Origin of the sequence: Umezawaea beigongshangensis (assembly GCF_016464305.1) — a bacterium.
Classification (GTDB): Bacteria; Actinomycetota; Actinomycetes; order Mycobacteriales; family Pseudonocardiaceae; genus Umezawaea_A; species Umezawaea_A beigongshangensis.
Window position 1 is genome coordinate 288685 of sequence record NZ_JAEIOJ010000008.1, and the last position, 57671, is coordinate 346355.

Consider the following 57671-nt stretch of genomic DNA (forward strand, 5'->3'; position numbering starts at 1 on the left):
CGAGCAGTTCGAGGTGTTCGCGCACCGGCAGGTCGGGGAAGAAGTCGACGTCGTCCAACGCGCAGGCCACGGCGGCGCGCACGCGCGGGTCGGTCTCGTCGAACGGCTCACCGTCCAGCAGCACCGTCCCGCTGTCGGCGCGGTCGGCCTGGACGAGACAGCGCAGCAGCGTGCTCTTCCCCGCGCCGTTGGGCCCCACCACCGCCACGGCCTCACCGCTGCCGACGGTGAAGCAGACCCGGTCGAGAACCGTGACGGTCCCGAACCGCCGCGTCAGATCTCGTACTTCCAGCAAGGGCGTCCCCTTCTGCTCTGCGGGCCGGGATCGGGCGGTCCCGGCGCCGTGGACTCCACGAGCGCCAGCACTCCGTGCGGCACGACGTCGTCGCCCGGTGTGGACAGGCCCATGATCCACCCGTTCCGGTCCGCCCAGCGGCGACGGACGCGGCTGGGCGAGAACCCCGTGGTCCCGCACCGTCGTCCACCAGCACGGCACGACGACCGGCCGCACGCCACCACGTTCTGATGGTCACCGCGTTCTGATGGTCACCGCGTTCCGACAGCCGCAGTCCCAGACAGCCGCGGGCCGCGTGCGCGGGGAAGCGGAGCGCCGCGACTCCGCCGCGTCCGGTCACCGGAGGAGCGGCCGAGTTCGAGGACGACCGCGTCGAGCGCGCGCCGGAGTCCTCTGCCGGTCGGGCCGGTCGGGCCGGTCGGTGCGCAAAGACGTGCGAGTGCTCGCGTTCGGCGCGTCGGCGGCGGCGCGCCGCTCTCACCGACGTCAGCGGCACCGCACGGACGCGGCCCGCGCGGCCCGATCAGCGGGCCGCGAGCACGACGGCCCGAGACGCGACCAGCGGGCCCGCCTCGGCAGGCGGGCCCGCTGGTCGGCGACCGCGGGGACGACAGGTCCGGACCCGCGTCCCCGTCGCCCTCGGATCACGGGGAGCTCAGGACCGGCAACGCGCCGGTGCGGAGCAGCTCGCGAAGGCGGAACTTCTGCACCTTGCCCGTGGCGGTCAGCGGGAACTCGTCCACCGCGTACCAGAACCTGGGCACCTTGAACGCCGCCAGGTGGTCGCGGCAGTAGGCGTCCAGCAGCTCCGGGGACGGCGGGTTCGCCGGATCCGCTGGCCGGAGCACGGCCGCCACCTGCTCGCCCCACGTGTCGTCCGGCCGGGCGACGACCGCGGCGTCCCGGACGGATTCGTGGCGGCAGAGCAGGTCCTCGACCTCGCGCGGGTAGACGTTCTCACCGCCCCTGATGATCATGTCCCGAGCCCGGCCGGTGATCCGCAGGTAGCCCTGCTCGTCCATGGTTCCCAGGTCGCCGGTGTGCAGCCAGCCGTCCCGATCGGGTGCGCGCTCGTCCGGCAGGTCGAAGTAGCCCAGCATCGTCTGGTAGCCGCGCAGGACGACCTCGCCCTGCGCGCCGATCGGGACCACCTTCCCCGCCCGGTCGACCACCTTCACCTCGACCTGGGGCAGGGGACGGCCCACGGTCTCCGCCCGGTGCGCCGGCTCGTCGTCGGGTTCGGTGGCCGTGACGACGGAACTCGCCTCCGTCTGGCCGTACACCGTGACGAACCGGGCGCCGAACGCCGCCTCGACCCGGTGGACCAGGGCCGCCGGGACCGTCGTGCCGCCCGACACGACCACCGCGCAGCGGCTCAGGTCCCGCTCGGCGAAGCCGGGGTGGTCCAGCATCCCGAGCAGCATGGTGGGGACTCCGCTGACCAGGTCCCCCGCGAAGCGCTCCAGCGCCGAGAGGACCAGGTCCGCGTCGAACACCCGGCACAACGCGTACGCGCCACCGACGCTCGCGCTGCCCAGCACGCCCAGGGTCGAGCCGCCGGTGTGGAACAGCGGCATCGCCGACACCCACGTGCCGCCCCCGGGGAAGCGCATCCGGCGTGCGGCGAAGGCGGCGTTGTTCACCAGCCCCCGGTGGCGCAGCAGCGCTCCCTTCGGGGAGCCCGTGGTGCCCGACGTGTACTGGATCTGCGCCGGGTCGTCCGGTCGGACCACGGGCAGCTCCACCGGTTCGGCCGACTCCGTCTCGGCCAGCCACCCGGTGAAGCTGACGACGTGCCTCGGCCCTTCGACGCGCGCCGCGATCTCGGCCATCCGCGTGCCGCGGAACGAGTCCACCACGAACAGCCCGGCCGAGCGGGACTGCCCGACCACGTGCGCCAGTTCGCCCTCGCGCAGAGCCGGGTTGGCGGTCACCAGCACCAGCCCGGCCAGGGCCGCGCCGTACTGGAGGACCACCCACTCCGGAACGTTGGGCGCCCACACGGTGACCCGCTCCCCCGGCTCGAACCGCGCCAGCAGCCAGTGGGCGCACCGCACGGCCGCGCGGTGCAGCTCGTGGTACGTCCACGTGCGGTCGGTCGCCGGCGCGGCGGTGAGGGACGGCTCGCCCGGCTGGGCCACCTCGATCAGCGCCGTCCGCTCCGGCGTCCGCTCCGCCCACCGGCGCAGCAGGTCGCCGGTGGTGATGTCGGTGATGTCGGCGGTGCGGTCCGCCGGCCAGTGCGATTCGGTGAGTCCGCCGTGCACCGTTCCCCCCTCGTCGTCAGGGCATCCGCTGGACGTCGCGGATCAGCCGCCAGAGGTCGTCGACGTCCGGCGTGCCGAACTGGTCGCTGAACCGACCGACCAACCTGCCCAGCGAGTCGTAGGCCTCGGTGTGGTCGTGCCCCACGCGGTCGACGACGCGGAGCGCCATCCGCCAGTAGCCGTCGAGCACTCCGTTGAGCGGCATCTCGAACGTGCTCAGCACGTTCTTCACGCCGTCGAGCGCGCGCGGCCCGACCGTGGCGAGGGAGTTGGCGACCAGGTGGGAGTACAGGCCGAAGTGCCTGGCCTCGTCGGCGGCCAGCTTCCCGAGCAGGTCGCGCAGCAGCGGTTCGCGCACGACCCGCTGGTAGCGCTGGTAGAACAGCTGCGTCGCCTTCTCCTGGAGGAACGCGTAGGTGTACAGCTCCAGCGGGTGCTCGTAGGGCAGGTCCCACGGTTTGCCGCCCTCCGCCGCCAGCTGCCGCAGGACCGTCGCCTCGTCCGCCATCTCCGCGGTCACCTGGTAGCGGGTGAGCGCCGCGGCGTGCTTCTCCTCGTCGTTGGCCCACATGACCAGGAACCGGAAGTACTCGCGGTTGCGCGCGTAGGTGGCCAGGTCCACGTCCGTGGTGGGGAACGCGTCCAGGAAGAAGTTGAGGTACCACGGGATGTGGTCCTCGATGTAGGTCAGGAAGCGGACCACGGTGCGGTCGTCCTCGGTCAGCTCCTCGGCGCGGACCCGGTCCCAGTTCACGTCCTCCAGGTCCCAGCGGTGCTGCCCCGAGCGCCGCACCGCCTGCTCCACGACGCGGCGGGTCTCCAGCGCCTCGGGCGGCACCCCCTCCGCCCGCGATTCCTCGGCCCGCGACTCCTCGGCCGGCCCTTCGCGTTCCATCAGCGCACCTCCGCGGTGCCGAACCGGGACTTCTCCGCGGTGAAGGCGTAGTGCTTCGCGGTGTAGCCGAACGCGGCCAGGAAGACGTCGAAGTACTGGAGCAGCCGGTCGGCGGTGCCCGGCACGACCGCGTCGACCGCGTCCCTGTTGTCCCGGACGCGGTCGGCCCAGGCGGCGATGGTGGGCGGGTAGTGCGCGGTCAGGTCGGTCAGCGACACCAGGCTCAGGCCCGCGTCCTCCGCCGCGGCCAGCAGGTCGGTCACCGGCACCATGTCGGCGAACCCGAAGATCTCCTGTCCCACGTAGACGGTGCCGGGGCGGCCGCCGAACCGCCGCGCGACCTCGGCGTTGCGGAACGTGCTCTCCGAGACGTACACCCGGCCGCCCGGTTCCAGCGCCCGCGTCGCGTCGGCCAGCACGCGCACCCGATCGGGCATGTGCACGATCGACCCGAGCATCGCCGCGCCGTGGAAGCGTCCCGGTCCCACGTCGACCGCGGTGAACCGGCCCAGCCGGACGTCCACCAGGTCCTCCACCCCGAGTTCCCGCGCCCGAGCGAGGACGTGGTCGCGCTGCGGCGTGGACGGTGTGACGCCGACGACCCGGACGCCGTGGTGCTGCGCGGCGAACAGCGTCAGGCTGCCCCACCCGCACCCGACGTCCAGCAACCGCTGCCCCGGACGCAGCTTCAGCTGGTCCTCGACCACCCACGTCAGCTTGTCCAGCTGTGCCTGCTCCAGCGTGGCGTCCCGGTCTCGGAACAGCCCGCAGCTGTACTTCATGCGGCTGTCCAGGAACAGCCGGAAGATCTCCGGTGGCAGCTCGTAGTGGGTGTTGGTGGCAGTGACCGCTTCGTCCGGGGTGACCGTGCTCACGAGGCACCCCCGACCGGCAGTGCTCCGGCCAGCAGGTCGACCAGGTCGCCCACGGTCTTGGCGGAGAACAGGCGCTCGTCCTCGAACTCCACGCCGAAGCGGCGCTCCAGCCCGGCGGCGACGCGCAGCAGGTGCACCGAGCCGGACCCCGGCAGGCCGGTCAGCACGTCCTCCTCCCGCAGGACGTGCCCGTCGAGCGGCAGTTCGCCGGTGATCTCCTCGCGAACGGCTGACAGCAGCTCTTCACGCTTCATGGAACTCCTCGTTCATGCCGGTCGTGTGTCGGCCAGGAAGGGCCGCACCCGGTCGTGGTCGTCGGGGCCGAGGGTGAACGCGGCCCGCGCCTGGGCGGGCCGGATCGGTTGGTAGGAGGCCGTCGCCAGCGCGTTGGTGGCGCCGTCCTCGGCCAGCACGTCGGCCTCCGCGGAAACCGTCGTCTCGCCCGCCGAGGTGATCCGGGCGACGATGCGGCACGTCGCGCCGACCTCGACCGGTCGCAGGTAGCGGACGCGCAGCGCGGTCGTGAACGTCAACCGCTCGTGTTCGACGAGGACGAGGTTGGCCATCAGCTCGTCCGCGACCGTGGCGATGACGCCCCCGTGCACCACACCGGGGTAGGAGGCGAAGTCGGCGTCGAACCGCGTGATCGACGTCAGCGTCCCCGGGAGGTGCCACATGCGCAGCCGCAACCCGTGCTCGTGCCGGGGTGAGCAGGCGAAGCAGCGGAACCCGGCGGAGTCGAGCAGCGGGATCGTGTCCGCGGACAGCTCGCGACCCGGCGGGTCGTCCGCGGGACGCGCGGTCACGCGTCGGCCCCCGCGATCAGCGAACGGGTCAGGCCCCGCTGCCACTTCCCGCTCGTCGTGGAGGGCAGCGACCGCGGTTCGAGCACGTGCACCCGCACCGGTGAGATGCCCAGTTCCGCGGTGACGCTGGAGCGGATGGTGCTGGCCAGCGCGCCGGAGTCGACCCTGTTGGCGAGCGCCTCGACCGCGACGGCCACGCACTCGGCGCCCTCCTCGGTCCGGTCGGCGAAGGCCACGCACCGCCGCCGGTACACGCCCGGCAGGTCCCGGACCACCAGCTCGACGTCCTCGGGGAAGAAGTTCTGCCCGCGCACGATGATCATGTCCGTGGTGCGTCCGGTGACGAACAGCTCGCCGTCGAGGGTGAAGCCGAGGTCACCGGTGCGCAGCCAGCGCCCGTCGAACGCCGCCGCCGTGGCGGCCGGGGCGTGCAGGTAGCCGGTCGTCACCGAGGGGCCCGCCACCTGGATCTCACCGAGCCGGTCGTCGCCGCACACGGTGCCGTGCTCGTCGACCACGCGCAGCTCGATGCCCGGCAGCGGCTTGCCCACGCTCACCACGGCCTTGGTCGCCACCCCCGGCTCGGAGACCCGGCGGACCACCCCGTCGGCGAGCAGTTCGCGCTGGACGTGCGCGACGCGGGGCAGCGATCCCGGTTCGGGGAAGGTGATCCCCAGGGTCGCCTCGGCCATGCCGTACACCGGGTACATCACCGAGGGACCGACACCGGCGGGGCTCAGCCGCTCGGTGAACGCGCGCACGGTCTCGACGTTCACCGGCTCCGCGCCGTTGAACGCCTGCCGCCAGGACGACAGGTCGAGCTCGGCGGCCAGCTCGGGGGTGACGGCGTTGGCGATGATGTCGTAGGAGAAGTTGGGCCCGGTCAGGATCGTCCCGCGCACCGCGGCGAAGTGGCGCAGCACGCGCACCGGGTCGCTGATGAAGTCCGCGGAGCGGAACATGTGGATGTCGCCGCCGCCGAGGAAGATCGCTAGCCAGCCGAACAGGCCCATGTCGTGGAAGTGCGGCACCCACTGCACCAGGCACGCGGTCGGCGGGATGTCGGCGCCGAGCGCGATCGCGCGCAGTCCCGCGAGCATCGTCCGGTGCGGCAGCATCACGCCCTTGGGCGTGCCGGTGCTGCCCGAGGTGAACTGCACCACCGCGAGGTCGTCGGGCGCGACGTCGGGCAGCGGTGTCGCGGGGCTGTCGCGGTCCAGCTCGGCCGGGTCCACGACGGTGATGCCCGGCTCCAGCTCGCGCAGCAGGTCGAGCACGTGGGCGTAGCCGGCATCGGCGATCACGTGCCGCATCCGGGCGGCGCGGGCCGCCCCGGCCAGCTTCTTGGCCTGCCCGGCGGGGTCCACGAAACGGCGGGGCGTCGGCATCACGCTCAGCGCCGCGCCGGCCCGGGGCACTGCGCCCAGTGCCAGCGGCAGCGACGGTCCGGTGGGCACCAGCAGGCCGACGACCTCACCCGGCTCCACGCCAGCGGCGACCAGGGCGCGCGCCCAGACCGCCGACCGCTCGGCCAGCTCGGGGGCGGTGAGGTGCTCGTCGGTGGCGGGGAAGGAGAGCGAGGCCCCCGGGTGCTGCTGGGCGAGCCGGTCGAACGCCGCGCACAACGTCTCGGGTTCGCCCGTCGGGTCGGTGTCGCGCAACATGAGTGTCTCCAGGTGGTCGTGTGCTCGGCGTGTCAGTTCCCCGGCGACCGGACGATCGGTGGCGCCGCGGGCTCGATCGGGTCCTCGCCGTCCGGGTCGGTCCGCCGGCGGGGCTTCGACCAGGCCCTGACCACCGGCTTCTCCACCAGGGTGTGCAGCAGCCACGCGGCGAGCAGCGAGACCGCGAACGCGGCCACGATCAGGGCGACGCCGATCGGCGTGCTCCACGAGCGGGGCACCCACTCGCCCTCCTCCCAGGTGGTCCCGAAGGCGAGGTGCCCGTACTTGAGGACGAGGTTGTGGGTCAGGTAGAAGCCGAACGACAACTCCCCCAGGTACACCAGCCAGCGACGGCCGAGCCAGGTCCCGCCGGAGAGGTCGGCCGAGGCCACCGCGCCCACCAGCAGGACCACGGGGATGATCCCGATCGCGTCCAACCGGTAGAGGAACGGCAGTCGCAGGGTCGCCAGGTAGACCACGACGAGCAGCAGCGCCGGCACCCACGGGCGCAGGCCGATCCACCGCCCCGACAGGACCGCGCGGGCGACGAGCATCCCCAGCACGCACTCCAGCAGCCGGGTGAGCGGGTTGAAGAAGACCAGCCAGTACTGGCTCACCGACACGCCGCCCAGCGGCATCTCGGGCGTGTCGGGCAACGCGGCCGTGGCGATCGCCGGCAGCACCAGCAGCACCGCGACGGGCGGCACGAGCCACCACCACAGCCGGTCCTCGCGTATCCGCCCCACGACCGGGACCAGCGCCGGGAACAGCGCGTAGAAGAACAAGTCCGCGGACAGGGACCAGGTGACGGTGTTGCCGGTGTCGAAGAAGGCGGGGTCGGGGACCCAGGCCTGGAGCAGGAACAGCTGGGTGACCGTCGCGATCGGGTCGAGCACCGCGCCGGCCCAGACCATGAGCGCCACCGCGATCGCGTACGTGACGACGTGGCTGGGCACGACGCGGAAGAACCGCCGCCGCCAGAACCGGCGCGCGGTGTCGCCCGGCCGCCGCGACCACGTCATCACGAACCCGGTCAGCACGAAGAAGAACGACACCATCAGCGCTGCGGACGTGCCCATGCCGTAGATCAGGAACCCGTTCACCTCGTCGTCGTCGAATACTGTTTCGAACGACGCGTGGATGAGGAAGACGGGCAGCATCGTGACAAACCGCAAGCCGGTCAGCGATCTCAGGTCTGGATTCACGCCTGCGTTTCGCATGGGAGCCTTCCGACGATTCTGCGGTCTACCCGTTCGCTTCCATCGCGGCGCGCAGGCTGCGCGGTCGCAGGTCGGTCCAGTGCAGTTCGACGTACTCCACCGCCCGGTCCCTGGACGCACCGGACAGCACCACCTCCCAGCCCGCCGGGACGTCCGCGAAAGCGGGCCACAGCGAGTGCTGTCCCTCGTCGTTGACCAGCACGAAGAACGTGCCGTCCGGGTCGTCGAACGGGTTGGTCCCCACGTCCTGCCTCCTCGTCCACCGGGGTCCGCCGTCGGCGCCTCGCCGCTCCGGCGGACTCAGCCTGCCGCACGCCCCGGCCACTTCCCACGCTCTTGACTCGCCAGCGAAATAGCCTTCTGCGGAGCCTGGCGAAATACAGGTCCTCATGGTGAAATAACGCTGGTCACAGCGTGCCGGACCACGACCGGGGACACGCCGGGCGGACTGTCCGCAGATCACCGGCTGCTAACGTCGAGCCGTCCGAATCCCGATGGCTGGCCGAGCGATCGGTGAGCTCGCGAATTCCCTCGTGGGAGTAATGTTGCTCTTGAAAACTTCGCAGAAGATCCGCGCAGCCCAGGGCACCGACGCCGCGCTCGGCAACCTCACCCAGTTCGAGTACCTGGCGCTGAGCAGCCCGCTGAACCTGTCCGACGGGCACGCCCGTCAGTCGCTGACGCCCGGCCAGGCCGAGGTCGTCGAGGCACTGCCGCTGCTGTGGGCGACCGCGGCGGCGAACCCGATCGAGGAGACCGAGGCCGCGGCCAAGCGCGCCTACTTCCGCCTGCTGGGGCAGCACTCCTTCCCCACGGCCAGAGGAAGGGTGCTCAGCTGCTACTCGTCCTCGGTCGCCATGGAGATCCTCGCCCGGTCGCTGGCCACCCGGACCGACGCCGTGGCCCTGCTCCACCCGACGTTCGACAACATCCCCGACCTCCTGCTCGGCGCCGGGCTGCGGCTGCTCCCGCTGGCCGAGGAGGCGCTGCACGACGGCGACCTCGACCAGGAGCTGCTGCGCGCGGTGGGGTGCGTCTTCGTCACCACGCCGAACAACCCCACCGGCCGGGTGCTCTCGCAGGAGCGGTTGCGCGCGCTGGCCGAGCAGTGCGCCGAGCACGACGTCGTGCTCGCGCTGGACACCTCGTTCCGCGGGTTCGACCCGGCGGCGCACTACGACCACTACGCGGTGCTGGAGGACAGCGGCTGCCGCTGGGTGGTCATCGAGGACACCGGCAAGCTGTGGCCGACCCAGGAGTTGAAGATCGGCTGGCTGGTCTCGTCGGCCGACGTGGGCCTGCCGCTGGGCCGGGTCTACTCGGACATCCTGCTCGGCGTGTCACCACTGGTGATGATGCTGGTGCAGCGCTTCTCCGAGGACGCCGCCCGCGGTGGCCTCGACGCGCTGCACCGGTTCGTCGCGGGCAACAGGGCCCTGGTGCGCGGCGATCTGGCGGACGTCGCCGACGTCGGTTTCCCCGACGCGGAGAGCCGGGTGAGCGTCGAGCGGATCGACGTCGGCCGGCGGCCCGGACTGGAGGTGTGGTCGGCGCTGCGCGATCACAACGTGCACGTGCTGCCCTGCCAGAAGTTCCACTGGGCCGCCCCCTCGGAGGGGGACCACCTGCTGCGGATCGCGCTGTCCCGCAAGTCCGCGGCGGTCGCCTCCGCGGTGAGCACGCTGCGCCAGGTGCTGACCGGGGGCTGAGCCCGCGCGGACCGTCCCGCACCGGATGAGCCGGTTCCCCGACGGGGAACCGGCTCATCCGCCGTCCAGCCGCCGTTCGTCGTCGTGCCGGACGTTCATCAGGTGCTCCGCGATGTGCCGCAGGATCTCGTTGGCCGAACGCAGTTCCGCCACCTCCTGCTGCAACCGGACGATGCGCAGGTCGAGCACGGGCTCCTCGGCGCCTGCTGCCGGCGGGTCCTCTGGTTCCCTCGTCATGGCGTTCCCCACGGGGTCGGTGACGAACAGGGCACGGGAATCCCTACGCGCGCAACGGCCTGCGAGCGGCGAGCAGGACGACCACCGTCACCAGGGCGACGCCCGCCGTGGCCACGACGTCCGGCGGCACTCCCAGCAGCGAGCCGTCGCGCCCCCGCAGGACGCCCATGAAGTCCAGCAGGGGAAGACCGCTGAACCCGCCGTACCACAGGGGGACGTAGACGGCCTGGAACACGCGGTGCGTGCGGCTGAGCGAACCGAGCAGCAGCGCCAGGGACGGGATGAACAGCGCGGCGGCACCCCAGGACGCCAGCCCCGTCAGGTCGCCCACCCAGGCCATCCGCACGGCGACGGCGCCGCCGACGCCCGCCGTGAGCAGGACGCCCGCGATCCACTCCGCGACCACGCGCATCCGGACACCGGGGTACGGCCCCAGCAGCGCCTGCACACCGGACTCGTGGCGCTGCGTGCCCAGGCGCGACCACAGCAGCACCGGCCAGATCCACGCGAGGGGCAGCATCAGCCTGCTCAGGCCGGGGACCGTCGCGGCGAACGTGAGCGCGGTCCAGAAGCCCGTCCCGGCCCACCACCACTTCGACACGCCCTGGACCAGGATGTGCAACTCCCCCACGACCAGCCGGGGGAAGACCACCAGCGCTCCGCCCCGCACCACCGCGGTCCGCGGTCCGCCGCGGGTGCTGAACGCCCCGCCCTCCAGCACCGCGATGCTCGGCACGCCGGGAGCGCGGTGCTCGTCGTCGGACCACGCGGGCGGCGCGACCGGCCGGCGGGGGAGGAACCGGTTCACGCGCGCCGGGTCGAACCGGCCGAACCACAGCACCGGCAGCAGCGCGACCGCGAGCCCGATGCCGATCAGCGCAAGCCGGGTGAGCAGGAACTCCGCGCTGGGGGTGAAACCGAGCCACTCGAACGGCACCAGCGGCTCGTCCAGGTAGGTCAGGCCGAGGCTGAACTCGCCGCCGGTGACGTCCAGGCCCCGCGCCAGCATCTCGGTGCCGATCGACTCCACCACCACGGGCACGCCCAGACCGCCGAGCGGCGCCCGGGGGCTCTGCCCGGCCAGTGCCGCGACCAGCCAGCAGAAGAACCAGATCACGTTGCCCGCGCCCGTCTTGAGCACCGGCGTCAGCTCGAAGAACAGCGCCGCGGACGCGGTGAGCACCACCACCGGGAACGCCATCACCGCGAACGGCAGCAGCAGCGCCACCGGGTCCACCGACGTCGACTCGCCGCGGGCCAGCTGCATCACCAGCGCCGTCACGGCCAGGACGACCAGCATCGACGACAGCACCAGCACGTTGCTGAAGAACTTGGCCGCCAGGTACGCGGTGGTGCGCAGCGGCGTGGCGGCCAGCAACTGCCCCACGTTGGTGCTCTCGTCGCGGGCGATGGTGTTGCGGACCACGTAGAAGCCGCCCAGGAGCAGCCACAGGGTGCTCGCCAGGGCCGTGGCCGTGCCGACGTACGCGCTGTTGTAGAGCCCCCGGTAGGACCCCAGCTGCACGATGGCCCAGTGCGAGTCCGCGGCCGGCACCGCGAGGTACCCCAGCAGGATCGCCGCCAGCAGGGTCACCGCGTAGGCGGGTCTGCGCACGCGGTCGCGGAAGTCGCCCCACGCCAGCACGGCCAGCAGCGCCGGGTTCACCGCCCCACCGCCTGCCGGTGGGCTGCCGGGCCGTTGATGACGCCCAGGTAGGCGTCCTCCAGGTCCGGCGACACCGGCACGGCGCCCGCGTCCGGACTGACCGGGGACAGCAGCCGCACCCGGACGCCCTCCGTGGTGCGGACCATCCGGCTCACCGTGTACCGCGCCTGCACGGCGTTGACCGCCGAGGCGGGCACGGTCGTCTCCCAGACCTTGCCGTCGATGTCCCGCAGCAGCTGCTCCGGCGTGCCGCGCCGCAGCAGCCTGCCGCGGGCGACGATCGCGATGTCGGCGGCCACCGAGTCGACGTCGGAGACGATGTGCGTGGACAGCAGCACCACGCGGTGCACCGACAGGTCGCTGAGCAGGTTGCGGAAGCGCACCCGCTCCTCGGGGTCCAGGCCCGCGGTGGGCTCGTCCACGATGATCACCCGCGGGTCGCCGAGCAGGGTCTGCGCGATGCCCACCCGCCGCATCATGCCGCCGGAGTACTTGCCCAGCGGGCGCTTGAGCGCCTCGGTGAGGTTGACCAGCTCCAGCAGCTCGTCGACACGCGCCCTGGCCGAGCGCGGCGAGATGCCCTTGGCCGCGGCCAGGTAGGTCAGGAACTCGCGCGCGGTCAGGTTCGGGTAGACGCCGAAGTCCTGCGGCAGGTAGCCGAGGACGTTGCGCAGGGTGTTGGGGTGCGCCACCACGTCGACGCCCTCGAACAGCACCCGTCCGGAGGTGGGGCGGGTGACCGTGGCCGCGATGCGCATCAGCGAGGACTTGCCCGCGCCGTTGGGGCCGAGCAGACCCAGCAGCCCCGGTTCCAACCGCATGGTCAGGTCGTCCACCGCGCGCTTGCCGCCGTGGTAGACCTTGCTCACGTCGACGAGTTCGAGCACGGCGCTACCCCGCCTTCGTGACGGTCGCCCGGCCCTCGCCGGCCTGCACCAGCACGGTGCGACCGCTGGCCGGGTCGCTCACCAGTCCTTCGAGCGCCCCCGCGTCGACGCGGTAGGTCTCCTGCCCGCTGGGCAGGGCGACCTCGGCCGAGCCGCCGGTGGACGTGGCCTTGACCGACTGCGGAGCGGTCGCGAACCCCAGCGACACGTTGCCGTCGGTCTGGACCACGGCGTTGACCGTCGGCGACTTCGCGTCCGTGACGGTGATGCCCCCGCCCCTGGCCTGGAGGTCGAGCGCACCGCTGGGCGCGTTGAGCGTGATGGTGGCGTCGTTGCTCAGCTCCGCGGTGAGATCGCCGCTGAGACCATCGCCGCGCACGCTGGTGCCCGAGCCCTTCAGCTCGACCGCCACACCGGGCGGCACGTGCACGGTGTGGCTGCCCTCGCAGGAGAAGGTGACGCCGCTGCACTCGACCCACGTCTTGAGCACACCGTCCTCCAGGGCGAGGGTCGCCTTGCCGGGCTCGCTCGCGTTGCCCTTGAGCGTGCGCTCCACGGTGATCTGCGAGGACGCGCCGTGGTCGATGACCAGCGCCGTCTCCCTGGCGTCGATGACCAGCGACTGGCCCGTGAAGTCGAAGACCTTGGACTCGGTCGTGCTCTTGCTGTCGTCGCAACTGGTCAGCATCGTCAGCGCGGCCAGCGCGCCGACGACCGAGGCAGCCAGCGCGCCCACGGTCGTCCTGTGTGATAACACCTTGTCTCCCGATTCCCGAGGTTGGTGGGACCAGGTTCCTGCGGATCGGGGAAACCGACATCTGCCGTTCGGGAGAGATCGCCGCACGGGCTTCTCACGTGAGGCGGCGGGCCCGTCGCCCCGTCGGGTCGGGGACCGGGAGGCTCGCGGCCACCCGCCAACCGGAGCCGCGCGGACCGGCCTCCAGTGCTCCGCCCATCACCTCGATGCGCTCGCGCAACGCGATCAGGCCGCTGCCCCCGCCGGAGCGGGGCACGGCGGGGGCGGCGCCGCGCCCGCCGTCGTCCAGGACCGAGACCTCGACGGCCGTCCCCCCGCTGAGGGACACGACGACGGTCACCGCGCCCACGTCGGACACGTGCCTGCGGACGTTGGTCAACGCCTCCAGCACCACCGCGTACCCGACGGCCTCGCCCTCGCGGTCGAGTCTGCCCAGGGCGGCGTCCGCCAGATCGCAGCGCACCCTGGCGCCGGTCGCGCCGCGGGCGAACCTGTCCACCAGGTCGGGCAGGTCGGCCAGGCTGTAGAGGCGGGCGGTCTCGTCGGCACCCGCGCCGTCCGGATCGCGCAGCGCGGCCACGGTGCGGTCCATGGACGCCAGCGCGCGCAGCCCGGCCTCCTCGACGTGCGCGAACACCGCGCGGGCCTCGGCCTCGTCGTAGCTGGCGAACTGCGCGGCCTGCACCTCGACCACCATGCCGGTGACCTCGTGGGCGACGAAGTCGTGCAGCACCCTGGCGACCTCCAGCCGCTGCTGCCCGCGGGCCTCGGCCACCGCCGCGACGCGCCGGGCGTCCAGGCCCCGCAGGTAGAGCCCGACGCCGATGACGAAGGGCAGCAGGAACAGCACGCACGCCAGCCCCAGCACCGAGGCGTCCCACTTCGGCGGCGACGTGTGCAGGGTGAAGCGCAGCGGCAGCGCCAGCGCGGCGACGGCCGCCGCGGTGACCACCGGCATGACGCGGTTGGACGGCAGCAGCCGCACCGACCGCCCGAGCAGCACCAGCAGGGCGGTCAGCTCGAACGGCGACCAGAGCAGCGCCATCCCCGGCGGGCCGAAGTAGGCCGCGTCCAGCGCCAGCGACAGCGCGGACACCGCCGTGACGACCGCGGCGAGCCCGATCCGCCTCTCCGCCGGACGCCACATCGCCGCCGACACGACCACCGTGGCGGACAGGGCCACCACGACGGCGCCGGAGGGCAGACCGGGCGTGCCGGAGGGCACGGCGAAGGCGGGGAGCAGCAGGGCGACCGCGGCCACGACGTTGCGCAGCACGGGATGACCGGGTTCGCGCGTCTCCGCCGCCGGACCGGGGTACACCGCTCAGAACCCCTGCCTGGTCGCGTAACCCATCTCGTGCGCCCACACGGCGATGCCGACGCGGTTGCGCACGCCGAGCTTGCGCTGGATGGCGGCGACGTGCGTCTTGACCGTGCCCGCGGAGATGAACAGCAGCGTCGCGATGTCGGCGTTGGTCTGCCCCTCCGCCACCTTGCCCGCGATCTCGATCTCGCGCTCGGTCAGCGGCTCGGCCAGCGCCCGCCGGTCGGGTTTGGCGTCCACGACGTGACGCAGCAGCCGCACGGTGATCGACGGGCTGATCAGGCTGTTGCCGTTGACCGCCGCCCGCACCGCCTCGACCAGCAGCGCCGGACCGGAGCGCTTGAGCAGGAAGCCGGACGCGCCGTGGCGCAGCGCCGGGTAGACGTACTCGTCCAGGTCGAAGGTGGTCACCACGACCACGCGCACCGGCACGACGGCGTCCGGGCCCGCGAGCTGCCGGGTGACCTCCAGGCCGTCCATCCTCGGCATCCGGACGTCCAGCAGCGCCACGTCGGGCCGCAGCCGCTGGGCCTGCTCCAGCGCGGTGAGCCCGTCGGCCGCCTCGCCGACGACCTCCATGTCCGGCTGGCTGTCCAGCACCCGGCGCATCCCGCGCCGGACCATGTCCTGGTCGTCGGCGATCAGCAGCCGGATGGTCACAGCGAGTGATTGTGTCACATCGCCCTGAGCGGGGGGAGGGAACCGCCCGGCTCGGACGCGGACCGTCTCGACTGCGGGCTCTCCAGCAGCGCCAGCCCCAGCGGCGTGAGCGCGTGCAGCGCGGAGTTGCCCCGCCGTTCCGTCGTGATCAGGCCGGCCCGGCGCAGCACGGCCGCGTGCTTGCTCGCGCCGGCCAGGGAGATCCCCAGCCGCTCGGCGAGGCTTCCCGTGGTGCAGTGCGCGGTGAGGGTGCGCAGCGCGGCGGCCCGCGTGTGCCCGACCAGGTCCCCCAGTGCCTGCTCGTCCGGTTTCGCGGGCCTGGCCAGCGGGAGCCGGGTCGCGTCGCCGATCGAGAACACCAGCGTGGGCGGTCCGCTGCCGCCGAGCGACTCGACGAACAGGCAGGTTCGGTTGTGCAGGAAGAACGCCGGGCTCAGCTGCAGTCCCCGCCCGCCGAGCCGCACGTCGGCGTCGGGTCCGCGGTGGATCTCCAGCACCGGCGGGTTCCAGTGCACCCTCGGGTGCAGCGACGACAGCAGCCCCTCGATGCCGTTGGCGATGACGATGCGTCCCCTGGCGGCGCGGACCTGCTCGAACTGGCTGCTGATGTCGGCCCACGAGGGCAGCACCTCCGCGTGCCGGAAGGCGACGAACGCCGCACGGCCCAGCGGTGTCGGACCGGGAGCCCGCCCCGCCCCGGTCAGGATGCCCGGTGAGGACAACCGTTCCAGCAGCGCGGGGTGCGGGGCGTGCTCGCGCAGCAACCGGTCGAAACCGGTCACGCCCGCCCACTCGCTCCGCACCCGCCGCCCCCACGGTCGCACCGCGGCGTCGTCGTTGCGCGCCAGCAGGTTGAGCGCGAAGACGCTCTCGGCCGTGGGGCCGAGTCCCGTCACCATCCGCAGCTTCGCCAGGTCTCCCACCGTGAAGTGAATCCGTAGCACTGAGCCCCCCGTGATCGTCCGTGCTAAGCGGGCTGCCCGAGCGGTCTTCCGCCGAGCAGCGTCTCCCCGTACGCGAAGACGTGGCCGCGCCCCACCTCCACCGGCGCGAGCGCGGCGAAGTCGGTTCCCGCCACGTCGTCGAAGTCCAGCCGCGCCGATCCGCTCCACACCTCGGAGAACGCGACCTCCCCCACCTCCGAGGCGACCAGCCGCTCGGTGAGACCCCCCGTCCCGTCCCAGTCCGGCAGGTGCAGCGTGTGCGCGAGCGGCACGGTGTGCAGGGGCGGCGGCTGCTCCGCCAGCCCCTCCAGCTCGACCGACGCGGTCACCACGCGCCGCCCGAAGACCGAGAGCTGACCGGCGAACCGGCCACCGGCGCCGAGCCGCGGTCCTCCCGCGCCGACCGCCGCCGGTCTGCTCTGGTGGATCACGCCGAACTGCTTGGGCATCCCCTGCACCCAGCCGCGCACCATCGGCACCGCCTGGTCGACCCACGCGAACGGGCAGCGCGCCATCGGCCTGCCGCGGAACTCGCACGCGAGCAGCACCAGGAACTCGCCGAACTGGTTGCGCGCCGGGTCGGCGCGTTCGGCGCCGTCCCCGGAGCACCACTGCCACTGGGCGAAGACGGCGGCCGCGGCGCCGGGGTCCGGTCCGGGGTCCAGCCCCGGCGGCAGGAACGCCGCCGCGGCGGCGGGGTCGACCCGGTAGTCCACCATGAGGACGTCACCGGAGAAGTGCCACGGCGGCGGGGTGAGCATGGAGGCGCGGCCCGACGGGGAGAGCGGGAGGCTGTACCCCGTGAGCGTCGTGGCGGCGTCGGCAGTCACACCTTGCTCCTCTACAACTCGTGCGGCGCGGGGTCGAGCGGTCGGGGCCACGCGTCGGCCAGACGACGCCCCGCCGCCGCCAGCACGTCGGGTGGGTTGAAGCTGTAGGCCAGCCGGATTCCCGGCGGGGCGGACGAGCCGAAGCGCGAGCCGGCCGACACCCGGACCCCGGCGCGGGCGGCGGCGGCGAGCAGGTGGACCTCCCGGTGGCCCGGCGGGGCCGGCAGCCAGGCGAAGAACCCGCCCCCGGGTGCGGTGACCGGGGCGGGCAGGGCACCCAGCAGCGCGTCGCGCCGCGTGCGCAGCCGGACGCGGAGGTCGGCCAGGTGCCGGTCGTACGCCCCGCCGTTGAGCAGGGTCGCCACGGCCAGCGAGGTCGTGTGGTTGACGCAGCCGCCGCTGACGAACAGCCCGTGCGCGGTGAGCTCGGCCGCGAGTTCCGGTTCCGCGATCAGCCAGCCCACCCGCAGACCGGGGCCGAGCACCTTGGAGAACGAGCACAGCCGCACCACACCCCGGTTGCCCGCCAGTTCCGACAGCGGCGGCGGCACCGGGTCGGGGCCGAGCCGCAGTTCGCCGTACGCGTCGTCCTCCACCACCAGCAGGCCGTGCCGCCGCGCCACCGCCAGCAGCTCGCGCCTGCGCGACTCGGGGACGACCCGGCCGGTCGGGTTGTGGAAGGTCGGCTGGACGTACAGGAAGGCGGGCCGGACCCCGGCCAGCTCCTCCTCCAGCGCCTCCGGGGTGATCCCGGAGGCGTCACCGGGCACGGCGCGCGTGCGCAGCCCGCAGTCGGTGAGGATGCGCTGTCCGAAGTCGTAGCCCTGCCTCTCCACCAGCACCGTGTCGCCGGGCCGGGCGAGCGCGGTGGCGAGCAGGTGCAGCGCCTGGGAGGTGCCCGCGGTGATCACGACCTCGTCGACGTCGCACCCGGCCCTGGCGGCGAGCGGCGCGCGCAGGTCGAGCGCGCCGGAGTCGTGGCCGTAGCTCAGCGCCGCGGCCCCGTACTCGGCGAACGCGACGGCGTACGCCTCGCGCAGCAGGGCCACGGGCAGCACCGCCGGGTCGAGGTAGCCGGGACCGAGGTCGACCACGCCCTCCGGCGCCACGTCCTGCACCACACCGCGCCGCCACCGCCGGGTGTGGGACTGCACGCCCATCAAAAGATCACGCGGGACGCGGCGTCGACGCGGCTGCTGCGCGACTTGCGCAGGTCCCGCGTGACGTTCAGCCGGCGCAGCCAGCGGTCGGTGCCGTCGAAGCGCGCCCGGAACGGCTTGCGGCCGTGGACGACCCGGTAGTTGTCGACGAAGCACACGTCACCCGGTTTCAGCACGACGCCGGTCATCACCGCGTCGAACGCCCCGACCGCGGTGTCCAGCACGCGCTGCTCGACCTCGCCCTGCACACCCCGCATGTAGTGCGGGTCGATGCGCACGTACGGGGACCGCGGGTCGCCGAACAGCACCGCCACCCGCTCCGGCTCGGCCAGCGCGCGTTCCACCCGGCGCAGGCTGCGCTCCCGCAGTTCGGCGATCCGCTCGTCCTCGCCGGGGGCGCCGGTCGCGTCCAGGCGGTGGGAGTCGTCGGGCAGCAGGAAGAACCGCTCGCCCTGCAGGGCCCGCCGGGTCTCCTCGTCCAGCTCGACGTCGGAGACCTCGCCGATGGTGGTCTCCACCCCGTCGGGGTTGCGCAGGCACATCAGGCCCAGGTAGTCGGTGCGCAGCGGGTGGAAGGCGTCCTCGGTGTGCCAGGTGAGGTCCTCGGCGCTGCCCCAGCCGATCTGGTCGTGCGCGAACGCCTTGATGGGGAAGACGTCGTGCATGATCCGGCCGTCCTGCTGGGTGGCCCAGGCGATCGGTTCGCCGAGCACGCTGGCCAGCAGGAAGAAGGCGATGTCCTGGCGCAGCGAGGGCGACGGCGTGGGCCGCTCCCGCCAGTCGCCGGGCGTCGGGCCCAGTTTGTCGTCGTCCACCGGCAGACCCGACACCACCAGCGTGCCGCTGTCCTCGTTCAAGCGGTACGAGTGCAGCGCCCGCCGCACCTCGCGCGGCAGCTCGTCGGCGAGGAGCCGGCTCTCCTCGTGGAACCGGCTGGACTCGACGGTGTCGTGGCGTGCGGCGAGTTCGTCCACGATCACCCCGATCGCGGCGACCTCCTCGGCCCCGAGTTGCACAGTCAGCACTGCAGCCCCCTCAACGCGCCGTGGTTCCGTCCTCCGCGAGTCTGCTGACGCCGCACGGGCGGTTCCACCACCTTGACTGGGAAGTGAAATTGCTCAACCGGCGAAACGGCGCAGGGTGCGGCTCGCCGTGGCCCCCGCGGCGAGGAGGCCGAAGGCGACGGCGCACAGCGCCAGCGCCGTCCCGCCGTCGCCGGTGGCGGCGACCAGCGCCCCGCCCAGGACGGGTCCGGCCGCCGCCGCGCCACCGGTGCCGAACCCGCACGTGGCGCTCATCCGCCCGCGCAGCTCGTCGGGGGTCACGACGAGCTGGTGGGTCGACACCGCGGTGTTCGCGACGGGCGCGAGCAGGGCCGCGCAGCCGAGCAGCAGGCCCGCCGGCAGACCGGCGGGGACGAACGCCATCGCACCGACCGCGACGGTGACCAGCCAGGCGAAGCCCAGCACGGCCGCGGCGGGGGGCAGCGCGGTCGACACCCTGGCCGCGACGAGCGCGCCGAGGACACCGCCCGCGCCCAGGCACGCCACCACCAGCCCGAGCTCGCCGGAACTCGCGCCGTTCTCGTGGGACAGCGCCAGCACCACCACGACCACGGCGTTGAAGACGAGGTTCGTGAGCGCCTGCCAGACGAGCGTGGCGCGGATCGACCGGGTCCGCCACACCCAGCGCAGGCCCGCACCGGTTCCGCCGCGGCCGAGCGGCGTCCGCGCCGCGGGCCTCGCGGGCAGGCGGAGCAGCAGGAGACCGGCCGCGGAGAGTCCCAGGACGGCCAGGGCGGCGGCGAACGGCCAGACCGGGTCCAGCGTGAACAGCAGGCCGGCCAGCGCCGGACCGAGCAGGGTCGCGAGGTAGGGCCGGGCGGCGTTGCGCGCCACGGCCAGCGGCAGCTGCGGGGCGGGGACGACCGACGGGAGCGCGGCGTGCTCGGCGGGGTCGAAGACGGAGCCGAGCACGCCCTCGACGACCAGCGCGATCAGGACCAGGGCCAGGGGGAAGCCACCGCCCACCAGCGCCACGACCAGGGTCGCGTGCGCTGCCACCCGGCCCGCCTGGCAGCAGAGCAGGAGCGTGCGGCGGTCCCAGCGGTCCACGGCGCTCCCCGCCGGGATCGCCGCGAGCAGGGTGGCGGTGGCGAGCGCGGAACCGACCACGCCGACCTGGAGCGCCGATCCCGTGCGGGCGAGCACCAGCAGCGGCAGCGCGACGAGGACCAGTTCGACGGCCAGTTCGGAGCACAGCTGGCCGGTCCACAGGACGGTGTAGTCGCGGTTCCGCGACAGGGGCACGACAGCGGGACGGGTGCTCACCGCGACCGCACCGCCCTCCAGCGCCCGGTGCGGGCGCGGGCGACCGTCACCGCACCCGCCGCGCGAGCCTGCCGGTCAGCTGCAGGTGCTCGATCCCGTCCGGCCCCGCGACGAACCGGCCCGCGTGGCGCACCCGGCCGGCGGCGCGTTCCCTCAGCGTGAACCGCAGACCCCCGTGGCAGGTCAGGTCGGAGTGCGGTCGCCCGTCGAGGGACAGCACCAGGCCGTCGGGCCCGTCGGCGACCGAGAACACCGCGTCCCCGTTGGCGTAGCTGCCGGCGCACCCCGGTGGCGGGGCCACGGCCCGTCCCGGTGGCGGCGGGTGGTCGCCGACCGGGAACCCCCGCGCGCGCAACCGGGCCACCAGGTCTCGCCACAGCGCGGCCCCGGTGTTGGCGACGGTGGTCAGCGCCACCGCGCTGTCGCGGTCGAACCGCACGTGGCACGACGTGCCCGGACCGGTGCCGTCGTGGCCGTGCCACCCGCCGTCGTACCGGGCCCACCCCAGGCCCCAGCCGTCGGCCATGCCGTACGGGCCGATCTCCACCCCGGCCAGGGCGTCGGCGCGCATCGCCTCGCCCACGTCACCCCGGCAGCCCGCGACGAAGGCGAGCAGGTCGTCGGCGCTCAGGGCCAACGCCCCGGTGGGGGCCTCGAGCTCGGTCAGATCGTGCTCGGCCACCGGCACGATCCGGGCGCCGAGCGCGGAGTGCCCCACCGCGACCGGGCGTTCGGACGGCCCCGGCACGAATCCCGGCCGGACGTCCAGGGGGTCCAGCACGATCGCCGTCACCGCGTCGGCCCACTCCATCCCGGTGATCTCCTCGGCCAGGTGCCCGGCGACGAGGTACCCGACGTTGGAGTAGGAGAACACCGTGCCCGGCGGGTGCACGGTCTCCTCCGGGCAGGTGGCCACCCACGCCCGTCGGCCCCCCGCCGGCCCGTCCTCGGCGGGCACGTCGGACATCAGGCCCGAGGTGTGGCTCAGCAGGTGGCGGGCGGTCACCGCCGCCCCCGGCGCGAAGTGCGGCAACTGGTCGGCCAGCGGCGCGTCGAGGTCGACGTCGCCGTCCTGCACCAGGGCGAGGACCAGCGCCGCGGTGAAGGGCTTGGTGAGCGAGCCCAGCGGCACGGCCTCGTCGCGGCCGAGCCCCACGGCCAGCGACACGACCTCGTCACCGCGCCGCAGGCCCAGCTGCGCGCCCGGCACGCCGTGCCGGTCGGCCAGTTCGGCGAGGTCGTCCGCCAACGGGTCAGGCACGGCGCACCCGCCCGGCGACGTCCCGCAGCGCGTCCCGGAAGTCCTCGGCGAGGGCCAGCACGGTCTCGTGGCGGTGCACGTCCACCGAGTGGTGCCACTCGAAGCGCAACCTGCCCTCCCGCACCACGCCCACCACCTCCAGCAGGTGGTCGGCCCGCCCGGCCGGGTCCCGCTCACGTCCCACCGGTGGCAGGAACCGCCGGTACAGGGCGCTCTCCAGCACGCCGTCGCGGCCGTGGTAGTTGAACACCACCTCGGGGTCCGGCCGGTCGCGCAGCCGGTCCCGCACGTGGCGCAGCACCCCGTACCCCAGGCCGTTGCCGGGCACCTCCCGCAGCCGCGACCGCACCGAGCGCACCGACGCCGCCCAGTCCTCCGGCGCGGGCACGTCCAGCGCGACCGGGTACACCGAGGTGAACCAGCCGACCGTGCGGGAGACGTCGAGGTCGTCGAACAGGTGCTCCCGGCCGTGCCCCTCCAGGTCGACCACGACGGTGCGGTCTCCGGTCCAGCGGCCGAGGGTCCGGGCGAGCGCGGCCAGCAGCACGTGGTCCACGCGCGCGCGGAACACTCCGGGGGCGCGGCGCAGCAGCGCCTCCGTCTCGGCCTCGTCCAGCTCGACCGCGACCGCGGCCGCCGCACCCGCCAGGTTCGGCCCGTCCCCGTCGCGGGGAAGAGGCGCGGGCACCGGCAGTCGTTCCCAGTGGTCCAGCTCGTGGTCGAACGCGCCGGTCTCCGCGTGCGCCGCCAGGCGTTGCGCCCACCGGGAGAAGGAGGGCGCGCGGGAACCGGCGTCCGCGCCCTCGTAGAGGGCCTCCAGGTCCGCGAGGAGCACCTGCCACGACACGGCGTCCACGACGAGGTGGTGCGCGGTGAGGAACAGCCGCCGCGTGCTGCCGAGGTCGAACAGCAGCGCGCGCACCACCGGGCCCGCCGTCAGGTCGAGGCTCGCGTCGGCCTCGGCCGCCAGCCGGTCCAGTTCGGCGGCCGCGGCCCGCTCGGTCAGGCCGCTCAGGTCGTGCCGCCGCAGGCGCACCCGCTCCACCGGCGCCACCCGCTGCCGCCCCGCCTCGAACCTGGTGCGCAGGGCGTCGTGACGAGCGACCAGCGCCACCACGGCGGCCTCCAGCGCGGCCTCGTCCACGCCGGGGTCCAGCTCGACGTGCACGGACTGCGTGAAGTGGTGCGGCGCCACGGGATCAGCGGCGAGGTAGGCGGCCTGCGCGGGGGCGAGCGGCGCGACCTCGACCACGACCTCGGGGACGGTGCTCGCGGGCCGTGCGGCCACCGCGGCGAGACCGGTGACGGTCTGGTGCACGAACAGGTCCCGCGTGGTCACGGCCAAGCCCGCCCGACGCACGCGCTGCACGGCCTGGATGCTCAGCAACGAGTCGCCGCCCAGGTCGAAGAAGTTGTCCTCGACCCCGACCCGGTCGAGCCCGAGGACCCCGGCCCAGACCTCCGCCACGACCTGCTCCGCCTCGGTCCTGGGCGCGACGTACCCGGCGGTGGCCACCGCTTCGGCCACCGGCAGGTCCCGCACGGCCGCACCGCTCGTCAGGACCAGCCCGGCGGGAGTGGTCCCCGGATCGGCGACCACCGTCCTGAGCAACGACACCAGGTCGTCGGCCACCGACCGCGCCGTCTCCGGGTCGAACAGGGTCGTGGCGTAGCCGACCGCCACCTTCAGCCCGTCCCGGCTCTCGACGAAGTCGAAGCTCAGGTCGTGGCTCACCTGGGAGGGCACCAGGACCAGCGGCTCCACCCGCAACCCGGCGAACTCCGGTGTGCCGGCCCGGTCGACCTCCAGGCCGACGACGACCTCCACCACCGCGTTGCGGCTCGGATCGCGCTGCGGGCGCAGCGCGTCGACCACCCGGTCGAACGGGACCTCGTGCACGAACGCCTCCAGCACGACCTCGCGCACGAGCGCCAGGTGCTCGGCGAACCCGCGGTCCGGATCGACCGGGGTCCGCAGGGGCACGGTGTTGACGAACAGGCCGACCAGGCCCTCCAGCTCCCGGTGGGTGCGCCCGGACGTGGGGGTGCCCACCACGAGGTCGTCCTGCCCGCACCAGCGGGCGAGCAGGGTGGTCACCGCGGCCACCAGCGCCATGAACAGCGTCGCGTCGTGCCGCCGGGCCAGCGCGCGCAACCCCCGCAGCACCTCGCCGTCGACGTCGACCAGCAGCATCGCGCCGTCGGCGACGCGCACCGGCGGACGCGGCCGGTCGATCGGCAGCGCCAGCGGGCGGACTCCCGCGAGCCGGTCGACCCAGTAGCCGTCGGCCCGTGCCCCGCTCTCCTGCTCCCAGGCCGCGTAGTCCGAGTAGGTCACCGGCAGCTCCGGCAGTTCGACCGCCTCTCCCCGCAGCGCGGCGGCGTAGGCGGCGCTCAGCTCGGCGACCAGCACGTCGGTCGACCACCCGTCCACGGCGATGTGGTGCGCCACCAGCGACAGCACGTGCTCGTCGGCGGAGGACCGGATCAGGGACGCGCGCAGCACCGGCCCGTGGAGCAGGTCGAACGGCTGGGCGGCGACGTGGTCGAGCACCTCGGCCCCGGCGGCCCGGACCACCGGCAGCGGCACGGGCGCGGGCGGGTGCACGACCGCCACCGGGCGGCCGTCGACCGACCGGTACGTCGTGCGCAGCGGCTCGTGCCGGGCGCACACCGCGTCCAGCGCCGTGCGCAACGCCTCCACGTCGACGGCGCCGTGCAGCCGCAGCGCCGTCACGATCGCGTACTCGCTGCTGTCCGGGTCGAAGTCGGCGAGGAACCACAGCCGCGCCTGCGCCGACGACAGCGGCGCGGGCCCGGTCGCGCGGCGACGCGCGATCGGAGCGGCCTCCGGGGTCGTCGTGGCCAGTGCGCGAGCCAGGCCGCGCACCGTGGGCGTGTCGAACAGCTGCCTCGGCGACAGCGCCACCCCGAAGGCCCGGCGGACGCCCGAGATCACCCGGATGCCGAGGATCGAGTCCCCGCCCAGGTCGAAGAAGTCGTCGAGCACACCGGGCCCGCGAACTCCCAGCACGGTCGACCAGATCTCGGCGAGCAGCTCCTCGGCCGGACCGTTCGGCGGCACGTGCTCGACGGCCGGCGCGGAGAGGTCGCCGGGCGCGGGAAGGCTCCGCCGGTCGACCGTGCCCCCCGCGGTGAGCGGCAGGGCCGCGATCCCGACGAACGCCGACGGGATCGCGGCCGGGGGCAGCAGGTCCCCGAGGAAGTCCCGCAGGTCGGCGACCGGGAGCTCCGGACCACCGGCCGGGACCACGTGGGCCACCAGCCGCGCGTGGCCGTCCGCGGTGCGGTGCAGCGTCGCGGCAGCCGCCGCCACGGCCGGGTGCCGGATCAGCGCGGACTCGACCTCGCCCAGCTCGACCCGGAAGCCCCGCACCTTCACCTGGTCGTCCACGCGGCCCAGGCAGTCCAGGTTGCCGTCCGCGCGCCACCGCGCCAGGTCGCCGGTGCGGTACATCCGGGTTCCCGGTTCTCGCGCGTTCGGGTCGGCGACGAAGCGCCGCGCGGTCAGGCCGGGGCGGTTCCAGTAGCCGCGCGACACGCCCGCGCCCCCGATGTAGCACTCCCCGACCACCCCGGTGGGGACCGGGCGCAGGCGCTCGTCCAGCACCGCGATCCACGTGTTGGCCAGCGGTGTGCCGATCGGGACGTGCGCGGCGTCGCCGGACGGGCCCCGGTCCACGCGGAAGGCCGTGGAGTCGACGGTCGTCTCGGTGGAGCCGTAGGCGTTGACCACGGCCGTGCCCGGCGCGAAGCCGGCCAGCACCTCCTTCGCGGAGTCGACCGGCCACGCCTCGGAGCCCACCATCAGCAACCGCAGCGCCGACGGCGACTCGCCGCGCCACGCGAACTCCGCCGCGATCGCCCTGGCCAGCGCGGGCACCGTGACCATCGTCGTGGCGCCCGACTCCACCAGCAGGTCGGCCAGCGCGACCTGGTCGGCGACCCGGTCCTGCGGGCACACCACCATCCGGCCGCCGAACAGGGCCGCGAGCACGAAGTCGGCGAAGAACAGGTCGACCGACAGGCTGGACACCGACAGCACGACCGGGGAGTTCCCCGAGAGCCCGTGCCGGGCGTCCCAGGCGCACGCCATGTGGTGGACGTGCCGGTGCTCGACCATGACGCCCTTCGGCGCACCCGTCGTGCCGGAGGTGTAGCACAGGTACGCCAGGTCCTCCGGGGCCACGGCCACGTCCGGTGGCGTGGCCGGCAGGTCGTCGAACGGGTCCTCCAGGTGGACGACGGCACCCGCGTACCCGGCGAGCACGGGGTCGAACCGCCGCTCGGTGATCACCACGGGCGCGGCCGAGTCGGCCAGCACGGCGCGCAGCCGCTCGGTCGCGTGCCACGGGTCCACCGGCACGAACGCGCCTCCCGCCTTGAGCACCGCCAGCAGCGCGGCCACCACGCCCACGCCCCGGTCCGCGCACACCCCGACCAGCACACCCGGCCGCACGCCGAGCGCCACCAGGCGGTGCGCGAGCCGGTTGGCGCGCTCGTCCAGCCCGGCGTAGGTCGTCTCGTCCGCCCCGGCGCGCACGGCCACCAGGTCCGGTGCGGCCGCGGCCCGCCGGGCGAACAGCTCGTGCAGCGGGACCGGCGCGGGGAAGTCCGCCGCGGTGTCGTTCCACTCCTCGGTGAGCTGCCGCACCTCGGCGGGCGTGCACAGCGGCACCCGGTCCAACCGGGCGTCCGGCGCGGCGGCCAGTCCCTCCAGCACCACCTCCAGGTGGCCGAGCAGCCGCTGGACGGTGGTCTCGTCGAACAGCTGCGGGTCGTACCCCAGGTCCAGGTGCAGCGAGCCGCGGTCCAGGTAGGCGGTCAGGGTCAGCGCGTAGTTGGTCTGCTCGTCGCCGGTCGGGGTTCCGACCCGCACGCCGGCCACCTCGCTCGCGGGGTAGTTCTCGAACACCACGATGCTGTCGAACAGCGTGCGTCCCGGTGGCAGCGCGCTCCACCGCTGGATGCGCGCCAGCGCGACGTGCTCGTGCTCCCGCGCGTCGGCCTGGGCCTCCTGCAGGTCCCGCAGCCAGTCGGCCACCCGCCGGTCCTGGTCGACGCAGACCCGGAGGGGCACGGTGTTGGCGAACAGGCCGACGACGTCCTCCACTCCGGGCGGGCCGGCCGAACGGCCGGAGGTGGTGACGCCGAAGCAGACGTCCGTTCCGCCGCCGTAGCGGGACAGCAGGAGCGCCCACGCCCCCTGGACCAGGCTGTTGAGGGTGAGCCGCCGCTCGCGCACCGCGTCGAGCAGGGCCGAGGTCCTCCCGGCGGACAACCGGGCGACCGACTCCCGCGACGACCGGGCGGCGTGCGTTCCCAGCGGTTGCCGGTCGAAGGGCAGTGGCGTCGGCGCGGCGAGGTCGCCGACGACGGACCGCCAGTGCTCCTCGTCCGCGGCGGAGTCGCGTCCCAGCAACCAGCCGACGTGCTCGCGGTAGGCCGGGCGGGCGGGGAGGTCGCCGCCCGCGTAGGCGGTGAAGACGTCGGAGAGCACGTGGGCGAAGCTCCACCCGTCGATCGCGATGTGGTGACTGCTCCAGAACAGCTCCACGCCGGTGTCGGACAACCGGGCGATCCGCAACCGCAGCAGGGGGGCCTCGGCGAGGTCGAGCCGGGTGCGCCGCTGCCGCTCCCACAACGCGGCGAGCGCGTTCGCGCGCAGCGGACCGGTCATCGCGCGCAGGTCGTCGTGGACCACGGGCAGCCGCACGCCGGTGTGCACGACCTGGACCGGTTCCGGCACGTCCCGCCAGACCACCGAGGTGCGCAACGCGGGGGTGTGGTCGACCACCCGCTGCCACGCGCGGGCCAGCGCCTCCGGGTCGGCGACCCCGTCGACGCGGACGCGGAAGTGGCCGGTGTACATGTCCCTGGCCCGGTCGGCCAGGCTGTGGAACAGCATGCCGCTCTGCGTCGGCGTCAGCGGGTAGACGTCCCGCACGGCCCGCGCGGACGCGCCCGACCCCACGACGCGGTCCACCTGCGCCTGGTCCAGCTCCACGAGCGGGAAGTCCGACGGGGTGGCGCCGCCCGCGTCGGGGCGGGCGCAGTGCGCCGCCATCGCGGCCAGCGCCGAGGTGAACGCCGTGGCGACCCGCTCGATCGTCGCGCGGCGGTGGCGCGCGGCGGAGTACGACCAGTCGACGACCAGCTTGCCACCGGTCAGCGAGCCGTTGACCTCGACGAGGTGGGGACGCTCCTGCCGCGGCGCGTACTCGCCGCCCTGGACGGTGGTCAGGCTGCGGTGGAGCGCGCCCTCCTCCTCGGTCGCCCCCACCCTGCCCAGGTAGTTGAAGGACACCTCCGGCACCGCGGTGGCGGGCGTGCGCAGGAGTCCGTGGCCGATGCCGTTGCGCGGCACCGCCCGCAGCTGTTCCTTCACCCCCTTGAGGAGATCGCCCCAGTCCCCCGTGTCCGGGACGCGGAGCACCACCGGGTGAACGGTGGTGAACCAGCCGACCGTGCGGGACAGGTCCACGTCCTCGAACAGGTCCTCCCGGCCGTGCCCCTCCAGGGCGATCGAGACGGTGTCGCCTCCCGTCCAGTCGGCGAGCGCCCGGCCGAGGGCGGCGAGCAGCACGTCGTTGATCCTGGTGCGGAACGCCGGGGGCACGTCGCGCAGGAGCGCCGCGGTGGTCTCCTGGTCGACCTCGACGGTCACCGTGCGCATGTCGCCGGCGCGGTTCGGCCCGTCGGCGTCGCACGGGAGCGGCGGAACCGGGGTCGCCTCGACCGCCGCCCAGTACCGGGCCTCCTCGTCCGGCACCGTCAGGGCGGCCAGCCGCAGAGCCCACTCCTGGAACGAGGTCGACTTCGGCCCGAGGTCGAGTGGTCGTCCGTGCAGCACCTGGCGGTGCGCCGTGTGCAGGTCGGCGAGCAGCACGCGCCAGGAGACGGCGTCGACGACCAGGTGGTGGACGACCAGCAGCAGCTGCGGCGGGCGGCCCGCCGAGCGGAACAGCACCGCGCGCAGCAGCGGCCCCACCTCCGGGTCGAAGCCCAGTCGCGCCGCCCCGGTGATCGCCTCCACGTCCCCGTCGCGCACGACCGAGAACGCGGCCGACGCGTCGGCGGCGTGCCGCAGCACCCGGTGGCCGTCGCTCCACGCGACCCGCAGGCGCAGGGCGTCGTGGTGGGCGACGAGGGCGTCGACCGCGGCCTTCAGCGCGTCGTCGGCGACGTCGTCGGCCAGCTCCAGCAGCACCGCCTGGGTGAAGCGGTCCACGCTGTCGCCGAGCACGTCGAAGAACCAGCGCTGCACCGGGGTGAGCGGCACGTCGCCGGTCACCGGACGCTCGTCGGCGCGGGCGACCTCCAGGGGGACCGCCACCGCGGCCAGCTCGGCCACGGTCTGCCGCAGGAAGGTCTGCTTGGCCGTCAGCAGCAGACCGGCGTCCCTGGCGCGGGCGACCACCCGCAGGCCGAGGATGGAGTCGCCGCCCAGGTCGAAGAAGTTGTCCTCGACGCCGACCTCCGGCACGTCCAGCAGCTCCGACCAGATCCGCGCCAGTGCCCTCTCGGCGTCGCTGCGCGGCGCGGTCCCGCCCGTCTCGCGAGGCCGGGGGTCCGGCAGGGCCGCCCGGTCCACCTTGCCGTTGACGTTGAGCGGCAGGGACTCCAGGGGCACGACCACCGACGGCACCATGTGCTCGGGCAGCAGGTCGCGCACGTGCTGCCGCAGGGCGGCGGCGGTGCCGGGGTCGGTGACCGCGTAGGCGACGAGCCGCCTCGTGCCCACGGAGTCCTCCCGGACCACGACGGCCGCGGCGGTCACGGCGGGGTGGCGGACCAGGGCGGCCTCGACCTCGCCCAGCTCGATCCGGTAGCCGCGCAGCTTGACCTGGTCGTCGACCCGGCCGAGGTGGTCCAGCGCGCCGTCCGGCCGCCACCGGCCGCGGTCGCCGGTGCGGTACACGCGCCCGCCCGGCGCGGCGACGAACCGCTCGGCGGTGATGCCCGGCCGGCCGAGGTAACCGCGGGCCAGGTGGGGCCCGGCCAGGTACACCTCGCCGGGGACGCCGACCGGGGTCGGGCGCAGCCGGTCGTCCAGCACGAGCACCCGCACGCCGGCCAGCGGGCGCCCCACCGGCACGCCGCCGGCCGGCGTCAGCGGGTCGCTCATCGTGGCGCACACCGTGGCCTCGGTCGGACCGTAGGCGTTGATCATCCGGTGGCGGGCGGACCAGGTGGCGGCGACGGCGGGCGGGCACGCCTCGCCCGCCACGACCAGGGTCAGCTCCGGCGGGAACGCGTCCGGCGGCATCGCGGTCAGCGCGCTCGGCGGCAGGGTGAGGTGGGTGACGCCGTGCCGCGCCACCAGCTCGGCCAGGGGACGTCCCGGCAGCAGGTCGTCGGGACCGCCCAGGACCGCGGCGCCACCCGTCAGCAGGGCCGTGCCCAGCTCCGCGAAGGCCGCGTCGAAGCCCGCGGAGGCGAACAGCAGCACGCGCGCCCCCGGCCCGGTGCGGAAGTGCGCCGACTGCGCGGCCACGAGACCGGCGATCCCGGCGTGCGTCACCACCACGCCCTTCGGCCTGCCGGTGGAACCGGAGGTGTAGATCACGTACGCGGCGTGGTCGGGGCGCACGGCGACCGGTCCGCCGGGCGCCGGTGCCGGTCCGGCCGGCGCGTCGAGGTCGAGCACCGGCAGGTGCGGGGGCAGCGGGTGGACCGTCGCCCCGGAGGTGACCGCCAGCAGCGGCTCGGCGTCCTCGACCACCATCCGCAGGCGTTCGGCCGGGCTCCCCTGGTCCAGCGGCAGGTACGCGGCGCCGGTCTTGAACACGGCGAGCACCGCCACCACCAGGTCGACCGATTTCGGCAGAGCCAGCGCGATCACCCGTTCGGGGCCCGCGCCGCGAGCCCGGAGGTGACCGGCCACCGCGGTGGACCGGGCGTCGAGCTCGGCGTAGGTCAGCGCACCGCCGTCCCACAGCACCGCCGGGGCGGCCGGGTCGGCGCGCACCCGGTCGGCGAACAGGTCGGCCACCCCCCTGGCCGGGGTGACCGGTCCGGTGACCGACAGCCGGTCGACCCACGACCGCTCGGCGGCGTCCATCACGGGCAGCTCGGCCACCCGTGCGCCCGGACGAGCGGCGACGGAGGTCAGCAGCGTCACCAGGTGACCGGCCAGCCGCGCGGCGGTGGCCGAGGTGAACAGGTCGGTGGTGAAGGTGAGCTGTCCCTCCAGGGTCTCCCCCAGGTCCACCAGGTCGAACGCCAGGTCCATCGACGACACGTGCACCGGCGGCCGTACCTGCGTGGCCACCAGGCCCGGGCTCAGGACCACCGGCCGCGGGCCCGCGTGCAGCGCGATCGACACCTCCGCCAGCGGAGGTCTGCTCGGGTCGCGCTCGACCCGGAGCACCTCGACCACCCGCTGGAACGGCAGCTCGCGGTGGTCGAAGGCGTCCAGCACCTCCTCGCGCGCGGTGCGCAGCAGCTCCGTGAAGGGCCGCGACTCGTCCACCTCGCCGCGCAGCACCAGCGTGTTGACCAGGAACCCGACCAGGTCCTCGGTCTCCGGGCGGTCGCGGTCGGCCACCGCGGTGGCCAGGGCGACGTCGTCCCGGCCGGTCCACCGGGCCAGCAGCACCCAGGTGGCCGCGACGAGCAGGGTGAACAACGTGGCCCGCTCGTCGCGGGCGACCTCGCGCAGGCGGGCGGTCACCTCCGGCGGCACCTCGAAGACGTGCAGCGCCCCCGCGGCCGAGCGGACCGGCGGGCGGGGGAGGTCCGCGGGCAGCGTGGCCGGTTCCAGTCCGGCCAGCCGCGCGCGCCAGTACTCGACCTGCTCGCGCATCCCGTCGGCCACCCGGTTCCGCTGCCACGCGGCGACGTCGACCAGCCGGGTCCGCTGGGCCGGCGGTTCGACGCCGCCGTGCAGCGCGGCCAGGTCGCGGACGATCACGTCCAGGGACCAGCCGTCGACGACGACGTGGTGGGCGCCGAGCACCAGCAGGTGGCGTTCCGGTCCCGAACGCAGCAGGCGGAACCGGCAGACCGGTCCCCCGCGCAGGTCGAACGGCGTGGTCGCCTCGACGGTCAGCTGATCGTCCACTTCGGACGCCGTGAGGCCGTTCCCGTCGCGGGCGCCGAGCACGACGAAGTCCACCGCGGTCCGATCGGTGACGACCTGACCGTCGTCGGTGAACACCGTCCGCAGCGCGGGGTGCCTGCGCACCAGCTCGTGCAGCGCGGCCCGCAGCACCGCGACGTCCAGCGGACCCCGCAGTTCGAGCACCCGGACCACGTTGTACTCGACGCTCTCCGGATCCACCTCGTGCGCGTACCAGAGGCGTTGCTGCGCCGGGGAGAGCGGGTGCGGTCCGGGGCCGTCCAGCACGGGGATCGCGTCCTCGTCCTCCGCCGGGTCCGCCCACCAGCGCGACGAGTCGGTGGCGCCGGTCACGCGGTCCGCCCCTCCGCCAGCGCCCTGGCGCGCAGGCGGGCGGCCAGGTCGGCGACGGTCGGGGCGTCGAACAGGTCGCGAGGTGACACCGGCACCCCGAACGTCCGGCTCGTGCGCGACATCAGCCGCAGGGTGGTGATGGAGTCACCGCCGAGGTCGAAGAAGTTGTCGTGCACGCCGATCCGGTCGGCGGGCAGCAGTTCGGACCAGAGCCGCACCAGGGCCTCCTCCGTCGCGTCGCGCGGGGCCTGGTAGGCCGACGCGGTCACCTCCTCCCGGACCGGCGCTGGCAGCGCCGACCGGTCGACCTTCCCGGTGGGCCCCAGCGGCAGCGCCGGCACGGCCACGAAGGCCGCCGGCACCAGGAAGGCGGGCAGCAGAGCCGCCAGCGCCTCGCGCAGCCCGTCCACACCGCGGTCGCCCACCACGTACGCGACCAGGCGGCGGTCACCCGGCCGGTCCTCGCGCGCCACCACCGCGGCCTCCTCGACGCCGGGCAGCTCCAGCAACCGCTGCTCGACCTCGCCCGGCTCGACCCGGAAGCCGCGGATCTTCACCTGGTCGTCGGCCCGGCCCGCGAACGCGAGGTTCCCGTCCGGCAGCAGGCGCACCAGGTCGCCGGTGCGGTACAGCCGCGCGCCCGGCGGCCCGAACGGGTCGGCGACGAACGACGCCGCGGTCGCTCCCGGTCGTCCCAGGTAGCCGCGGGAGACGCCGACACCACCCACGTACAGCTCGCCGACCACCCCCACGGGCACCGGTGCGAGCCGGGCGTCCAGGACGTGACCGCGGGTGCCGGGGATCGGCCGTCCCAGTGGCACGGCGCTCCCCGGCGGGGGCGCGGACACCCGGTGCAGCGTGACCGCCACCGAGACCTCGGTGGGCCCGTAGACGTTGACCAGCGTGCGACCGGGCGCCCACGCGCGGGCCGTGTCCGGCGGGAGGACGTCACCGGCCAGCCCCAGGGTCGCCAGACCGGGGACCTCGGCCGCGTCCACGGCGCTCACCACGGCCGGTGGCACGGTGGCGGCGGTGATCGCCCCGCTCCGCAGCTGCCGCACCAGCTGCGCCGGGTCGCGCCGGGCGCCCGCGGAGGCGATCACCAGGGTCGCGCCCGCGGTCAGCGCCGCGAACACCTCGAAGACGCCCGCGTCGAAGCTCGTCGTGTAGAACTGGAGCACCCGGCTGTCCGGGCCCAGGCCGTAGACGCGGTGGGCCTCGGAGACCACGTTGGCCAGTCCCCGGTGCTCGACCAGGACGCCCTTGGGACGCCCCGTGGAACCCGACGTGAACGTGACGTAGGCGAGGTCTCCCCCGCCGCGCGACACGCCGGGGTCGCCGTCCGGCCGGGCCTCCACGAGCACCCGGTCCCCGTCCAGCAGCACCAGGGGCGCGGCGACGTCGGGCAGGTCGGCCAGCAGGTGCTCCTGGGCCAGCAGCAGCCGGGGACGCGCCTGGTCGAGCACGTCGGCGAGCCGGGGCGCGGGGAAGTCCGGGTCGAGCGGCAGGTAGCCCGCACCCGCCTTGTGCACCCCCAGGACGGCGACGACGGCCTCGACGCCCCGCTCGACCGCGACGGCGACCAGGTCGTCGCGGCGCACGCCGCGCGCCACGAGGTGAGCGGCCAGCTGGTTGGCCCGGCGGTCCAGCTCGCCGTAGGTGATCGACCGGTCCTCCTGCACCACGGCCACGGCGTCGGGCCGCAGCCCCGCCTGTTCGGCCACCGCCAGGTCCACCCGCTCCCCGGCGGTCCCGGCGCCGTCGGTGGTCCCGGACCACTCCCGCAGGGCGTCCTCCTCCGCCGGTGTCAGCATCGGCAGGTCCCCCACCCGGCGCGCCGGGTCGGCGGCCACGGTGCGCAGCAGCTGACCCAGGTGACCGGCCAGCCGCTCGACGGTGGCGGCGTCGAACAGGTCGGGGTCGTAGGTCAGCAGCACCGACAGGGCGGTGCCGGCCCGCACGATCGCCTGCAGCGGGTAGTGGGAGGTGTTGGCGGCCTCGACCGCGTCGAAGCGCAGGCCGTGCCGCTCGTCCACGTCGGGGTAGTTCTCGAACACCAGGAGGCTGTCGAACAGGTCATCGCCCCCGGCCCAGCGGCGCACGTCCGCGAGCGCGACGTGCTCGTGCTCGCGCGCCCGGACCTGTTCGGCCTGCAGACCGCGCAGCCAGTCGCCCAGGTCGGCGTCCGGGTCCACCCCGACCCGGACCGGCAGGGTGGTGATGAACAGCCCGATCATGTCCTCGACCCCGTCGAGGGCGTCCGGCCGGCCCGCCGACGTGGCGCCGAAGCAGACGTCGGCCTCGCCCGCCCAGCGCGACAGCAGCAGTGCCCACGCGCCCTGGAGGACGGTGTTCAGCGTGACCCGGAGTTCTCTGGCCACGAGGGCGAGCCGCCGCGACACGTCCTCGGGCAGCGCCACCGACGACCTGCCGGAGGGGGTGGGCCGGTGCCCGGCCGCGGGCAGGCGGTCGAACGGCAGCGGTGTCCGCCCCGGCAGACCGTCGAGCACGCCGCGCCAGTACGGCTCGTCCCCCGACGCGTCACGGGCGAGCAGCCAGGCCACGTGGTCGGCGTGCGGACGCCGGGGCACGGGCTCGACCGGCACGCCGTCGAGGAGCCCGTCGTACTCGGCGAGGACGTCCGCCAGCACCCGGAAGGCGCTCCAGCCGTCCAGCAGCAGGTGGTGGAACGACCAGACGACCCGGACGCGGTCGCCGTCGAGCCGGGCGAGGACGACGTGGACGAGGTCGTCCCCGGAGATCGGCGCCGACCGCACCGCGCGCTCGTCCGCGTCGAGGCCCCGCCGGTCCAGCTGGACCACCGGGACGTCCTTGGTGCGGCGCACCACCTGCACCGGCTCCGGCAGGCCCTCCCAGCGCAGGTCCGTGCGCAGCGCGGGCGTGCGGGCCACGACGCGCCGCCACGCGGTCGCGAGCAGGTCCGGGGAGGTGATGTCCGTCAGCTCGACCTGGAAGCACTCGTGGTAGGCGCCCTGGAGGAGGTCGTGGTAGAGCATCCCGCTCTGCACGGGGGTGAGCGGGTAGACGTCCTCGACCGGTCCGCCGTCGGCGGCCAGCCGGTCGAGCAGCACGGGGTCGAGCGGTCCCCTGACGACCCCGGTGACGTCCGCGAGACGGGTCGTCTCCGGCGCCAGCTCCGCGACGGTCTGCCGGTGGAACACGTCCCGCGTGCTCAGCCGCAGCCCCGCGCGCCGCGCCAGTGCGACCACGCGCAGGCTCAGCACGGAGTCGCCGCCCAGCTCGAAGAAGTTGTCGTGCACGCCGATCGACGGCACACCCAGCACCTCCGCCCAGATGCCCGCCAGAGCCGTCTCGGTGGCGGTGGTCGGGGCGGCGTAGGGCCTGCGCGCGGGCTCGGGCACGGGCAGCGCGCGACGGTCGATCTTGCCGTTCGCGGTCAACGGCATCCGCTCCAGCGCGACGAACGCGGCGGGCACCATGTAGCGCGGAAGCACGAGCGCGGCGTGGTCCGCCAGGTCGGTCGGGCGGATCTCCGCGCCGGGTTCCGGCACGACGTAGGCGACCAGCCGCGCACCGTCCTCGCCCCGGCCCAGCACGGTGACGAGGACCTGGGCCACGTCCGGGTGGCCGCCCAGGACGTTCTCCACCTCGCCCGGCTCGATCCGGTGCCCGCGCAGCTTGACCTGCTGGTCGGTGCGGCCCAGGAACTCCAGGTTCCCGTCGGGCAGCCAGCGGACCAGGTCGCCGGTCCGGTACATCCGGGTGCCGGGCGGACCGAACGGGCACGCGGTGAACCTGGCCGCGGTCAGCGCGGGCCGGGCCAGGTACCCGCGGGCCAGCCCGGTGCCGGCGAGGTGGAGTTCGCCCGGCACGCCCACCGGCACCGGGTGCAGCCGGCCGTCGAGCACGTACGCGGCGGTGTTGTCCAGCGGTGTGCCGATCGGCGGCAGCCCGCTCCCCCGCCCCGGCGGCACCTCCGCCTGGGTGGCGGCCACCGTGCACTCGGCCGGCCCGTAGACGTTGACCAGGGTGAAGGGCAGCCCCTCGGGCGGCCGGCGGCGCAGCGCGTCGCCGATCACCAGCAGCGCGCGCAGTCCGGTCCGCCGGACGGCCTCGTCGTCCAGCAGGGACTCGACCCTCGGCGTGGGCAGGTAGGCGACCGTGGTGCCGACGCGGCCGAACCACTGCGCCAGCGCCGCCGGGTCGTTCACCGTGGCCTCGTCCGGCTGGTCCAGCCGGGCCCCGGCGCACAGGGTCGGCCACACCTCACCGACGAGCACGTCGAACCCGAGCCCCACCACCGAGGAGCACCGGTCGTCCGGCCACAGGCCGTAGGCGCGCACGTGCCAGGCGCAGTAGTCGACCAGTGCCCGGTGGGAGACCATCACGCCCTTGGGGACACCGGTGGACCCGGACGTGTAGACGACGTAGGCCAGCTCGTCCAGCTCGACCACGATCCCGGGGTCGAGGTCGGACCACGGTCCGTCGTCGGCGGGGTCGACCACCACCGCCGTCCCGCCCTCCACCCGCCCGGCGGGGGCCAGCAGGACCGGCGCGCCGCACTCCGCCACGACGTGCGCGAGGCGGGCCGGCGGGATGTCGGGGTCGAGCGGCACGTAGGCGGCCCCGGTCTTGAGCACCGCGAGCATGGCCACCACCAGCAGCGGATCGCGGTCCAGGCACAGCACGACCTGCTCGCCCCGGCCCGCGCCCAGCGAGAGCAGGCGGTGGGCCAGCCGGTTGGCCGACCGGTCCAGCTCGGCGTAGGTCAGGGACCGGTGCTCGGACGCGACCGCGACCGCGTCCGGCCGCAGCCGCGCGTTGACGGCCACCCGCACGTGCAGGGCGCGGTCGTCCACCAGCGGCACCGCCGTGTCGTTGCGCTCGACGAGCAGCTCCCCCGACTCGGCGGCGTCGAGCACCGGGAGGTCGCCGACCGGGGTTCCCGGCGACGACGCGACACCCAGCAGCAGGACGCGCAGGTGCCTCTCGATCCGCTCGACCGCGTCCGGGCCGAACAGGTCCGTGCTGTGCTCGATCGAAACGGCCAGCCCGCCGTCGCGCTCGGTGAACTCCAGGGTCAGGTCGAACTGCGCGCCGGTGCGCGGCAACAGCACCACCTCGCCCCCGTCCGCTGGCGGGTTCTGCAGCACGACCAGGGCCTGCACCAGCGGCGTGCGGCTGGGGTCCCGTTCCACCCCCGACTCCTCGACCAGCCGCTCGAAGGGCACCTCGCGGTGGGCGAACGCGTCCAGGACCGTGGTGCGGACGTCGGTGAGGAAGTCGGTGAAGGGCGTGCCACCGGTCACGGTCGAGCGCAGCACCACCGTGTTGATGAACGGGCCGACCACGGTCTCCAGGTCGGGGTGGTCGCGCCCGGCGACGACCGTGCCGACCGCGACGTCCTCCTCCGCCGCGTACCGGGACAGCAGCACCTGGCAGGCGGCCACCAGCGTCATGAACAGCGTCGCCCCCGCGCCCGCGCCCACCTCCCGCAGGGCGCCGACCAGGTCGCGGTCGAGGGAGAAGCGGTGCGCCGCGCCCCTGCCCGACCGGACGGCCGGCCTGGGCCGGTCCGCGGGCAGCGCGAGCGGGCGAAGCCCGGCCAGGCGGTCGCGCCAGTACGCGAGGTGCTCCTCCCGCTCGTTCTCCCGCCAGAGCACGAAGTCGCGGTAGCGCGTCCGCACCGGCGGGAGGTCGGCCCGGTCGTCGGCGCGGAACGCGTCGAGGTCGTCCAGCAGGAGACGCGTGGACCAGCCGTCGGTGGCGAAGTGGTGCGCGCCGAGCACCAGCAGGTGCTCGTCGGGTCCGCGGCGGAACAGCGCCGCGCGCAGCAACGGCCCGGTGCGCAGGTCGAACGGCGTGTCCACCTCGGCGAGCACGGCCGCCTCCGAGTGGTCCGCCACGGTCAGCGGCACGTCGGTCGCGGGCCCGACCACCGCGTGCGGGCGGCCGTCGACCTCGGTCACGGTGGTGCGCAGCGCCTCGTGCCGCTCGACCAGGCGGCGCAGCGCCCGCCGCAGCGCCGCCACGTCCACCGGACCGCGCAGCACCCGTCCCACGTGCACGTTGTCGGCGGTTCCGCCGGGTTGCAGCTCGTGGGAGAACCAGAACCGCAGTTGCACCGGCGACAGGGGGAACGGCCCGTCGCCGGGCACGCGCGGGATCACGTCCGCCGCGTGCGCCTCCGACAACCGCGAGGCGAGCGCCGCCACGGTCGGCGCGTCGAACAGCGCCCGCACGGGCACGTCGACCCCGAACGCGGCGCGGATGCGGGACGACACCCGGACCGCGGACAGCGAGTCGCCGCCCAGCTGGAAGAAGTCGTCGTCCACGCCCACCCGGTCCAGCCCGAGCACCTCGCCCCACAGCCGCGCCACGGTTCGCTCGGCGTCGTCGCGGGGTGCCGCGTACCGGGCGTCGACGCTGTCCGAGCGCACGGGTTCGGGCAGGGCGCGGCGATCGAGCTTGCCGTTGACGGTCAGGGGGAACGCGGGCAGGTAGTGGAACGCGGCCGGCACCATGTAGGACGGCAGTCGCTCCTGAGCCAGGTCGCGCAGTTCGCGCCGCGCGGGCTCGGGTCCGACCGGCACGACGTAGGCGACGAGCTTCACCTCCTCGCCCCGGTCCCGCCGAGCCGTCACCGCCACCTGGTCCACCGCCGGGTGCGTGCCGAGCACCGCTTCCACCTCCCCCGGCTCGACCCGGTACCCGCGCACCTTCACCTGGTCGTCGGTGCGCCGCAGGTACACCAGGCCGTTGTCCGGCAGTCGCCGCACGAGGTCGCCGGAGCGGTACATCCGCTCACCCGGCGCACCGAACGGACAGGCGACGAACCGCGCCGAGGTCAGCTGAGGACGGTTGGCGTAGTTGCGCGCCACACCGGGACCGGACACGTACAGCTCGCCCTCCTCGGTGGGCCGCAGGCGGTCGTCGAGGACGTGGAACGCGAGGTCGGGGACGGGCACGCCGACGACGCTGCCGGGCGCCGACGCGGCCGAGACCCGGTCCAGGGCGAGGTAGGAGGCGTGCACCGTGGTCTCGGTGATGCCGTACATGTTGACCAGGACGGGCGCCGTGTCCGGGTGCCGGTCGTACCACTCCGCGAGCCTGCCCACGTTCAGCGCCTCGCCCGCGAACACGACGTACCGCAGGACGAGTTCCCGCCCCAGGTCCGGTTCCGCCCGTTCCGCGGCCATCAGCTGGTAGAACGCCGACGGGGTCTGGTTGAGCACGGTCACCCGGTGCTCGACCAGCAACCGCAGGAAGTCGCGCGGCGACCGCGCGACGTCGTCCGGGACGACGACCAGCGTGCCGCCGTGCAGCAGCGCACCCCACAGCTCCCACACCGAGACGTCGAACGCGGCGGAGTGGAACAGCGGCCAGACGTCCTCCTCGCCGAAGCCGTACCAGTGCGCGGTGGACGACAGCAGCCGCACCACGTTGGCGTGCGGCACCACCACCCCCTTGGGCTGGCCGGTCGACCCCGAGGTGTAGATGACGTAGGCCGGGTTCAGGGGCGAACGCACCGGGCGGGGCGCCTGGCGGTCCTCCTGCGGACCGCCCAGCACCAGCACGGGGTGGTCGGCGGGCACGCGCGCCGCGGTCCCGGCCGTCACCACCGAGACGACCGGCCGGGCGTCGGCCAGCACGCGGGCGATCCGGTCCGGCGGGTTGCCCGGTTCCAGCGGCACGTACCCCGCACCGGTCTTGAGCACCGCCAGGATCGCGACCACCAGGTCCGCCGACCGGGGCAGCACCAGCGCGACGAACCGCTCCGGGCCCGCGCCGGCGGCCACCAGCGAGCACGCCAGCCGGTCGGCGGCGGCGTCGAGCTGCGCGTAGGTCATCCGCTCACCGCCGGACACCAGGGCCGTGCGCTCCGGCGTCGCCGCCGCCCGTTCGGCGAACAACTCGTCCAGGCACCGCTGCTGCTCCACCACGAAACACACTCCCCCTCGACCGGAACCGGTTGACCAGCGGATCGCGCGCGGGCTCAGAGGTAGGCGCCCAGGTGCCGGTAGCCGGGCCACGACCGGCTCCACGGCTCCGTGCGGCCGCGGCACACGGAGACCACCCGTCCCTGTTCCGGGTTCTCCACCGCGAGCCCGTTGTCGATGCGCGCCACGACCTCGCACCGGACGAAGTCGTCCCGGAGCAGCTCCTCGTCGACGCCGAGCGAGATCACCACGTCCGCGCTCTCCGGCGGAGGCCCCCAGGCGTGCAGCTCGTTGTGTCCGCTGTAGACGGCGGGAACCCTCCCCTCGCCGTAGAGGTCGAGCGCTCCCGCCTGGCCGAAGTTCTCGGCCAGGACCACGGCCCGATCCCGCTCCGCGTCCGGCAGCTGCCGGTAGACCTGCGCGACCTGGTCCACGAGCGGCTGCCAGCCGACGCTCTCCAGCTGCATGCTCGCCAGCTGCCAGCGGGCCAGCGAGGACTCCGGCAGCACCGGCAGTCCCAGGTAGACCTGGAAGGCGGTGGTCAGCACGAGTCCCAGGGCGACGGGCGCCTGACGGAGCCGGCGATCGCCGACCCACCGGTCCAGCGCCACGCACCCGGCGATGAGCAGGGCGATCAGGAATCCCCCCGTGTAGTCGGGCCGGCCGCCCTCGATGTAGAGCGCGGCGGCGGTGGCGACCAGGTAGCCCACGCCGATCGCCCGCACCGGGCGCCACGTCCGGTCGCTCAGCAGCCGGTAGAGGCCGAACAACCACACCGCGGTCAGCAACGGTCCCAGTTGCAGGAGCAGGTTGGTGGCGAACATCGCGCGGTTGTCCGCGCCGTCGAGCTCGCCCAGCGCCCGCGCCATCTGCAACTGCGGGAAGTCGTTGAGGACCTGGTACACGAGGTTCGGCGCACCGATCAGCAGCGCCAGGCCCACGCCCAGGTAGAGCCGCCGGTCGCGGAACGCCGAACGCGGCCCCACGAGCAGCAGCCCCAGCAGCAGACAGACCGGGAGCAGCAGGACCATGAACTTGGCGTGCAGGGCCAGGCCCACGACCGCGCCGGCGACCAACCAGTACCGGCCGTCCCCGCGCAGCAACGCCCTGGTGGCGCACAGCAGCACCACGCACGTGGCCGCGGTGTCGACGCTGCTGGTGAGGACCCAGTGCCCGAAGGTGAGCACCAACGTGGACGTGCCGACGCAGAACGCGGTGAGCAGCTGGGCACGTCGTCCGCCGCCGAGCTCGGCCGCGATCGTCGCGCACACCACGACGATCACCGCGGCGCAGATCGCGGCGGGCAGCCGCACGCCCCAGGGCGTGTCGCCGAACAACCACCTCGAAGCGTGCACCAGGGTGGGCAGCAGCGGCGGCTGGTCGACGTAGCCCCAGGCCGGTCCCCGCTCGCCCAGCAGCCGGAAGTACAGCTCGTCGGCGTGGTAGTCGTAGCGGCCCGCGAAGGCGAGCAGGGTCGCGAGCACGCCCGCGGCCACGGCCACGACCGGTCGCACGGCCACCGGCCGGTGCGGCGCGTCGGTGTCGTCCGCCGTCCGGGCGGGGCGGGGTGGTCCGGCTGTGTCCCGTGCGGTCGTCACGGCGCATCACGTCCTGTTCGGTGGTCAGCGGGTCAGCCGCTGAGGTAGTGGTAGGCGGGCCACGACTGCGCCCAGGGCTCCGATCGGCCGCGGCACACCGTGATCGGCATCCCCTGTTCGGCGTTGTCCAGACCGACACCGTTGTCCACGTGGTCCACGACGTCGCAGCGGTGGAAGTCGCTGGTCAGCCGGTCGTCGGTGAAGCCGACCGCGACGACCACGTCGGCGTGCTCGGGCGGCGGCCCCCACGAGTGCAACTCGTTGTGTCCGCTGTGGACCGTCGGCAGGTCCTGGCCGAAGCGGTCGAGAGCGCCCGCTTCGCCGATGTTGTGCGCGAGCACGACCGCGCGGTGCCGTTCACCGGGCGGCAGGGACCGGTACGCCCGCGTCACGCCCTCCGCCAGTTCCGGCCAGCCCACGCTCTCGGTGGAGATGTTGTTCACCGGCACCGCCGACAGCGCGCGCTCGGGCAGCACCGGGAGCGCCAGCACCACCTGCAGCGCCGAGGTCCCGGCGAACGCGACCGCCAGCGGAGCGATCCGCCGTCCCCGGCCGGACCAGCGGTCCAGCGCGACGCACCCGGCCGCGAACAACCCGATCAGCACGCCACCGACGTAGTCGGGCCGGCCACCCCCCACGACCGTCAGCACCAGCGCGACCAGCGCAGCCACGCCCACCGCGCGCACGGCGCGATCGCGCAGCAGCCGCACGCACCCGGCCACGCACACCACGGCCGCCAGCGGTCCGAGCACCAGCAGCAGGGTCGGCAGGAAGATCACCCGGTTGAAGCTCCCGTCGGTGGCGCCGAGGGCTTCCGCCATGCGCAGTTGCGGGAAGTCGTTGACGACCTGGTACACCAGGTTCGGGGCACCCAGCAGCAGGGCGACCGCGACACCCGCCAGGAACCGGCGGTCCACCAGCATCCGGCGCGGACCCACCAGCGCCAGTGCGACGACGAGGGACACGGGCAGCAGCAGCACGACGTACTTGGCGTAGGAGGCGATCCCGCACACCGCCCCCGCCGCGACCCACCACCGGTCGTCGCCGCGCACCAGCGCACGCACGACGAACAGCAGGACCGCGCACCAGGCGACCACGTCCAACGTGGTCGTGACCATGACGTGCCCGACGCTGAGCACCAGGAACGACGTGCTCAGGCCGAGTGCGGCGAACACCCGCGCCCGCGGCGAGCCGCCCAGCTCCGCGGTGATCATCGCGCCCAGCACCACCACCGCGGCGGCGCACAGCGCGGCCGGAACTCGGACGGCCACCACCGTGTCGCCGAACAGGACGATCGACGAGCGCACGACGGCGGGAGTCAGCGGTGGCTGGTCGGTGTAGCCCCAGGCGAACCCGCGGTTGCCGAGCAACCGGTAGTACAGCTCGTCGACGTTGTAGCCGTACCGGGCCGAGAGGAGCACCTGGACCAGGGCCACTCCGCCCGCCAGGCAGACGACCACCGCTCGCGCGTGGCGCGACGCGGTGGCCGTCCGGTCAGCAGAATTGGAAAGCACGCCCGTGATCCCCTTGCCGCACAATGCTCTCGACTCGTCGCGGGACGACTTCTCCGTCCCGGTTCCGGAGTCTTGCCGCTCGGGAACGCCTCAGCCATCTGTTTGACTCGTCGGCGAAGTGAGCGCGAGCGGCGGCCGTCAGACCACGCGCGCGACGTCGCCCGTCGACGCACCCACCAGTTCGCGTTGCAGCAGGGCCACGCCCAACGAGGTGAGCGTGTGCAGCGCGGTGTTGCGGGTGCGCGTCGTCGTCACCAGTCCCGCCTTGCGCAGCACCGTGGCGTGCTTGCTGGCCCCGGCCAGGGAGATGCCCAGACGTTGCGCCAGCACGCCGGTGGTGCAGCTCTCGGTCAGGGCGAACAGCGCGGCGGAACGGGTCGCCCCGATGAGCGCGGCGAGCACCTGTTCGCTGGGCTCCCAGTCGTCGGCCGAGTGGGCGAGCGCGTACGCGCCGCTCTGGATCGGGAAGATCACGGCCGGCAGACCGGTCTCCCTCTCCCGCGGTATCACCAGCGGGCCGTCGAGCAGGAAGGCCGACGGGCACAGCAGCATGCCACGCCCGCCCAGTCCGATCTCCCCGTCCGGGGCGTCCAGGACCTCCAGCACCGGCGGGTTCCACCGCAGCCGAGGGGACAGGCTCGCGAGCACCGACTCGACCCCGTCGACGATCGCCCTCCGCCCCCGTCTCTCCCGCTCGCTCTCCAGCGTGCTCTGCACCCTGCTCCAGTGGGGCAGCACGGCCACCCGGCAGAAGGCGAACACGACGTCCTCCCCGCCACCGGCCGCCACCGGCCGGGAGCGGCGTCCCAGCAACCACAGCAGGTCGGGAACCGGCCTGCGCTCCTGCACGAGCGAGCGCACGTCGCCCAACCGGTCGCCGAGCCGCAGCGCGGTGCTCCGCCGCCACTTCGCCAGCACCGGGTCCCGGTACCCGGCCGGATCACGGCGCGCGCCGAAGGCGTCCAGGGCGAAAATGCCCTCCGCCACCGGCCCCAGCCCCGAGGTCATGCGTAAACGAGCGAGGTCTTCGAGTGTGAAGAAGATTTTGAGCACAGAAGTCCCCCAGGATCTCTGCAACGCGAAGCCGTCGAGCCCTCGATCACGACGGCACTGAGCCTCTTTTCCAATCCCCTCTTGCCCACCAGTACGACCACACGGTCGAGACAACAATACCCCACCCGCAGACTCGTCTGCATGTTGAAATATTACAGACCGCGATGCGAGGAATGAGACGCATATTCCACGTCGCAGAGAATCGTCGTCTGTCCACCACTCAGCAGAACCGGCCCACCTCGCGATGTGCGCGAATTCCGCCCCTGTGCCGCGCGGGACACGACCAGCCCGCTTCCCCGCAATGAGCCGGTCAGACGAACACCCGTTCACGACCACGGCGAGAACACAATTCCGCAGATCCCGTTCTCGTTCGATCTCACACTCGGAAACACGATTCGTCGCACCCCTCGCGCCGGACAGCACCACCGCCACGACGCACCGATCTTCTGCCGCGAGCGCACCGGAGGACGAAGCGAAACCGCTGTCCCGCTCCGACGACGTGCGGAACCTCAGAACCCCGCAGCGGTCGGCGAGCGGCGCTGATCCTGAACCGCGGGCCACCGAAGTCCGCGATCACGACCGCCGCGCTCGATTCCCGCCCGACCCGATTCCGGCGTCCGGGCGCCGAGCCGGTCGGCGTCCGGACGCCGGATCCGACACCGCCGAGCGAGGAGACGCACCCCCGGTCGTCCAATCTTTCCCGACCCGCGAAGATCGAGTTCGCGGCTTCCGGCGGTGTGGCCGAGCCGCGCGCGGAGTCGTCTTCCCTGGTAGAGCGACGAGACCGTTGGCCGGAAAGCAGGCAGACCCGTCCCCCCGAGTCGGCCGCCGGCGCGAACCGCGTCGCCGTGCCGGTTCCGTCGACGTCCACCCACCGGATCGGTCGAGCGAATCGGCACGGAGAACAGTCTCCGCGGGCTGTCGGAAGTCGTTCGCGTGGTCCGGCCCGCACATCAGACCGCCGCTGGCGCGCAATCATCGGCCGGTGCGCCGAGAATCGGTCGCCGGCATGCCGAAGACGCGGTCCGGTCACGAGTTCGGACGGGTCGGCCGTGGTGGCACGATTTGTCGGAGCCGTGCGATCGGCGGCGGTCGCGATGGGAGACGCGGCGGTTCAGCACCGATACCGGCGGTGGTCGTCGAGGACGAGCGGTCACCGGAGGTTTCGCGTCTGACGGCGTCGGCGAACCGTTCAGCGCGGCAATCGTCCGGGGACGGCGTCGCGCACGCCGACAATCTCGTCCGCACCGGCGACGGTACGGCCGAGACAGCACGGAGCAGCGGTCGCGCGCCCGCGCTCAGGCCGATCGGCACGACGCGGTCGCCGGTCCTGCTGCTCCGACCGGCGCATCCGGACGTGCCCGACGCGTGCACGTCGTTGCGCCTGTTGCCCGCGAGGAACGGCGACGCACGACGGAAAGTTCCCACCCCGTTCATCTCCGTCTCGGGTCAGAGCCCGACGGGTCGGGAGCGCGCCCGGTGATCGTGGACCCGTTGTACGGGGGCCTGCTCGTCCTGCGGCACGAGCACGCGGTCCTCGGCGGTGCGACGAGTCGAGTCCACGGTGGACTCGCGGAGCGACCCGGTTCACCCGAGCCCTCGTGCTCGTGGCCCAGGAGCGGGACCGCACCGCACGTCGCCACCGGTCCTCTGTGGACGCGTTGTCGTGTCCACCACGAGTGTCGCCGCGACGGGCGCGTCCCACGCCGCCCCGCCCCGGCCGAGCAGGTGCTCGTCGAGCGGGGTCTCCCGTGCTCGACGCGCCGGCCGAGCGGGGCGACCTGGTCCACGCCGTCGTCCAGGCGTTTCGGCGGGTCCTCGACCGACCGGGTGGGCCTGCCGCGCGGAGGGCGCGCGGCCGACGACAGCGCCAGCGGCAGGCGCGGGTCGCCGATCGGGCGGCGGATCGACCTCGGGAAGCGCTTCCGGCACGCGCGTCCCCCGTTCCACGACGTGCCAGCACGTCGAGGGCGTGATCAGGACGGGAACTCGACGTGCCGGGGGCACGTTCGGGCAACTCGTGTCACCCGCGTGTGGCCCGCGGGGCCTGTCACCGACCCGCCGCGGGGCGGTAGGCAGGTGGTCGGTGCCCACGACCCCACCGCAGGAGGCGACCGTGCACGACCAGGACAAGCCGCAGCAGGCCGCTCGACCACCGCAGACCTCCACACCCCGCGACAGCACCGGGGTGCCCACCGGCCCGGCGGCGCTGCTCGCGCTGCAACGCAGCATCGGCAACGCCGCCGTCGCCAGGACGTTCGACGCGTCCGCCGTGCAGCGGTCCACCGAGCAGCGGTCCGCCGTGCACGACGTCCTGCGCTCCGCGGGCCGACCGCTCGGCACCCCGGTCCGCACCGAGATGGAAGCCAGGCTGGGCGCCGACTTCTCCGACGTCCGCGTGCACACCGACGACGCCGCCCGCCGTTCGGCGACCGAACTCGGCGCCCACGCCTACACCTCCGGCAACCACGTCGTGATCGGGACCGGAGGCGGCGACCGCCACACGCTCGCCCACGAACTGACCCACGTCGTCCAGCAGCGCAGCGGCCCCGTCTCGGCCACACCGATCGGCGACGGCCTGTCGGTCTCCGACCCCGGCGACGTCCACGAACGCGCGGCCGAGGCCAACGCCCGCCGCGTCATGGCGGGCCCCGTCCCGACCGCCCGCGACGGCGAGCACCAGGGCCACGACCACTCCGTCCAGCGCGCCCCCGTCGTCCAGCGGATGACGATGGACGACTTCGACCAGGTGCTCGCCCAGCACGGGCTGACGAACGACCCCGACTTCATCACCTTCTTCGAGATCAAGCGCGGCCGCACGGACCCCGCCGCCGTCGTCGCCGATCCCGCACCGGCGTCGGCGAACCGGCTCCAGCAGTTCGTGCAGCACGACGACGTGGACGTGGCGCAGCTGACCGGCTACATCACCGAGTACCAGCAGGGCGCGGTCGGCACCCGCAGCCAGCCGGCGACCGTCGCGAACCCGAGAGTCGCCGGCTTGGAGATGGAGATGCGCAACGCGGTGCTGACCCTGGAACCCGGCATGAGCAACGGCCAGGAGATCGCTCACACCGGGGCCACGACCGACGTCGGCGGGATCCCGGTGATGACACTGGTGATCGAGGGCATGAACCCCGGCGATCCCGGCATGGAGCTGGTCTACGGGCCGCTTCCCGTGGACGAGTACCAGAACCCGAACCTCGTCAGCGCGCGCGACAAGCTCAAGAGGGCCATCCAGAAGCCCGGTACGGCGACGCAGATGGTGAGCTCCTACAACAAGTCCCTGAGCCCCTCGGAGCAGCGGTACCGCCTGGAGGTCGGTCCGCACCCGCAGCGGAAGAAGAAGCAGACGCCGACTCCCCGGATCAGTGCGCAGACCAACGTCTCGACCCGGTACGCCAAGGTCGGAGCCCAGGACTCCGTCCCGGAGCGGGACTTCAGCGCGTTCTACGAGAGCACGAAGGACCGACAGATGTACGTCAGGGCCAGGTCGGAGGCGGCCCGTCTGGTCGGCTCGATCACGACGAACTGGGCCACTCACCACGAGGCCGCCGCTGGACCGCTCAACCGCACCCCGTACCTCCCGTCGCTGCTCACCCACCTGATCCACCAGGAAGCCCTGTACCTCAACTTCGAGCTGGACCGGGCGGTGGTGGAACGCGACGACAAGCACCACTTCCACGCCCTGTTCAAGATCAGCCCGCAGGACGCCGTGATGACGATCCTCACCGACGACGACGCGCGGCTCCTCCTCGCCTGGCTGGTCCGGACGAGGGCCACGCCCCTGTCCGCCGCGGTGCTGGCCACGTTCGGGACGCTCTCCAGCACGCGGACGAACGTGACCCTCGACGCCCAGCCGATCTACGACCAGCTGGTCGACGTGCTGGTCGCCCGCCTGCTCGCGAGTCGACAGCTGCTCCGCGAGGCCGACGACACCACCCGCACGTCCCCGGTCCACGGGGCCGGCAGGCAGGTGGGAGAGGTGACCCACGTGCACCCGCGCCCGAGCGCCCGCCTGAAGATCGTCGTCGACGGAACCCGCTACTACTTCGTCGTCGAACAGCGCTCGTCGGCACACCCGATCAACTACAACGCCGAGTCGAACCCTCGGGCGGCGGTGAAGCAGATCAAGGACCTGCAGCGCTGAAGATCCTCCGGTGTCCGAACGAGGTCCTCAGCGGGAGGGTCCGGCACCCCGAACTCCGTCCACGCCCGGCGGGTCGGAGGTCGCGGTTCGCGAGAGAGCCGGTTCTCCTGCTCGGCGCACGACCTGCCCGCCGTCCGCCGAGTCTTCGAGCAGGGCGCGCACAGCGTGCGCGCGGTCGTCGCCGAACCGCTCGAAGACGGCCAGGGCCTCCTCCTCGCACCCGACGGCCCGCGTCGCGTCGCCGAGGTGGCGCAGCGACGTGGCCAGGGTGCGCAGGACTGCGGCGCGGTGGCGCGGGTCGCCGCGCAGCGATTCCCCGGCCAGCGCCCGCTCGCACAGCGCGACCGCCTCGGCGTGCGCGCCCGTGCTCTGCCGCACCTGAGCCAGGCGGTGCACCGCGTAGGGCGCGACGTCCTGGTCGTCGTCGTCCTGGACGAGCGCGAGGCCGCGCTCGGCGTGGTGCAGCGCCCGGTCGTGCTCGCCAGCCCCGAGGGCCGCGGCGCTGAGGTTGTACTCGACGAATCCCTCCAGACGCCCGCCGAAAAGGCCGGTGCTCAGCGGCAGCGCCGCCAGCAGGTGCTCCCGTGCCTCGGCGAACCCGCCCCGCTCCACGCACACCCAGCCGAGGTTGCTCAGCACCTCCGCCCTCAGGTGCGGGTCGTCGAGTTCGGTGGCCAGCGCCAGCGCGCCCCGGAGGACCTCCTCCGCCTCCCGCGACCGGCCTGCGCCCTGGTGGGTGTGCGCCAGCCGCTGCAGCAGGTTGCACTCGACCACCCTGTTGCCGATGGCGCGAGCGGCGGCCAGGCCCAGGTCGCAGACCTCGAGGGCGACGTCCCAGTACCCCCGCAGGTACAGGGCGTTCGCGGCGGTGCTCGCCAGCAGGACGGTCAGCCGGGGCAGCTCGTGGCGTGCGGTGGCGCGGATGGCGTCGACGACGTTGGCCCACTCCAGTTGCACCCACGCCCACGCCGAGGCGACGTCGGCGAAGGCGATCCCCTGCTCGGTGCGCAGGTCCACCTCGGCGCCGACGTGCCGGTCGACCGCGTGGGGGAGGATGAGCCGGTAGGCGGTGCGGACGTGGTGGGCGTACCACTCCAGCAGGTTCCGGCGGGCGAGTTCGCGCTCGTGCGGGCCGTCGTCGTGCTCCGCGCGGTCGGTGGCGTAGGCGTGCAACAGGTCGTGGAAGCGGTAGCGGTCGCGGTCGACCCTCTCGACCAGGTGGCTGTCCGCCAGGGCGTCGAGCGCCCGCCGGACGTCCTCCAGGGGCAAGCCGGACACCGCCGCGGCGGCGTGCGCGCCGAACTCAGGACCGGGGTGCAGTCCCAGCCGTCGCAGCACCCGCGCCTGCTCGACGGTGAGCCTCAGGTAGGACCAGTTGAACACGGCGAGCACCGCGCCGCGGGGGTCGGCCGGGACGCTCAGCACCCCCCACCGGTCCCGGCTCAGCTCAGCAACCAGGTCGGCGACCGTGAGGTGGGGCTGGGTCTCCGCACGGCTCGCAGCGACGCGCAGCGCCAGCGGCAGCCGCGCGCAGGCCCGGATCAACCCCGTCACCGCCTCGGGCTCGGCGTCCACCCGGCGCGGTCCGAGGACCGCCCGCACCAGCTCCAGCGACTCCCGCTCGGTGCACAGGTCCAGCGGCACGCGGGTCGCGCCCTCGCTGACCACCAGCCCCGCCAGGCCGCCGCGACCGGTCACCACCACAGCGCACCCCGCCGCACCGGGCAGCAGGGGGCGCACCTGTTCGACGCTGTCGGCGTCGTCCAGCACGACGAGGACCCGCCGCCCCGCCAGCACCGACCGGTACAACCCCGCACGCGCCTCCAACTCGGCGGGCACCCACTCCGAAGCCACCCCGAGCGCGCTCAGGAACCCACCGAGCACATCACCGGGGGCCGCCGGGCCAGCGGGGTGGTGACCGCGCAGGCACGTGTACAGCGTGCCGTCGCGAAAGAGGCGCTGTGCCAGGTGCGCCCACTGCACGGCCAACGCGGTCTTGCCCACACCGGCCGGACCGTCGACCACCGCGACCACCACCGAAGCCGCGCTCGCCCCCTCGCCCGGCACCAGGGCGTCGAGCGCGGCCAGGTGCTCGACCCGACCGGTGAAGTCCCGCACCGTCAGCGGCAACTGCCGGGGGACCGGGTGCTGCTCCGCCGGACCCGGCCCGGTCAGCGAGACACGTCCGATCGACCCGGCCTGCACGACGTGCCCCGTCACCGAGCCGCTGACCTCGTTCCGCACCTGATCATCCTGCCGTCCGGAGGACGTGCGCCCCGGTCCGCGCAACCGACACCACCCTCACGGAGCAGCGCCGGTGACACGATCGGGCGCCGGGCGTCGGCATCCGCGACGAGCACACCACGCCGCCCGGCCCGCACGGACGGAGTTCTCGGCGAGCACCGGGCCGTCAGCCCCGGCGGAACCGGCCCTAGAGGGTCAGGGGGGCGGAGCCGAAGGCGACGTCGAAGCGGTCGCACCAGACGACGACGCTGCGCAGGCCGGTGAGGTCGGCGTCGGCGGGGATGGCGTAGTTCTGGTTGCCGTCGGTGGCCTTCATCGGGCCGAGCGTCAGGTGGCGGCCGTCGTCGTACTTGCCCCACTCGCCGCCCGCGGTCGCGTCGGAGAGCCAGATGTGCAGGTCGGGACCGTCGGAGGTGGAGAAGCCCTCCAACCGCAGGATGCGCGCGTCCCCGCTGCCCAGCACGCTGGCGGTGCCGTGCGTCTCGTGCTCCTGGGTGACGAAGTCGCCCGCGGCCAGCACGGTCGGCTCGGCCGCGGTGGTCGCGGTCGCAGTCGCGGTCGTGGGTTCCGGTGACGACTCGCGGGTCACGGGTCCGCTGCTCGTCGGAACGGCGAACCCGCTGGGCAGGGCCTCGTTCACCTCGCTGCGCGTCCACAGCTTCCACGGCTGGAAGGCCCACATCCCCACGACGACGGCCACCACGACGAACGCCGACACCGCCCAGATCACCTTCTTGCGCACCAGATCGCGCACCGTTCCCCCTCCGATCAGCATCTCGGCCACCGGCATCGCCGATCACCGGCTCGACGATCCATCCTGCTCGACCGGTGGTGTCCTCGACGTGATCTCGACGAGCACCGGACGAGCCGTCCACGCCCGGCTGCCGATCGGGTGAGCCGGTACACCCGCACGCCGGATCGCGCCCGGTCTCGACACCGGTCCGGGCCCTGCGAGGTCGGCACCGGCGACCCGAGAAGTCGCGGACGGTGGACCACACGGGCCGGGAGCGGCCCGCGCCCGCGGCATCGCCGACGCTCTGCCCGATCCGGATTCCCCACCGGGGCAGCGAGCGGCGCCGCACGCGTCCTGCTCGGGTCGTGATGCGCTGACAGCGCCGTCAGGCGGTGACGAGCAGGAGACCGGCGGCGACCGCCTCGACGCAGCAGTAGAACCAGACCGGGTAGAAGCGCGTCGGCCGGTCGACGACACGGGACACCACTCGGCCTGCGGCCATCCCGGCGAGCGCGAACGCGACGGTGACCACCGCACCGCGCTTGAGGTCGCCGTCCTGAGGGGTGGCGAGGAGGAGCACTGCGGCGACGGCGACCCCGAACCCGCCGTAGACCGCCCGGATCTCGGAGCGGCTCTCCGGTGTGTCCGCGGTCAGCCGGAACGGCCGGACCAGCGCGGCGGGTGCGGCGAGCGCGTAGACGCCCATGCCCAGGAAGAAGATGCTCACGGCGACGGGCACGACCGCGGTCACGTCCGCTCCCGACCGAGTCGCGCACCGGCGACCGGCACCGGAAGGCCCACGACGTCCGCCGGGGCCACTCCGGTCAGCGCACCGTTCCCCCCTGCGGTCGTCATCGCGAGCGCGGTGACGCCACCGAAGCCGACCGCGCCGGTGGTGACAGCGCTGGTGGTGACAGTGCTGGTGGTGACAGTGCTGGTGGTGACAGCCGCCGCACGCAGGTGCGGACGGAGGGCCGACGGCAGGGCGAGCAGCGGGGCACGGTGCCGCATCGGCGTCTCCGGGTCCGGGCCCGCGACGTCGACGTCGCGGGCGGTGCCGGCCGGGGCAGGAGTCACCGCACCCGCGCCGGGTACCGGGTCGAGCAGTTCCGCCGCCACGAGCGCACTCCGCCCGGCTCCTCGTCTCAGCACGTTCGCTCCTCTCGCCGTGTGCCAGCATGCCGGGATGAACGAGGTGGCGCTTCCAGAAACGTGCTGTCCGACGGTGTGGGTCCGCCTCGGCAGGGCGGCGTACCTGGGGCCGTCGCTGCGGTTGCGCGAACACTCCGGTTCGGTGCACTGCTTCGCGCTGGGCGTCGACGCCCCGTTCACCATCCACGTCGACGGCGCCGGGATGCGGCAGGCGCGCACCGCGCTCGTCCCGCCCCGCACCCGGCACCGGCTGGTCGCCGAGCACGGCCGCGTGCTGTTCGCCCACGTGGACCCGGGTTCGGCCTGGGTGAGGAGGACCAGCGCCCGCATGACCACCCGGCTGGGTCCGGCGGTCCAACTGGGACACAGCGACGAACTCGCTCTGGCGCAGCGGCTTCGCGACTCGGCCGCACCGGATCCGCTGGCCCTGCTGTGCCTCCTGACCGACACCGGCGACGAGCGGGACGAACGCGTCCGCGCCGCGCTGGCACTCCTGCGCGCCCACCCGGACGCGCCGTGGACCGCAGCGCGACTCGCGAACGAGGTGAACCTGTCCGCGTCGCGGTTCCAGCACCTGTTCACCGCGCACACGGGGACGAGCTTCCGCCGCTACCGGCTGTGGGCCCGCATGCTCCACGTCGCGGGCGCGATCAGCAGAGGTCTGGACCTGACCACCGCCGCCACCGCCGCGGGGTTCGCCTCACCGGCCCACTTCAGCGATGCCTTCCGGGCGATGTTCGGCCTCAGCGCCAGCCACCTGCTCACCAGCACCACCCGCGTCCTGGTGTCCTGACACGGCTCGTTCCGCGATGCGCAGACGGCGCTCCGCGGCGCACCGAACGGTCGCGAGGCCGAGCGTCGTGTCCGCATCGGCCGGCGACGAACACCGTGTCGGAGGCGAACACCGCGTCGGAGGCGAGCCCGAGTGCTCCCCCGCCCTCCACGTCCTGCGAGGAGCATGCCGACCTGGCCCGTCACCACGGTGCGACACCATCCGATCGAGCAGCCCCGGCACCTGTTCGGGCGATGACTCGTCACGCCGAACGGCTCCATCCTGTGTGCTGCTCACCTCAACCGATGACCTGCGGAGGGTTCGTGCCGACCAACGACCTGCTCATCGCGAAGATCAACCACGGGTTCGACCACCTGGACGTCGACGGGGACGGGCTGCTCACCGAGCAGGACCACGTCCTGATGGGCCGCAGGGCCGCCGAGTCCCTCGGGCACGAGCCCGACTCGCCGGCGGGGCAGCGCATCGCCGCCGCCTACCTGCGGATCTGGCACGACCTGCACCAGCCGCACATCCCCGGCGGGGGCACGACTCTGTCGCGCGAGCAGTTCGTCGCTTCCACCGGCTCGCTCGCCGACGACCCGCTGGCCGCCAGGGCGAGCATCGGCGCGATGGCCGAGACGTACCTCGACATCGCCGACACCGATGCCGACGGCCGCGTCAGCCCGGCCGAGTTCCTGGCGTTCCAGCGCTGCCACTTCCCGGGCCTGACCGAGGAGGAGGCCGCCGAGGCGTTCGAGCACCTCGACACCGACGACGACGGTTACCTCACCGCCGAGGAGTTCACGCAGGCCGGCGTGGAGTTCTGGTCCAGCACCCTCCCGGACGCCCCCGGCAACTGGTGGATGGGCCGTCCTCCGGTCTGACGCCACCGCACCGCAGCAGATGGCGCGATCTGCTGCGGTGCGCGTCGTCGACGTCATCGGCCCCACGAACGAGCCCTCCCCCCGTGCCCGCCGACAACCCCGTCCGCACAGGTGGAGGGGTACGTGGCCCGTGGCTTCGAAGCGCTCGCGGGCCACGGTCGCCATCCGCTCGTCGAGCGGCACGGGTCAGGCTGCGAGGACGAAGGAGAGGAAGAATCCTCCCGCCGTGGCGAAGGCGTTGACCGGGCGGCCGTGCTCGAACGCCTCCGGCATCAGGGTGTCGGCCAGCGAGGCGATCACCGCCCCGCCGGCGAACGACAGCGCCACGGCCAGCACGGCATCGCTCAGCCCGCCCGCGGCCAGCCTGCCGAGCACCACCGCGGCCGCCAGCAGCAGCGCGCACACCGCCCACGTCGCGATCACGGCTCCCCTGCCCCGTCCCGCCTCGCGCATGGCGACGGCGCCGACCAGCGACTCCGGGAGGTTGGAGAAGAAGATCGCCACGAGCAGCGTCAACGACACCCCGCTCGCCAGCGACACCCCGAGCGCGAGGTTCTCCGGCACCCCGTCCAGGGTCACCGCGGCCAGCAGCGCGAGCCCGACGCCACCGCGGGCACCGGCCTTCGTCACCTCCCGCTGCTCGGGGCCGGAGCGGCCGGTGACGTAGCGGTCCAGGGCGGTGTCCGCGAGCACGAACGCCGCTGCCCCTGCCAGCAGGCCCAGCCCGGACCGCATCGCGCCGCCGAGGTGGAACGCCTCCTCGAACAGCTCGAAGGCCAAGGCGGAGATCAACGCCCCGCTGGCGAACGCGAGCAGGGTCCCGGTGATCCACCGCGGCGGGCGCCACAGCGAGCCCGCGACAGAGCCGATCACCAACGCGCTCGACGCCGCCAAGCCGTACAGCACTGCGGTCAGCATGACAACGATTCTGAACGCAGACGGCCGCCCGCACCACCCACCAGACCGGCGAGGGGTCACCGCTGTCGTGCTGCGCACCGGCCCCCTCGGCGGGCTCGCCGACGAGCACGGCACCGCCGCGCGACCGGCAGCGACGACGTGCGAGCGGCACGGGGCGCACTCACGGCTGCTCCAGGTACCGCGTGCGCACGTAGTAGGGCTCGGCCAGCGTCCGCGCGTTCGAGACCGTCAGCACGCCCTGGCTGCACGCGGGCGGGCGACGACCCGCGTCGCCCTCCGTGCGCAGCACCACCTCGTGCCCCCGGTCGCCGGGCCGCCACCGGCGCACCTCCTGCCACGCCTGCTGCGTCTCCTGGTCCGCCGCGATCCAGTACACGTGCTCGCCACAGGCCACCACCGTGCTGGTGAGGATCGAACCGAAGTCCACGGTGGACACGCCGTCGGTCGCCCTGGCGCGGGAGAAGTCGTACTGGGCCCCGCCGGGGTCGGCCAGTGACGCGACGAAGGTCCACCCGTCGAGCCGCAGCCCTTCCCACGCCCCGCAACCGGTCTCGGGTGCCAGCGGGGTGATGGCGCCGGCGGGGTCGCGCCACCACCGCGACTTGCAGTCCGCGTATCCGGCGCCCCCCGCCTGGAGCCAGGAGAGGCCGTCGCGCACGGCGTCCACCCGCAGGATCGTCGCACCGGCGGGCGCGCAGTGCAGCAGCTCGTCCCGCAGGGTCGCCACGTCCACCGCGACCAGGCAGCTGCGGTCGTCGTGGGACACGGCCGGGAGGACGACGGACCGGCCCCGCTCCGTCATCTGCTCGGACAGCGACAGCGCCTTCACGGTGGTGGGGCGGAAGCGGTCGCGCTGCCCGGTGACGAGGTCGACCCTCCACAGGACGCTCTGGTCCCGATCCGGGTCGGGCGGGCCGGCCTTGGTGTACGAGCCGTCCAGGATCATCGCGTGCCCCTCGAAGAACAGGGCGCGGTAGGCCTGGCGCTGCGGGGCCTCCGGGCTGAACCGGTGCACGACCCGGCCCGTCTCGCGGTGCACGACCAACGAGCGCGAGTCGGGGTCGGTCGTGGGTGCCGACGGGTCCGAGGACAGCGCGTACTCGCGGCCGACGGTCTCGAACGTGCCGCGCCGCTCGGGCGGGACGTCCTCGGCGAACAGGCGCCACGGCGCGGGGTCCGGCGACGGCCGGGTGACGGCCGGTCCGGTGGCGGGCGACGGGGTGGTGCACCCGGCCAGGCCGAGCGCACCACCCGCCACGACGCCCGCGATCAGGGTCGTGATCCGCCGCATCTCACACGCCGATGTTCTTGAACGCGGTGTTCTGCTTCTGCGCCGTCAGCACGTTGGCGGTGCTGGTCTTGAACATGTTCGGCGTGCCGGACCAGGCCGGTTCCGCGATGTTGATCAGATCGCGGCCGCTGCTGAAGTCGTAGCCGGCGCCGACGTCGAAGTGACCGCCGGTCGTCCGGCCGAACGGGTTGAGGTTCGCGGTCCACCTCGGGTGCAGGATGACCGGGGCGCCCCGGTCGATGTGGCGCTTGTAGACGTTGCGGAACTGGGTGTTGGTGTACCTCGCGATGCTCAGCGTCACGTACGCGCCGACCCTGTTGTCCCAGGTGAGGTGACGGTTGGTGACCCGGACCATGTTCGTGATGCTGGTCCCGTTCCGGGTGGTGCCCAGCCTGCTCGCCCACGTCGACGTGGAGTGCCCGCGGTCTCCGCTGGGGTCGTTCCACGCCATGATCGCCATGGTGGTCGGGCCGCAGTAGTAGCCGTTGGGCTGCTTCATCGTCCTGGACGCGGCGATCACGTTGCGGACGCCGGCGGCCCGCTCGACCGGTTCGTCGGGCGGCGCGGTCTCCCACTGCGCCACCTCCGGGTACTTCTGGTGGAAGTCCGCGGGCAGCTCCTGCTCGTCGGCCGCGTACGCGAAGTACCTCACCTTGCCCAGCGCCTCCAGCGCCTCGCGCAGCTCGGCCTGCTCCTCGGCGAAGCGGTCCGCGAAGGGCTTGGCCGCCCACTCGGCGAGCCCGGCGGCCAAGGACGGCTCAGCGACCCCGTCGCCCAGGTCGGGCTCCTGGGCCGCCAGCACCCTCGCGGCCAGCTCCTCGGCGGTCGGCGTCGACTCCTCCCACCCCAGGTGCAGGCAGTAGGTGCTGCCGTCGAACTCGGCGCAGCGCACCGCCACCGCGGCGAGCTGCACGCCGGTCAGCCCGCGGAGCTGGTCGTCGCTCGGAGACCTGTCGAGCAGCGACTGCGCGACGACCGGGACCGAGACCGGGTCGGCGGTCGCCGCCGCGGCCGGTGCGAGACCTGTCGCCACCACCAGCGCGACGAGCGCCGGGACGGTTCTACCGTAGGTGTTCATCGGGTTCCCCCTCTGTGTGCGGATTCGACTCGTGGAGTCGAGCAGTGCCACCGTGGCGGGGACCGGTGAACATCCGCTGCACCGCCGCTGAACCTCGTTCGCCCCGCGAAGCACCCGGATCCCGAGTACGTTCCCCGTCG

38 protein-coding genes (1 of these 38 running past the window's edge) are annotated in these 57671 nt (G+C 73.8%); 4 read left to right on the forward strand and 34 right to left on the reverse strand.

Annotated features, from left to right (window positions below):
• The 10 genes from IMZ35_RS21080 to IMZ35_RS21120 form a co-directional block, all read right to left on the reverse strand.
• Nucleotides 1-295, reverse strand: the 5' end (the start) of a protein-coding gene (locus IMZ35_RS21080) for an ABC transporter ATP-binding protein (RefSeq protein ID WP_199442849.1). 332 nt of this gene lie to the left of the window's left edge; 295 of the gene's 627 nt are visible here — the first part of the coding sequence; its start codon is at nt 293-295; its stop codon lies beyond the left edge, outside the window.
• On the reverse strand, nt 274-408 hold the full coding sequence (locus tag IMZ35_RS31490) for a hypothetical protein (RefSeq protein ID WP_267877192.1): 135 nt from the start codon (nt 406-408) through the stop codon (nt 274-276). The genes IMZ35_RS21080 and IMZ35_RS31490 overlap by 22 nt, the downstream gene beginning before the upstream one ends.
• 531 nt (nt 409-939) lie before the next feature.
• Nucleotides 940-2562 (reverse strand): AMP-binding protein, encoded by a 1623-nt coding sequence (locus IMZ35_RS21085; RefSeq protein ID WP_199442850.1) that lies wholly within the window; start codon nt 2560-2562, stop codon nt 940-942.
• Between the two features lie 16 nt (nt 2563-2578).
• Nucleotides 2579-3457 (reverse strand): acyl-ACP desaturase, encoded by an 879-nt coding sequence (locus IMZ35_RS21090; protein WP_199442851.1) that lies wholly within the window; start codon nt 3455-3457, stop codon nt 2579-2581.
• Complete coding sequence (locus IMZ35_RS21095) at nt 3457-4332, reverse strand: SAM-dependent methyltransferase (protein ID WP_199442852.1); 876 nt, start codon at nt 4330-4332, stop codon at nt 3457-3459. The genes IMZ35_RS21090 and IMZ35_RS21095 overlap by 1 nt, the downstream gene beginning before the upstream one ends.
• Nucleotides 4329-4586 (reverse strand): acyl carrier protein, encoded by a 258-nt coding sequence (locus IMZ35_RS21100; protein WP_199442853.1) that lies wholly within the window; start codon nt 4584-4586, stop codon nt 4329-4331. Before IMZ35_RS21100 ends, IMZ35_RS21095 begins: the two co-directional genes overlap by 4 nt.
• A 12-nt stretch (nt 4587-4598) precedes the next feature.
• Nucleotides 4599-5138, reverse strand: a complete 540-nt coding sequence (locus IMZ35_RS21105) for a PaaI family thioesterase (protein WP_199442854.1) — start codon at nt 5136-5138, stop codon at nt 4599-4601.
• A complete protein-coding gene (locus tag IMZ35_RS21110) occupies nt 5135-6802 on the reverse strand; it encodes an AMP-binding protein (protein ID WP_199442855.1) in 1668 nt (555 codons plus the stop codon). The genes IMZ35_RS21105 and IMZ35_RS21110 overlap by 4 nt, the downstream gene beginning before the upstream one ends.
• Nucleotides 6803-6834: 32 nt before the next feature.
• A complete protein-coding gene (locus tag IMZ35_RS21115; protein WP_267877193.1) occupies nt 6835-8022 on the reverse strand; it encodes an acyltransferase family protein in 1188 nt (395 codons plus the stop codon).
• Nucleotides 8023-8047: 25 nt separating this feature from the next.
• Nucleotides 8048-8266: an MbtH family protein gene (locus tag IMZ35_RS21120; RefSeq protein ID WP_199442857.1), complete on the reverse strand. Its 219-nt coding sequence runs from the start codon at nt 8264-8266 to the stop codon at nt 8048-8050.
• 307 nt (nt 8267-8573) lie between these two features.
• Here IMZ35_RS21120 and mppP point away from each other — a divergent pair, with 307 nt between their 5' ends.
• On the forward strand, nt 8574-9731 hold the full coding sequence (gene mppP / locus IMZ35_RS21125; RefSeq protein ID WP_199442858.1) for an enduracididine biosynthesis enzyme MppP: 1158 nt from the start codon (nt 8574-8576) through the stop codon (nt 9729-9731).
• A 54-nt stretch (nt 9732-9785) separates the two neighbouring features.
• On the opposite strand, the gene IMZ35_RS21130 is transcribed toward mppP, so the two are convergent.
• The 17 genes from IMZ35_RS21130 to IMZ35_RS21210 all read right to left on the reverse strand — a co-directional run bounded on the left by IMZ35_RS21130 (nt 9786) and on the right by IMZ35_RS21210 (nt 44267).
• Complete coding sequence (locus IMZ35_RS21130) at nt 9786-9968, reverse strand: hypothetical protein (RefSeq protein WP_199442859.1); 183 nt, start codon at nt 9966-9968, stop codon at nt 9786-9788.
• Nucleotides 9969-10011: 43 nt separating this feature from the next.
• Nucleotides 10012-11634, reverse strand: coding sequence for an ABC transporter permease (locus tag IMZ35_RS21135; RefSeq protein WP_199442860.1), 1623 nt, complete (start codon nt 11632-11634; stop codon nt 10012-10014).
• Nucleotides 11631-12521, reverse strand: coding sequence for an ATP-binding cassette domain-containing protein (locus IMZ35_RS21140; RefSeq protein WP_199442861.1), 891 nt, complete (start codon nt 12519-12521; stop codon nt 11631-11633). The genes IMZ35_RS21135 and IMZ35_RS21140 overlap by 4 nt, the downstream gene beginning before the upstream one ends.
• A 4-nt stretch (nt 12522-12525) precedes the next feature.
• The gene (locus tag IMZ35_RS21145; protein WP_199442862.1) at nt 12526-13278 is read right to left on the reverse strand and encodes a DUF4097 family beta strand repeat-containing protein; all 753 of its coding nucleotides are present in this window, start codon (nt 13276-13278) and stop codon (nt 12526-12528) included.
• Nucleotides 13279-13372: 94 nt separating this feature from the next.
• Nucleotides 13373-14599, reverse strand: coding sequence for a sensor histidine kinase (locus IMZ35_RS30785; protein WP_199442863.1), 1227 nt, complete (start codon nt 14597-14599; stop codon nt 13373-13375).
• A gap of 3 nt (nt 14600-14602) precedes the next feature.
• Nucleotides 14603-15226: a response regulator gene (locus IMZ35_RS21155; RefSeq protein ID WP_229372889.1), complete on the reverse strand. Its 624-nt coding sequence runs from the start codon at nt 15224-15226 to the stop codon at nt 14603-14605.
• A 50-nt stretch (nt 15227-15276) separates the two neighbouring features.
• Nucleotides 15277-16185 (reverse strand): ArsR/SmtB family transcription factor, encoded by a 909-nt coding sequence (locus IMZ35_RS21160; RefSeq protein WP_199442865.1) that lies wholly within the window; start codon nt 16183-16185, stop codon nt 15277-15279.
• 44 nt (nt 16186-16229) lie between these two features.
• Nucleotides 16230-17036, reverse strand: coding sequence for an enduracididine biosynthesis enzyme MppR (gene mppR, locus IMZ35_RS21165; RefSeq protein WP_199442866.1), 807 nt, complete (start codon nt 17034-17036; stop codon nt 16230-16232).
• Between the two features lie 11 nt (nt 17037-17047).
• On the reverse strand, nt 17048-18196 hold the full coding sequence (locus tag IMZ35_RS21170) for an aminotransferase class I/II-fold pyridoxal phosphate-dependent enzyme (protein WP_199442867.1): 1149 nt from the start codon (nt 18194-18196) through the stop codon (nt 17048-17050).
• The gene (gene gntD, locus IMZ35_RS21175; protein WP_199442868.1) at nt 18196-19221 is read right to left on the reverse strand and encodes a guanitoxin biosynthesis L-enduracididine beta-hydroxylase GntD; all 1026 of its coding nucleotides are present in this window, start codon (nt 19219-19221) and stop codon (nt 18196-18198) included. Before gntD ends, IMZ35_RS21170 begins: the two co-directional genes overlap by 1 nt.
• Before the next feature lie 93 nt (nt 19222-19314).
• Nucleotides 19315-20526, reverse strand: coding sequence for an MFS transporter (locus IMZ35_RS21180; RefSeq protein WP_199442869.1), 1212 nt, complete (start codon nt 20524-20526; stop codon nt 19315-19317).
• A gap of 46 nt (nt 20527-20572) precedes the next feature.
• Nucleotides 20573-21787 carry a serine hydrolase domain-containing protein gene (locus IMZ35_RS21185; RefSeq protein ID WP_199442870.1) on the reverse strand — a complete coding sequence of 405 codons (1215 nt, stop codon included), beginning with the start codon at nt 21785-21787 and terminating at the stop codon, nt 20573-20575.
• Complete coding sequence (locus IMZ35_RS21190) at nt 21780-32225, reverse strand: non-ribosomal peptide synthetase (protein ID WP_199442871.1); 10446 nt, start codon at nt 32223-32225, stop codon at nt 21780-21782. Before IMZ35_RS21190 ends, IMZ35_RS21185 begins: the two co-directional genes overlap by 8 nt.
• Nucleotides 32222-40150 carry a non-ribosomal peptide synthetase gene (locus tag IMZ35_RS21195; RefSeq protein WP_199442872.1) on the reverse strand — a complete coding sequence of 2643 codons (7929 nt, stop codon included), beginning with the start codon at nt 40148-40150 and terminating at the stop codon, nt 32222-32224. Before IMZ35_RS21195 ends, IMZ35_RS21190 begins: the two co-directional genes overlap by 4 nt.
• Nucleotides 40151-40203: 53 nt before the next feature.
• A complete protein-coding gene (locus IMZ35_RS21200) occupies nt 40204-41745 on the reverse strand; it encodes an ArnT family glycosyltransferase (RefSeq protein WP_199442873.1) in 1542 nt (513 codons plus the stop codon).
• A gap of 32 nt (nt 41746-41777) precedes the next feature.
• Nucleotides 41778-43259 (reverse strand): ArnT family glycosyltransferase, encoded by a 1482-nt coding sequence (locus IMZ35_RS21205; RefSeq protein WP_199442874.1) that lies wholly within the window; start codon nt 43257-43259, stop codon nt 41778-41780.
• A 138-nt stretch (nt 43260-43397) separates the two neighbouring features.
• On the reverse strand, nt 43398-44267 hold the full coding sequence (locus tag IMZ35_RS21210) for an ArsR/SmtB family transcription factor (RefSeq protein ID WP_199442875.1): 870 nt from the start codon (nt 44265-44267) through the stop codon (nt 43398-43400).
• Nucleotides 44268-46398: 2131 nt separating this feature from the next.
• Here IMZ35_RS21210 and IMZ35_RS21215 point away from each other — a divergent pair.
• Nucleotides 46399-48459, forward strand: a complete 2061-nt coding sequence (locus tag IMZ35_RS21215) for an eCIS core domain-containing protein (protein WP_307868521.1) — start codon at nt 46399-46401, stop codon at nt 48457-48459.
• Nucleotides 48460-48486: 27 nt separating this feature from the next.
• Here the strand turns inward: IMZ35_RS21215 and IMZ35_RS31820 are convergent, their stop codons facing one another.
• The 4 genes from IMZ35_RS31820 to IMZ35_RS21235 form a co-directional block, all read right to left on the reverse strand.
• Nucleotides 48487-50703, reverse strand: a complete 2217-nt coding sequence (locus tag IMZ35_RS31820) for an ATP-binding protein (RefSeq protein ID WP_307868522.1) — start codon at nt 50701-50703, stop codon at nt 48487-48489.
• Nucleotides 50704-50890: 187 nt separating this feature from the next.
• Entirely contained in the window at nt 50891-51493 is a 603-nt protein-coding gene (locus tag IMZ35_RS21225; protein WP_229372795.1) for a DM13 domain-containing protein, read from the reverse strand.
• 328 nt (nt 51494-51821) lie between these two features.
• Nucleotides 51822-52187, reverse strand: a complete 366-nt coding sequence (locus IMZ35_RS21230; RefSeq protein ID WP_199442877.1) for a DUF4345 domain-containing protein — start codon at nt 52185-52187, stop codon at nt 51822-51824.
• Nucleotides 52184-52588, reverse strand: a complete 405-nt coding sequence (locus IMZ35_RS21235; RefSeq protein WP_199442878.1) for a hypothetical protein — start codon at nt 52586-52588, stop codon at nt 52184-52186. The genes IMZ35_RS21230 and IMZ35_RS21235 overlap by 4 nt, the downstream gene beginning before the upstream one ends.
• 34 nt (nt 52589-52622) lie before the next feature.
• Between IMZ35_RS21235 and IMZ35_RS21240 the strand changes: the two genes are divergently transcribed.
• Together IMZ35_RS21240 and IMZ35_RS21245 are read left to right on the forward strand one after the other, a co-directional pair.
• Nucleotides 52623-53381: a helix-turn-helix transcriptional regulator gene (locus tag IMZ35_RS21240; RefSeq protein ID WP_199442879.1), complete on the forward strand. Its 759-nt coding sequence runs from the start codon at nt 52623-52625 to the stop codon at nt 53379-53381.
• Between the two features lie 302 nt (nt 53382-53683).
• Entirely contained in the window at nt 53684-54244 is a 561-nt protein-coding gene (locus tag IMZ35_RS21245) for an EF-hand domain-containing protein (RefSeq protein ID WP_199442880.1), read from the forward strand.
• A gap of 186 nt (nt 54245-54430) precedes the next feature.
• On the opposite strand, the gene IMZ35_RS21250 is transcribed toward IMZ35_RS21245, so the two are convergent.
• The 3 genes from IMZ35_RS21250 to IMZ35_RS21260 all read right to left on the reverse strand — a co-directional run bounded on the left by IMZ35_RS21250 (nt 54431) and on the right by IMZ35_RS21260 (nt 57531).
• Nucleotides 54431-55162, reverse strand: coding sequence for a ZIP family metal transporter (locus tag IMZ35_RS21250; protein ID WP_199442881.1), 732 nt, complete (start codon nt 55160-55162; stop codon nt 54431-54433).
• Nucleotides 55163-55322: 160 nt separating this feature from the next.
• Nucleotides 55323-56453: a hypothetical protein gene (locus IMZ35_RS21255; RefSeq protein ID WP_199442882.1), complete on the reverse strand. Its 1131-nt coding sequence runs from the start codon at nt 56451-56453 to the stop codon at nt 55323-55325.
• A 1-nt stretch (nt 56454) separates the two neighbouring features.
• Nucleotides 56455-57531: a C39 family peptidase gene (locus IMZ35_RS21260; RefSeq protein WP_199442883.1), complete on the reverse strand. Its 1077-nt coding sequence runs from the start codon at nt 57529-57531 to the stop codon at nt 56455-56457.
• Between the last annotated feature and the right edge of the window lie 140 nt (nt 57532-57671).

Bases quoted from the DNA above. Each gene is read 5' to 3' on its own strand.
- IMZ35_RS31490 (WP_267877192.1), bottom strand. From the start codon at position 408: ATGGGCCTGTCCACACCGGGCGACGACGTCGTGCCGCACGGAGTGCTG.
- IMZ35_RS21090 (WP_199442851.1), bottom strand. From the start codon at position 3,457: ATGGAACGCGAAGGGCCGGCCGAGGAGTCGCGGGCCGAGGAATCGCGG.
- IMZ35_RS21100 (WP_199442853.1), bottom strand. From the start codon at position 4,586: ATGAAGCGTGAAGAGCTGCTGTCAGCCGTTCGCGAGGAGATCACCGGC.
- IMZ35_RS21110 (WP_199442855.1), bottom strand. From the start codon at position 6,802: ATGTTGCGCGACACCGACCCGACGGGCGAACCCGAGACGTTGTGCGCG.
- IMZ35_RS21115 (WP_267877193.1), bottom strand. From the start codon at position 8,022: ATGCGAAACGCAGGCGTGAATCCAGACCTGAGATCGCTGACCGGCTTG.
- IMZ35_RS21130 (WP_199442859.1), bottom strand. From the start codon at position 9,968: ATGACGAGGGAACCAGAGGACCCGCCGGCAGCAGGCGCCGAGGAGCCC.
- IMZ35_RS21155 (WP_229372889.1), bottom strand. From the start codon at position 15,226: ATGGTCCGGCGCGGGATGCGCCGGGTGCTGGACAGCCAGCCGGACATG.
- IMZ35_RS21170 (WP_199442867.1), bottom strand. From the start codon at position 18,196: ATGGGCGTGCAGTCCCACACCCGGCGGTGGCGGCGCGGTGTGGTGCAG.
- IMZ35_RS21210 (WP_199442875.1), bottom strand. From the start codon at position 44,267: ATGACCTCGGGGCTGGGGCCGGTGGCGGAGGGCATTTTCGCCCTGGAC.
- IMZ35_RS21225 (WP_229372795.1), bottom strand. From the start codon at position 51,493: ATGCCGGTGGCCGAGATGCTGATCGGAGGGGGAACGGTGCGCGATCTG.
- IMZ35_RS21240 (WP_199442879.1), top strand. From the start codon at position 52,623: ATGAACGAGGTGGCGCTTCCAGAAACGTGCTGTCCGACGGTGTGGGTC.
- IMZ35_RS21250 (WP_199442881.1), bottom strand. From the start codon at position 55,162: ATGCTGACCGCAGTGCTGTACGGCTTGGCGGCGTCGAGCGCGTTGGTG.
- IMZ35_RS21255 (WP_199442882.1), bottom strand. From the start codon at position 56,453: ATGCGGCGGATCACGACCCTGATCGCGGGCGTCGTGGCGGGTGGTGCG.
- IMZ35_RS21260 (WP_199442883.1), bottom strand. From the start codon at position 57,531: ATGAACACCTACGGTAGAACCGTCCCGGCGCTCGTCGCGCTGGTGGTG.